Annotated in this window: 46 protein-coding genes and 2 tRNA genes; 32 read left to right on the top strand and 16 right to left on the bottom strand. The window is 62.3% G+C overall.

Annotated features, from left to right (window positions below):
- Window positions 1-93 precede the first annotated feature (93 nt).
- Window positions 94-483: a T9SS type A sorting domain-containing protein gene (locus tag H145_RS0115140; RefSeq protein ID WP_019949007.1), complete on the top strand. Its 390-nt coding sequence runs from the start codon at window positions 94-96 to the stop codon at window positions 481-483.
- A 127-nt stretch (window positions 484-610) separates the two neighbouring features.
- Here H145_RS0115140 and H145_RS0115135 read toward each other — a convergent pair whose 3' ends face one another.
- Entirely contained in the window at window positions 611-2395 is a 1785-nt protein-coding gene (locus tag H145_RS0115135; RefSeq protein WP_019949006.1) for an ABC transporter ATP-binding protein, read from the bottom strand.
- Window positions 2396-2719: 324 nt separating this feature from the next.
- On the opposite strand from H145_RS0115135, the gene H145_RS0115130 reads away from it, so the two are divergent.
- The 9 genes from H145_RS0115130 to coaE all read left to right on the top strand — a co-directional run bounded on the left by H145_RS0115130 (window position 2720) and on the right by coaE (window position 10120).
- Window positions 2720-3811, top strand: a complete 1092-nt coding sequence (locus H145_RS0115130; RefSeq protein WP_019949005.1) for a Glu/Leu/Phe/Val dehydrogenase dimerization domain-containing protein — start codon at window positions 2720-2722, stop codon at window positions 3809-3811.
- A gap of 118 nt (window positions 3812-3929) precedes the next feature.
- Window positions 3930-4286 (top strand): four helix bundle protein, encoded by a 357-nt coding sequence (locus H145_RS0115125; protein WP_019949004.1) that lies wholly within the window; start codon window positions 3930-3932, stop codon window positions 4284-4286.
- A gap of 51 nt (window positions 4287-4337) precedes the next feature.
- Entirely contained in the window at window positions 4338-5522 is a 1185-nt protein-coding gene (nusB, locus tag H145_RS0115120) for a transcription antitermination factor NusB (protein WP_019949003.1), read from the top strand.
- Between the two features lie 96 nt (window positions 5523-5618).
- On the top strand, window positions 5619-5930 hold the full coding sequence (locus H145_RS0115115; protein WP_019949002.1) for a YtxH domain-containing protein: 312 nt from the start codon (window positions 5619-5621) through the stop codon (window positions 5928-5930).
- Between the two features lie 201 nt (window positions 5931-6131).
- The gene (locus tag H145_RS0115110) at window positions 6132-7136 is read left to right on the top strand and encodes an isocitrate/isopropylmalate dehydrogenase family protein (RefSeq protein ID WP_019949001.1); all 1005 of its coding nucleotides are present in this window, start codon (window positions 6132-6134) and stop codon (window positions 7134-7136) included.
- 257 nt (window positions 7137-7393) lie between these two features.
- Window positions 7394-7918 carry a DUF1573 domain-containing protein gene (locus H145_RS0115105; protein WP_019949000.1) on the top strand — a complete coding sequence of 175 codons (525 nt, stop codon included), beginning with the start codon at window positions 7394-7396 and terminating at the stop codon, window positions 7916-7918.
- Between the two features lie 75 nt (window positions 7919-7993).
- On the top strand, window positions 7994-8314 hold the full coding sequence (gene yajC, locus H145_RS0115100; protein WP_019948999.1) for a preprotein translocase subunit YajC: 321 nt from the start codon (window positions 7994-7996) through the stop codon (window positions 8312-8314).
- A 153-nt stretch (window positions 8315-8467) separates the two neighbouring features.
- A complete protein-coding gene (locus H145_RS21505) occupies window positions 8468-9430 on the top strand; it encodes a YbbR-like domain-containing protein (protein ID WP_019948998.1) in 963 nt (320 codons plus the stop codon).
- Between the two features lie 87 nt (window positions 9431-9517).
- Complete coding sequence (gene coaE / locus H145_RS0115090; protein WP_019948997.1) at window positions 9518-10120, top strand: dephospho-CoA kinase; 603 nt, start codon at window positions 9518-9520, stop codon at window positions 10118-10120.
- 119 nt (window positions 10121-10239) lie between these two features.
- On the opposite strand, the gene H145_RS0115085 is transcribed toward coaE, so the two are convergent.
- The 4 genes from H145_RS0115085 to H145_RS0115070 all read right to left on the bottom strand — a co-directional run bounded on the left by H145_RS0115085 (window position 10240) and on the right by H145_RS0115070 (window position 13434).
- Window positions 10240-11412 (bottom strand): GNAT family N-acetyltransferase, encoded by a 1173-nt coding sequence (locus H145_RS0115085; protein WP_019948996.1) that lies wholly within the window; start codon window positions 11410-11412, stop codon window positions 10240-10242.
- 145 nt (window positions 11413-11557) lie between these two features.
- Window positions 11558-13144, bottom strand: coding sequence for a hypothetical protein (locus H145_RS0115080; RefSeq protein ID WP_157541624.1), 1587 nt, complete (start codon window positions 13142-13144; stop codon window positions 11558-11560).
- Window positions 13145-13261: 117 nt separating this feature from the next.
- Window positions 13262-13336, bottom strand: a tRNA-Val gene (locus tag H145_RS0115075).
- Window positions 13337-13359: 23 nt separating this feature from the next.
- Window positions 13360-13434: transfer RNA gene (locus H145_RS0115070), tRNA-Val, on the bottom strand.
- A 163-nt stretch (window positions 13435-13597) separates the two neighbouring features.
- On the opposite strand from H145_RS0115070, the gene H145_RS0115065 reads away from it, so the two are divergent.
- Together H145_RS0115065 and H145_RS0115060 are read left to right on the top strand one after the other, a co-directional pair.
- Entirely contained in the window at window positions 13598-16117 is a 2520-nt protein-coding gene (locus H145_RS0115065) for an AsmA-like C-terminal region-containing protein (protein WP_169513198.1), read from the top strand.
- A gap of 194 nt (window positions 16118-16311) precedes the next feature.
- Entirely contained in the window at window positions 16312-17205 is an 894-nt protein-coding gene (locus H145_RS0115060; protein ID WP_019948993.1) for a TerB family tellurite resistance protein, read from the top strand.
- A 315-nt stretch (window positions 17206-17520) separates the two neighbouring features.
- Here H145_RS0115060 and H145_RS21500 read toward each other — a convergent pair whose 3' ends face one another.
- The gene (locus tag H145_RS21500) at window positions 17521-18687 is read right to left on the bottom strand and encodes a mechanosensitive ion channel family protein (protein WP_019948992.1); all 1167 of its coding nucleotides are present in this window, start codon (window positions 18685-18687) and stop codon (window positions 17521-17523) included.
- Between the two features lie 109 nt (window positions 18688-18796).
- Window positions 18797-20026 (bottom strand): Glu/Leu/Phe/Val dehydrogenase dimerization domain-containing protein, encoded by a 1230-nt coding sequence (locus tag H145_RS0115050; RefSeq protein ID WP_019948991.1) that lies wholly within the window; start codon window positions 20024-20026, stop codon window positions 18797-18799.
- Window positions 20027-20255: 229 nt separating this feature from the next.
- On the opposite strand from H145_RS0115050, the gene H145_RS0115045 reads away from it, so the two are divergent.
- Window positions 20256-20564: an ArsR/SmtB family transcription factor gene (locus H145_RS0115045; RefSeq protein ID WP_019948990.1), complete on the top strand. Its 309-nt coding sequence runs from the start codon at window positions 20256-20258 to the stop codon at window positions 20562-20564.
- 174 nt (window positions 20565-20738) lie between these two features.
- Here H145_RS0115045 and hemA read toward each other — a convergent pair whose 3' ends face one another.
- Window positions 20739-22010: a glutamyl-tRNA reductase gene (gene hemA, locus H145_RS0115040; RefSeq protein WP_019948989.1), complete on the bottom strand. Its 1272-nt coding sequence runs from the start codon at window positions 22008-22010 to the stop codon at window positions 20739-20741.
- A 290-nt stretch (window positions 22011-22300) separates the two neighbouring features.
- Here hemA and H145_RS0115035 point away from each other — a divergent pair, with 290 nt between their 5' ends.
- Window positions 22301-23494, top strand: a complete 1194-nt coding sequence (locus H145_RS0115035; RefSeq protein WP_026351545.1) for an ATP-binding protein — start codon at window positions 22301-22303, stop codon at window positions 23492-23494.
- A 151-nt stretch (window positions 23495-23645) separates the two neighbouring features.
- Here the strand turns inward: H145_RS0115035 and H145_RS0115030 are convergent, their stop codons facing one another.
- The 3 genes from H145_RS0115030 to H145_RS0115020 form a co-directional block, all read right to left on the bottom strand.
- Window positions 23646-24710, bottom strand: coding sequence for a lipocalin family protein (locus H145_RS0115030; protein ID WP_019948987.1), 1065 nt, complete (start codon window positions 24708-24710; stop codon window positions 23646-23648).
- Window positions 24711-24757: 47 nt separating this feature from the next.
- Window positions 24758-25204 (bottom strand): carboxypeptidase-like regulatory domain-containing protein, encoded by a 447-nt coding sequence (locus tag H145_RS0115025; protein ID WP_157541622.1) that lies wholly within the window; start codon window positions 25202-25204, stop codon window positions 24758-24760.
- An 86-nt stretch (window positions 25205-25290) separates the two neighbouring features.
- The gene (locus H145_RS0115020; protein ID WP_019948985.1) at window positions 25291-26004 is read right to left on the bottom strand and encodes a carboxypeptidase-like regulatory domain-containing protein; all 714 of its coding nucleotides are present in this window, start codon (window positions 26002-26004) and stop codon (window positions 25291-25293) included.
- Between the two features lie 381 nt (window positions 26005-26385).
- Between H145_RS0115020 and H145_RS0115015 the strand changes: the two genes are divergently transcribed.
- From H145_RS0115015 to H145_RS0115005, 3 genes are all read left to right on the top strand, one after another.
- A complete protein-coding gene (locus H145_RS0115015) occupies window positions 26386-28059 on the top strand; it encodes an amino acid permease (protein WP_019948984.1) in 1674 nt (557 codons plus the stop codon).
- Window positions 28060-28211: 152 nt separating this feature from the next.
- Window positions 28212-30491, top strand: a complete 2280-nt coding sequence (locus tag H145_RS0115010) for a M3 family metallopeptidase (RefSeq protein ID WP_157541620.1) — start codon at window positions 28212-28214, stop codon at window positions 30489-30491.
- 121 nt (window positions 30492-30612) lie between these two features.
- Complete coding sequence (locus H145_RS0115005; protein ID WP_019948982.1) at window positions 30613-31197, top strand: hypothetical protein; 585 nt, start codon at window positions 30613-30615, stop codon at window positions 31195-31197.
- 155 nt (window positions 31198-31352) lie between these two features.
- Here H145_RS0115005 and H145_RS0115000 read toward each other — a convergent pair whose 3' ends face one another.
- Together H145_RS0115000 and dusB are read right to left on the bottom strand one after the other, a co-directional pair.
- A complete protein-coding gene (locus tag H145_RS0115000) occupies window positions 31353-32309 on the bottom strand; it encodes a DMT family transporter (protein WP_019948981.1) in 957 nt (318 codons plus the stop codon).
- Between the two features lie 141 nt (window positions 32310-32450).
- Complete coding sequence (gene dusB, locus H145_RS0114995) at window positions 32451-33440, bottom strand: tRNA dihydrouridine synthase DusB (RefSeq protein WP_019948980.1); 990 nt, start codon at window positions 33438-33440, stop codon at window positions 32451-32453.
- 164 nt (window positions 33441-33604) lie between these two features.
- On the opposite strand from dusB, the gene H145_RS21495 reads away from it, so the two are divergent.
- The 4 genes from H145_RS21495 to H145_RS0114975 all read left to right on the top strand — a co-directional run bounded on the left by H145_RS21495 (window position 33605) and on the right by H145_RS0114975 (window position 38183).
- Complete coding sequence (locus H145_RS21495) at window positions 33605-34660, top strand: CPBP family intramembrane glutamic endopeptidase (protein ID WP_019948979.1); 1056 nt, start codon at window positions 33605-33607, stop codon at window positions 34658-34660.
- Window positions 34661-34819: 159 nt separating this feature from the next.
- Window positions 34820-35731 (top strand): phosphatidate cytidylyltransferase, encoded by a 912-nt coding sequence (locus tag H145_RS21490; protein ID WP_019948978.1) that lies wholly within the window; start codon window positions 34820-34822, stop codon window positions 35729-35731.
- 147 nt (window positions 35732-35878) lie between these two features.
- Entirely contained in the window at window positions 35879-37174 is a 1296-nt protein-coding gene (locus H145_RS0114980; protein WP_019948977.1) for a Glu/Leu/Phe/Val family dehydrogenase, read from the top strand.
- 328 nt (window positions 37175-37502) lie between these two features.
- Window positions 37503-38183, top strand: coding sequence for a phosphatidylserine decarboxylase family protein (locus H145_RS0114975; protein ID WP_019948976.1), 681 nt, complete (start codon window positions 37503-37505; stop codon window positions 38181-38183).
- Window positions 38184-38255: 72 nt separating this feature from the next.
- On the opposite strand, the gene H145_RS0114970 is transcribed toward H145_RS0114975, so the two are convergent.
- Both H145_RS0114970 and H145_RS0114965 read right to left on the bottom strand, forming a co-directional pair.
- Window positions 38256-39164, bottom strand: a complete 909-nt coding sequence (locus H145_RS0114970) for a carboxypeptidase-like regulatory domain-containing protein (protein ID WP_019948975.1) — start codon at window positions 39162-39164, stop codon at window positions 38256-38258.
- Between the two features lie 69 nt (window positions 39165-39233).
- Window positions 39234-39761: a dihydrofolate reductase family protein gene (locus H145_RS0114965; protein WP_019948974.1), complete on the bottom strand. Its 528-nt coding sequence runs from the start codon at window positions 39759-39761 to the stop codon at window positions 39234-39236.
- Between the two features lie 314 nt (window positions 39762-40075).
- Here H145_RS0114965 and H145_RS0114960 point away from each other — a divergent pair, with 314 nt between their 5' ends.
- From H145_RS0114960 to H145_RS0114905, 11 genes are all read left to right on the top strand, one after another.
- Complete coding sequence (locus H145_RS0114960) at window positions 40076-40558, top strand: GAF domain-containing protein (protein WP_019948973.1); 483 nt, start codon at window positions 40076-40078, stop codon at window positions 40556-40558.
- Between the two features lie 190 nt (window positions 40559-40748).
- On the top strand, window positions 40749-42347 hold the full coding sequence (locus tag H145_RS0114955) for a DUF6377 domain-containing protein (protein ID WP_019948972.1): 1599 nt from the start codon (window positions 40749-40751) through the stop codon (window positions 42345-42347).
- Window positions 42348-42679: 332 nt separating this feature from the next.
- Window positions 42680-45769: a SusC/RagA family TonB-linked outer membrane protein gene (locus H145_RS0114945; RefSeq protein ID WP_019948970.1), complete on the top strand. Its 3090-nt coding sequence runs from the start codon at window positions 42680-42682 to the stop codon at window positions 45767-45769.
- 101 nt (window positions 45770-45870) lie between these two features.
- Window positions 45871-47517: a RagB/SusD family nutrient uptake outer membrane protein gene (locus H145_RS0114940; RefSeq protein ID WP_019948969.1), complete on the top strand. Its 1647-nt coding sequence runs from the start codon at window positions 45871-45873 to the stop codon at window positions 47515-47517.
- Between the two features lie 137 nt (window positions 47518-47654).
- On the top strand, window positions 47655-48842 hold the full coding sequence (locus H145_RS0114935) for a T9SS type A sorting domain-containing protein (protein ID WP_019948968.1): 1188 nt from the start codon (window positions 47655-47657) through the stop codon (window positions 48840-48842).
- A 95-nt stretch (window positions 48843-48937) separates the two neighbouring features.
- Window positions 48938-50356, top strand: a complete 1419-nt coding sequence (locus H145_RS0114930) for an alpha-amylase family glycosyl hydrolase (protein ID WP_019948967.1) — start codon at window positions 48938-48940, stop codon at window positions 50354-50356.
- A 35-nt stretch (window positions 50357-50391) separates the two neighbouring features.
- The gene (locus tag H145_RS0114925) at window positions 50392-52515 is read left to right on the top strand and encodes a glycoside hydrolase family 97 protein (RefSeq protein WP_019948966.1); all 2124 of its coding nucleotides are present in this window, start codon (window positions 50392-50394) and stop codon (window positions 52513-52515) included.
- A 55-nt stretch (window positions 52516-52570) separates the two neighbouring features.
- A complete protein-coding gene (locus H145_RS0114920) occupies window positions 52571-53971 on the top strand; it encodes an alpha-amylase family glycosyl hydrolase (protein WP_019948965.1) in 1401 nt (466 codons plus the stop codon).
- A 29-nt stretch (window positions 53972-54000) separates the two neighbouring features.
- Entirely contained in the window at window positions 54001-54429 is a 429-nt protein-coding gene (locus H145_RS0114915) for a helix-turn-helix domain-containing protein (RefSeq protein WP_019948964.1), read from the top strand.
- A gap of 282 nt (window positions 54430-54711) precedes the next feature.
- Window positions 54712-55995, top strand: coding sequence for a site-specific integrase (locus H145_RS0114910; protein ID WP_071595205.1), 1284 nt, complete (start codon window positions 54712-54714; stop codon window positions 55993-55995).
- 2 nt (window positions 55996-55997) lie between these two features.
- A complete protein-coding gene (locus H145_RS0114905; RefSeq protein WP_019948962.1) occupies window positions 55998-57047 on the top strand; it encodes a hypothetical protein in 1050 nt (349 codons plus the stop codon).
- A gap of 348 nt (window positions 57048-57395) precedes the next feature.
- Here the strand turns inward: H145_RS0114905 and H145_RS0114895 are convergent.
- A partial coding sequence (locus H145_RS0114895) for an integrase core domain-containing protein (protein WP_019946365.1) occupies window positions 57396-57671 on the bottom strand: 276 nt, incomplete at its 5' end.

Genomic DNA, 57671 nt, shown 5'->3' with positions numbered 1-57671 from the left:
CCGGAGGGCTATTTTTGGGGCTTACCAAACCGGTAGCCGGGGCCTTTCTCGTATCTTCGTTACCGGCATCATCGCCCGTTTTTCACCCCGCCTATGAAAACCTCTACTTTCCTGGGATTCTTTCTGGCCCTGCTGCTGGCGGGCCCACTGGCAATGGCGCAGGCCACCCCGACCCCGCCCGCAGCCCCGGTTGCGCTGATTACCGATAAAACGGAGGTGACGCCCGCCCCCGCCGCGGCCCTCAAGCTACGGCTCGACCTCAACCCCATTACCAACGCCCTGACCGTGCGCACCGACGCCACCGGCCCCACCCGCATCGAAGTCAACGGCACTGATGGCCGCCCGGTCATCACCCGCGACGTGCTGCTGGCCGGCGAGTCGGCCGTGGTGCTTAGCATGGCCAACCTGCCCCGCGGCGCCTACATCGTGAAGTGCATATCGGGCGAGCGGCGCAGCATGAAGCGCGTCATTCTGGGACAGTAGGTGAGGAAGCTAAAACCCCTGTCATCCTGAGCGCAGCGAAGGACCTATACAGAAGCCAATCAGTAGATATAGCTTCTGTATAGGTCCTTCGCTGCGCTCAGGATGACAGGGGTTTTAGCTTCCTCACCTATGCTTCCTCGCTCTGCAACTGCCGCTCGTAGAGGGCGCGGTAGAGGCCCTGTTCGTCGCGCATGAGGGCTTCGTGGGTGCCGTGCTGCACAATCTGGCCGTCGTCGAGTACCAGGATTTCGTCGGCCAGCTTCACCGAACTCACGCGGTGACTGATGATGAGGCTGGTGCGGTTGTGCATGATGCGCTGCAGGGCCCCCAGAATGGCGTTTTCGGTGTCGGTGTCTACGGCCGAAAGAGCGTCGTCGAGAATCAGGATTTTGGGTTCTTTGACCAGGGCGCGGGCGATGCTGACGCGCTGTTTCTGGCCGCCCGAGAGCGTGATGCCCCGCTCGCCTAGTTTCGTGTCGAAGCCCTGCGGGAAATCGATGATGTTGTCGTAGACGTTGGCGTCCTTGGCCGCTTGCAGCATTCGGGCCTCGTCGGGCTGGTCGAGGCCGAAGTTGATGTTGTTGCGGATGGAGTCGGAGAACAGAAACACGTCCTGGGGCACGTAGCCAATCTGGCTCCGCAGCGACGTGATGGCCAGGTCGCGCACGTCCACGCCATCGACCTTGATGCGACCCTCGGTGACGTCGTAGAGGCGCGAGAGCAGCGCCGCCACGGTGCTTTTGCCCGAGCCGGTGTTGCCGATAACGGCCAGCGTCTGGCCCGGCCGGATGCGGAACGACACGTCGCGCAGGGCCTGGATGCCGGTATCGGGGTAAGTGAACGAGACGTGCTCAAACTCGATGTCGCCCTTGATATCCAGCTCGATGTTCTGGCGCGAGACGATGTCGGTTTTCTGGTCCATGAACTCGTTGATACGGGCCTGGGAGGCTTCGGCGCGCTGCACCAAAGAACTCGTCCAGCCCAGGGCCGTTACGGGCCAGGTGAGCAGGTTCACGTAAATCAGGAACTCGGCAATGCTGCCGGTGGTAATCGTGCCCCGGATAACTTCCTGGCCGCCCACCCACACGGTGATAATCGTGCTCAAACCCACCAGAAACAGAATCAGCGGAAAAAACAGCGAGTTGACGAAGTTCAGGCTCAGCGTTTTCTCCTTGTACTCGTTGGAGGCCTCGGTGAACTGCCGGTGCGAATCCTGCTCGCGCACGAACGACTTGATAACCCGGATGCCCGAAAAGGCTTCCTGCACAAAGGTCGTCATGCCCGACAAGGAGCGTTGGATTTCGTCGGACTTGCGCTGGATGATGTTGTTGACGTAGAAGATGCTGATACTGAGCACCGGCAGCGGCAGCAGCGTGTAGAGCGTCAGCTTCACGTTCACCATCAGCATAAGCGGCACGATGAGCACGAACAGCAGCACGAGCTGCAGAAAGTACATGATGGCCGGCCCGATGTACATGCGCACCCGGCCCACGTCCTCCGAAATGCGCGACATCAGGTCGCCGGTGCTGTGGCGGCGGTAGAAGCTCAGCGGCAGGCTCTGGTAGTGCTGGTAGATTTCGTTTTTCTGGTCGTTCTCTACCAGCCGGCTCATCACGATAAGCGTCTGGCGCATGAAAAACAGGAAGATGCCGCGCAGCAGGGCCATGGCCAGAATCAGCACCCCATACAGCAGCACGTTGCGCCCGAACAGCTCGTAGACCTGCGCCTGCGCCCGGGTGCCACCGTAGAGGTGGTACAGGTCGATGCCCTCGCCCACTAAGTCGAAGGCGTAGCGGACAATCTGGGCCGGAAAAATGGCCAGCAACGTGCTCAGGCCCACAAACAGCACGCCCCCGAGGAAGTGCCACTTGTAGCGAAACAGGTATTTATTGGTTGCGGAAAGTGCGGGCACCGGGCGAAGTTGAGAAGTTGGGTACTTGCGGAAGCTAGAAAGCGGAAAGGGGCGGAAAGGGTTTCAGATGCCCATTGAACGCCGTGGAAGCGTGCTGTGCTTTCCAACTTCCAAACTCGCATAAATCGGCGTACTTTTGCACCCGAATTGCGGGGGCCGCCCACCAAAGCCGCGCACAGAGTTCATTGAGCGAAGGAAACGCAGCAGCCAAAAGCCGTTGCCAATCGTTTAACGGATTCCGCGCGTTGGCAGCGGGCCGCGGCCACTGCGAAGGTACGCCAATCCCACCCTTCCCACCCACTCATTTTCCATCTCCCCCCCGTTATGGTTGAAACGCAAGTAGTAACCGAGGCCTCCGTTTTCGGCCAGATTGCCGAGTTCCAGCACGAGCAGGTAGTGTACTGCCACGACCACGAAACCGGCCTGAAGGCCATCATCGGCATCCACAACACCGTGCTCGGCCCCGCGCTGGGCGGCACCCGCATGTGGCACTACGCCTCCGACGCCGAAGCCCTGCACGACGTGCTGCGCCTGAGCCGCGGCATGACCTACAAGGCGGCCATTTCGGGCCTGAACCTGGGCGGCGGCAAGGCCGTGATTATCGGCGACGCCGCCACCATGAAAACCGAGGCGCTGCTGCGCAAATTCGGCCGCTTCGTGCAAAACCTCAACGGCAAGTACATCACGGCCGAGGATGTGAACATGACCACCCGCGACATGGAGTTCATCCGGATGGAAACCAAGCACGTATCGGGCCTGCCCGAGAGCATGGGCGGCTCCGGCGACCCTTCGCCGGTAACGGCCTACGGCACCTACATGGGCATGAAGGCCGCCGCCAAGCGCGCTTTCGGCTCCGATTCGCTGGAGGGCAAGCGCATTGCCGTGCAGGGCATGGGCCACGTGGGCACCTACCTGCTGGAGTATCTGCAGAAAGAAGGCGCCCAGCTGCTGGTGAGCGACTACTACGAAGACCGCGCCCTGGCCGCGGCCAACCGTTTCGGCGCCCAACTGGTGGGCCTCAACGACATCTACGACCAGGACGTGGACATTTACTCGCCCTGCGCGCTGGGTGCCACGCTCAACTCCGACACCATTCCGCGCCTGAAGTGCCAGGTAGTAGCGGGTTGCGCCAACAACCAGCTGGCCGACGAGAACGTGCACGGCCCCGAGCTGGTGAAGCGCGGCATCGTGTACGCCCCCGACTTCCTCATCAACGCCGGCGGCCTCATCAACGTGTACTCGGAGGTAGTGGGCGGCAACCGCGAGGCGGCCCTCGTCCAGACCGAGAAAATCTACGACATCACCACCCAGGTGCTGGCCAAGGCCGAGCAGGAAGGCAGCCACCCGCAGGCCGCCGCCACCCGCCAGGCCGAGGAGCGCATCGCCGCCATCGGCAAGGTAAAATCAACCTTCTAAGATGTGAGATACGAGAAGTGAGAGGTGAGACTCGGTATAGTTTATTAGCTATTTTACAGCCAGATAGGCTTTACCGTTAAGCGTCTCACCTCTCACTTCTCCTATCTCATTTCTAAATATGAAACACCGTTTCAAGGAGCTTAAGGTGTGGCAGAAAGCAATGGAAGTAGCCCGGCTAACTTACCAGCACTGCGCAAATTTTCCGGCTGATGAACGGTTTGGACTGATTTCGCAGATGCGGCGGGCAGCAGTTTCTATTGCTTCAAACGTCGCAGAGGGCGCTGGCCGGGATTCAGCCAAGGAGTTTCGCCACTTCTTATTCATTGCCAACGGATCGGCTTACGAATTGGAAACCCAGTATTTGCTGGCCGAATCGTTTGGCTACGTAACTACTGAAGCCGTGCAGGAAATCTGCCGGAGCCTGGAGGAAGTCCAGCGCATGATTTACGGCTTGCAAAAGTCGCTTACCGATTAAGCAGAGGCGAGTCTCACTTCTCACTTCTCCATACTCACTTCTAAGAGAATAATGCTCAACCGTCGCACGCTTCGTATCAAGGTCATGCAGGCCCTGTACGCCTACCATCAGGCCGTCGGGTCCGATTATTCTTTGGCGCTTGAGCGGATTGCGGAGGCGTTCGTACCCGATCTGACGGCGGCCGAAGCCCCCGACCGGAAGAAGCTGCAGGGCCAGCGCAAGCTGGCCGAGGTGCTCTTCAAGGACTGGCACAAGTCGGGCGAAATGCCCGAGCCGACCGACGATGCCGACGTGAACGACGCGGTGCAGGACGCCATCAAGTTCTACCAGAAAGCCGTAGCCAAGGATAAAACCTACTACGCGGGCCAGCTGGTGAGCGGCGCCGAAGCCATCCACGACCAGTACCTGCACCTGCTCAACATTCCGGCGGCCTTGCTGCAGGTGCTGGAGCAGGAGCGCGGGCGCGATTCGCGGCGCCTGACGGCCTCGCCCGAGCCGCTGCTCGACACCACCCGGCTCTTGGAAAACCAGGCCATTGCCAAGCTCATGGAAAACCTGCAGCTGCAGGAGCTGACCATCCGGCGCAACCAGAAGTGGCACGGCCAGCCCGAGCTGGACGCCCTGCGGGCCGCCTGGCGCACCGAGATAAAGCAGGACCCCGAGCTGCTGAGCTACCTGGCCGCCCCGGCCGGCACCTACGCCGACGACCAGGAGATGCTCAAGCACCTCTACAAAGAGTTCGTGTTCAAGGGCACGGCGCTGCCCGAGTACATCGAGGAAGACGACCAGAACTGGGAGGAGAACCGCTCGGTGGTGAAAAACCTGGTGGTGAAAACCGTGAAGATGCTCGACGAGGCGGCCGACGAAAACCTGGTGCTCATGTCGCTGTCGGCGAACTGGGCCGAGGACAAGGAGTTTGCCGAAAGCCTCTACCAGCAGACGCTGGCCGACGACGCCACCTACGAGAAGCTCATTGCCGACTCGTCGCAGAACTGGGACGTGGACCGCGTGGCCCTCACCGACAAGATTCTGCTGAAAATGGCGCTCTGCGAAATGCACCTGTTCCGGGCCATTCCGGTGAAGGTGACCATCAACGAGTACATCGAAATCAGCAAGCTCTATAGCACGCCCAAAAGCAAGCAGTTCGTCAACGGCATCCTCGACAAGCTGGCCCAGGACCTGACGGCCAGCGGCGCCATCCGCAAGTCGGGCCGTGGTTTGCTGGACAACCAGTAGGCCGCGCGCAGCCCGGCAGGCAGTTTACCAACTACGGGCTCCCGATCTGCGTATTGGTGGTATCTCCCTCTTTCCCCTAACCTCAACTTCCTCATCATGAGCAGCAAAACCACTACTGGTATTCTGTGCTTTGCCGGCGGCGCCCTTACCGGGGCGGTGGTTGGCCTGTTGTACGCCCCCGAAAAGGGCCGCGAAACCCGCAGCTGGCTGAGCTACCAGCTCGAAAAGTACCGCGAAACGCTGGCCGACCTCACCGAAAATCTCGTAACCAGCCGCTCCGATCAGGGGCCCAGCTCGGCCAAGAGCGAAGGCCAGCGCGTGATTCAGGATGCCAAGAGCAAGGCCGAGCAGCTGCTGGGCGACGTCGACCAGCTCATTGATCAGATAAACTCCCGCAAAAGCCTGTAAGCTGCCGCTGCCTTGCGGCAGGAGCTTGCTGTTTTTGATTGCTTTCCGCCAGAAAAGTGCCGCAGAACTGACGCCACCGTCGGGGCTGCGGCACTTTTTGCTGCCGGCTCCGCTGCAGTATTGGTACCTTTGCGCAAACGTTCCCGGTAAGGCCCCGCGCCAGGCCGGGCCCGCTTACCTAACCTTCAATAGTTCAACGCAATGCAACGCATCACCCTTATTCCCGGCGACGGTATTGGTCCCGAAATCACGAAAGCAGTAACCGATATTTTTGCCGCCGCCGAGGTGCCGGTGCAGTGGGAGGAGCAGAACGCGGGCCAGACGACCTTCGACGCCTCGGGCGAGCTGATTCCGCAGGCCCTGCTCACGTCGCTGGAGCAGAACCGGGTGGCGCTGAAGGGCCCCATTACCACGCCCGTGGGCAAGGGTTTTCGCAGCATCAACGTAACGCTGCGCCAGCAGTACAACCTTTACCAGAACGTGCGCCCGGCCAAAACCACCGCCGGCATTGCCTCGCGCTACGCCGATTCGGGCATTGATTTGGTACTGTTCCGCGAGAACACCGAAGGCCTGTACTCGGGCCTGGAGATGTACGACGCCCACAACGGCATTGCCGACTCGGTGGCCCGCAACACGGTGGTGGGCGCGCGCCGCATCTGCCGCGCCGCCTTTGCCTACGCCGCCAAGCATGGCCGCAAAAAGGTGACAATGGCCCACAAAGCCAACATTCTGAAGGTAGCGGGCAAGGTGATGCTCGACGCTGCCCAGGAGGCCGCCCGCGAGTTTCCGCAGATTCAGTACGAGGAGAAAATCATCGACAACATGTGCATGCAGCTGGTCATCCGGCCCGAGCAGTTCGACGTGATTGTGACCACCAACCTGTTCGGCGACATCCTCTCCGACCTGTGCGCCGGCCTGGTAGGCGGTCTGGGCGTGGTGGCCGGCGCCAACATCGGCGACGATATGGCCATTTTTGAGGCCGTGCACGGCTCGGCGCCCGACATTGCCGGCCAGGGCAAAGCCAACCCCACGGCCCTGCTGCGCTCGGCCCTGATGATGCTGCACCACATCGGCCAGCACGACAAAGCCGACCAGATTGAGAAGGCCCTGAACCTGACGCTGCAGGACAAGAGCAAGTGCACCGGCGACCTGGGCGGCTCGGCTTCCACCGCCGAGTTCACCCAGGCCATCATCGACAACCTTTAGTCAGTTGGTCAGTTGCCAGTTGTTGGTGAACGGCAAACCAGCCCGGTCATTCAGCGCGGAGCGAAGAATCTCGCGTGCTAACGTTGCGCCGGCAACTGTTCAACGAGTCTGAGCGAGATTCTTCGCTGCGCTCTGAATGACGTTCCTTTCACTCCTGACAACTGGCAACCGGCAACTCACCCCAGGCAACTCAACCCTGCTTATCTTTGTCTTTCGGAAGCAGCCAATTGGCTGCTACGCTTGATTTTCAGATCCATATGAAACGCACTTTCTTTTCTACGCTGCTGCTCTCGGCCACGCTGCTGATGGGCGCCTGCAACAACAACCAGGGCGAAGTTGGCACCGAGGGCATGAACGCCGCCGCTGTTGATGCCAACGCCACGGCCGCCCCACTCGTTGACAACCCCAACGTAACGGCCGAAACCGAGGCTCCGAACCCCAATGCCCCGGTGATGACCTTCGCCAAGGCCGACCACGATTTTGGTGACATTCAGCCGGGTGCCGTGGTAAAAACGACCTTCGAGTTCACCAACACCGGCAAGTCGCCGCTCATCATTGAAAACGCTACCGCCGCCTGCGGCTGCACCACGCCCAACTGGACCAAGGAGCCAATTGCGCCCGGCGCCAAGGGCACCATCGACGTGCAGTTCGACTCGCACGGCAAGTCGGGCATGCAGAACAAGGAGGTAGCCATTCAGGCCAACACCCAGCCCAGCATCAACAAGGTGGTGATTAAGACCAACATCCTGCCCGACGGCCAGCAAGGCCCCTACCGGCAGTAAGCCGCCTGAGGCCGGGCCCTGGCGCCCGGCCCTTGGCGTTGCCAAACCTGCTTTTTCCCGCTGATATTCCCGCTTATGTTCGCTTCTTTTTTGCTGCAAGTTCCGGCTACCGATGCCGGTGGCCTTATTCAGTACCTGCCCCTGGTTGCCATGGTCGGCGTGGTGTATTTCTTCATGATCCGGCCCCAGCAAAAGCGCACGGCCGATGCCAAGAAATTCCGGTCGGGCCTGGCAAAAGGGGCCCACGTGGTCACCATCGGCGGGCTGCACGGCAAAATCGTGGACCTGAGCGAGGAATCGGTGACGGTAGAGGTAGACAAGGCTGTGCGCCTGCGCTTCGACCGCGCCGCCATTGCCCGCGAGGTAGCCGGCAAAACGACAGTCGTGGCCGAATAAACCGGGTGCGGCCCGTTGTGCCGGCTTCGCAGTCCGGCGCTTGTAGTACCTTGTGAAAACCGGAATTCCGGCTTCGGGCGCAACCGGGGGCCGGAATTCCGGTTTTTATGCCGACGTCCCCGCATCGCTCACCCTTTTTTCTGCTGCCTGCCTGTGTCATCTGCCCGCCCCGGTATTCGTCTGCTCCGCTGGTTTGCCAGCCCATTCTTCGGGCAGGAGCGCAGCTATTGGCGGGCGGTGCTGGCGTGCTTTCTGGTGGCCAGCACGTTCTGGCTGCTCAATGCGCTCAACAAAACCTACACCACCCGCATCAACTACCCGCTGGTGTGCCGCTACGACGACGCCCGCTTCGTGCCGGTGCAGCCGCTGCCCCAGGAGGTAGCCGTGAACGTAACCGGCCGCGGCTGGAAGCTGCTGCGCGGCCAGCTGCCGCTGGAGGTGCGCCCGGCCGAAGTGCTGCTGCGCGGCGCGGCCACCCGCTACCTCACAGCCGGCGCCCTGCGCCCCGCCCTGCAGCAGGCCATGGACGGGCTGCAACTCAATTACCTGGTTTCCGATACGCTCTGGGTTGACCTCGACCGGCTGGTGAGCCGCCGCCTGCCGCTGGCCCTGAGTCCCGCCACCGACGGCGCCGCGCTGCCCTACGAGGCCCGCTTCGAGCCCAACGTGGTTACCTTCACCGGCCCCGCGGGCAAAGTCAACTCCCTGCCCGACCCCTACCCCGTACACCTGCCCCAGGCCCCGGCCGGCTCCACCGACGGCGACGTGCGCGTGCCCATCGGCGGCCCCGACCAGGTGCAGACCAGCGTAACCGATGTGCGCGTGCGCCTCGTGCGCCGGCCCGTCGTCACGCTGCCCGTCGATGTGGTGCCCGAGCTGCTCGATGCGCCCGCCGGCCGCCGCTTCCGCCTCACGCCGGCCACGGTGCGCGTGCGGCTGCAGTTTTTCCCCGAAGACACGGCCTCCTTCCGCCCCGACCAGCTGCGGGTGCAGCTGCACTACGGCCAGTTCGGCAGCTCCCCCGACTCGGTGCTGCGCCCCTTCCTGTCGCGCAAGCCGCCCCAGGTGCGCGGCTACCTCGTGCTCACGCGGGGTGTGCGGGTGCAGAGCGAGTAGTGGTTTTTGGTGGGTGGTTTTTGGTTTTTGGCCGTAAATCCCCAAAGAAAACCAAGAACCAAAAACCACCCACCAAAGACCAGCAACATGCTCAAAATCGGAATTACGGGCGGTATTGGCTCGGGCAAAAGCATCGTCGGGCGGCTGTTTCGGGTGCTGGGTGTGCCGCTGTACGACTCCGACAGCCGCGCCAAATGGGTGATGGCCCACGACCCGCAGCTGCGCCAGGAACTTACCGCCGCCTTCGGTCCCGAAACCTTTGACGCCCAGGGCCACCTCGACCGCACCTACCTGGCCCGCGTGGCCTTCCCCGACCCCGCCCAGCTGGCCCGCCTCAACGCGCTGGTGCATCCACATGTTGGTCGCGACTTTGCCGCGTGGTCCGCGGCGCGCCAGGCCGAGGGCTGCGCCTACGTGCTCAAGGAAGCCGCCCTGCTCTACGAGTCGGGCGCTTACCGGCAGCTCGACCGCATCATCACCGTTTTTGCCCCCCAGGCGTTGCGCCAGGAGCGGGTGCTGCGCCGCGACCTGCACCGCACGGCCCACGATGTGCTCACCATCATCGGCAAGCAGCTCAGCGAGGAGGAAAAGCTGGCCCGCGCCAACTACGTAATCCACAATGATGACGAGCACCTGCTCATCCCGCAGGTACTAAAGCTGGACGCGGAGCTGAGGGGTTTGGCGAAGTAGAGAATACGTCATCCAGAGCGCAGCGAAGAATCTCGCGTGAGCCGTTAAACAATCGTTATAACGGCTCACGCGAGATTCTTCGCTGCGCTCTGAATGACAGAGAGGTTTCTCCCCGCAACTCAACGAATAATCGGACTGCGTTCGAACGGCCGTTCGCGGTCGAAGAGGTAGCGGTAGGTGACGTGGGTTTTGTAGATGCGGGCGCCGATGGAGCGCGTAACGGCCAGCATGCGCGGGTTGAAGTCACCAATCCAATTCATCTCAATTTCGCGGTAGCCGGCGCGCATAAACTCGGCGCGGGCGTGCACCATCAGGGCGCTTTCGATGCCCTTGCCCTGCCACTCGGGCACCACCCCGAAGATGACGCCGAACAGCTTTTTGTCGCGCCGCTGCTGGTATTTACGCTTTTCCCAGAGGAAGTGCAGTTTGGCCAGCAGCCCAAACCGGCGGCTGACGTGCTTGAACATCTGGTTGAGTTCGGGCAGGCTCACGAAGAAGGCAATGGGCTCGTCGTGGTGGTAAGCAAACCAGAGCAGGCGCTCATCGAGCACGGGCTGCATCTGCTTTACCAGCTCGCGGGCCTTGTCGAGGCTCATGGGGTTGATGCCGCTGTGGTTGGCCCAGGCCAGATTGTACACGTGGTGGAAATCGTGGGCCAGCTTCTCGGCGTCGCGCTTGTTGGCGTGCTGAAACCGGAAGGCCGGGTACTGCTGCGCGTACGTGTCGAAAGCCCGCGAGAAGGCCGGGTGCAGGGGCGTATCGACCTCGCGGTAGCAGGTGTACTGCCGGAAAAACAGCTCGAAGCCGTACTGCTCGAACAGCTGCTGGTAGTAGGGCTGGTGGAAGAACATGCCGTAGTTGGGCTCGGTGAAGCCTTCCGTCAGCAGCCCCCAGAACCGGTCCCGCTCGCCGAAATTGATGGGGCCGTCCATGGCCTGCATGCCGCGGTCGGCCAGCCAGCGCCGGGCAGCCTCAAACAGCTCGTTGGCCGCCGCTTGGTCGTTTTGGCACTCGAAAAAGCCCATGCCGCCCACCGGCAGCGTGGGGTCGGGCTGCTCGGCGTCGCGGTTGATGAAGGCCGCCACCCGCCCTATTACCGCGCCGGCCGCATCGGTCAGCACCCAGCGGATGGCCTCGCCGCGGGCAAAAAGCGCGTTTTTGGCCGGATCGAACACGGCTTCAATCTCCGGGTCGAGGGGCGAAATCCAGTTGGGCTGGTTTTGGTAGAGCCGGGCCGGCAAATCCAGGAACTGGCGGACGAGGGCGGGCGTAGTGACTTCGAGGAGCGGCATATTTTTCGCGCTGATAGCTACCAGCGGTTAGCCGTTAGCTTGGAGGGAATTACTTCAAAGGAAACAGGTATCGGCCAGATGAGCGAAAACCGGCCTGAGTAACGACTAGCTGACCGCCCAGACCCGGGATGCAAGAAATGCTTTTTTAGGGCTGGTATAGCACCGACAGAATCGGCAGGCCATCGGCCTGCACCTGATATACTGTGCGGCCCAGGGTTGGTGGCGGCGGCCCGGCCCAGGCGCGGTAGCCGAACAGGTAGTACCGACCGGGGCCGGGGGCAGTCAGGTGGATGCGCTGCTGATCGGCAGGGCTCAGCCAGACCAGATTGTTCAGGAAGGATTGCCCTTCGGCGACGGCCACGTAAATAGGCCCGGTAGGATGGCGGCGCACCAGGTACTCCAGGCCCTGGCGGTAGGCCAGCCCCCAGTAGTCGCGCTCGAAGTTGCGTTCCACCTGCTGGTTGGTCAGGAAGCTAAAATACACCTGCTGCTGCGGGTGCATGCACACCATGCGCACGGCGGTGAGGCCCATTTCGAGCCCGGCCAGCAGCCCCAGCCCCAGCAGCAGCGGCCGGCCCCAGCGACTTTCGCGCCCCTGCTGCCACAACTGCCGGCCCGCCGAAACGGCCAGCAGCAGCAGGGCCGGGTACACGAAATATAGGTGCCGCCAGCCGTCGTAGAGTACCGACTGCATGCTGATTACGAGCAGGAAAGGCAGCAGCAGCCAGCCACAGAACAGCAGGTCGAGGCGGCCATCGAGGGTGCGCAACTGCGCCAGCGGCCGGCGCCGGAAGCGGATAGCAGCCAGCACCAGCCCAACTGCGGCGGCCACCCAGTAGGCAACCGGGGTGGTAATCAGCAGCCAGACGGTGCCGTAGTGCCAGGGCAGATGCTGCGCCACTTCCAGCTTCCCCCAGTACAGCACTTCTCCCTGCCAGGGAAAGTGGCCCATCCGCTGAAAGGCCGCCAGCAGCCGGGGCAGCGGGTTACCCCACAGATAGGGCCAGCCCGCCACGGTTGCAACGGCGGCGCCCACCAGGTAAGCGCCGACCACGGCAGCCACTTGCTGGGGCTGGGCGCCGGGTCGGGTGGGCAGCAGCACTTCCAGCAGCAACAGAACCAGCGTGAAAGGAACCAGCAGCAGGCCCAGCAGCCGGATATCGGTGGCGGCGGCCGTGGCCAGCCCATGCAGCAGCGCACGGCCCAGGGTGGGGCGCTGCACGAGCCGGGCCAGCGTGAACATACCCAGCGTGAAGGCCGCCAGAAACAGCAGGTCTTTGGCGTTGTAAAACGACTCGGCAAACAACCGGGGCGAAAGCACAAACAGCACTACCGGCAGCAGCGCCAGCGCCCGCCGACGCAGCCGGAGCCGGGCCAGCCCATAGAGCGCGCCCAGCCCGCCGACTACCAGCAAAAACGTGAGCCCGTGGCGAACTAAGTAATAGTTTCGGCTGACCTGCTCGCCCACCAGGCCCAAACCGTAGCGGGCCACCAGGGTCATCGGCAGCTCAAATAACACCCCGTGGTCACTGTCGCGGTACTTTTCAACAGGATACGGTTCGTGGCCCTGCACCACATCGGCCACGTAACGCAGGCTAACCAGGCCGTTGAGCTGGTCGGTAGGCTCATCCCACGACACGCCGTAGTCGCTCACCAGCAATCCGCCCAGCACCAGCAGCAATCCGAAAAAGGCCCTCACGCCAAACCGGCGAACCGCAGCAGAAAAACGCATAGTAAACCGGTGGAAATCGGGCAAGGCAGCACATCAACGGGGCAACCGGCTGGCCAGTAGCCATCGAACTGCCCAAAACAAAAAAGGACCGCCGCAAGCGGCAGTCCTTTTCGTGTGTGGGAGATACTGGGTTCGAACCAGTGACCCTCTGCTTGTAAGGCAGATGCTCTGAACCAGCTGAGCTAATCTCCCGGGGTAAGCGTACTGAAAAATAGTGGGAGATACTGGGTTCGAACCAGTGACCCTCTGCTTGTAAGGCAGATGCTCTGAACCAGCTGAGCTAATCTCCCGATGGGCGTTTCCCGTCGTTTGGGATGGCAAAGATGGGGGCTCGTTTCTGAAAACGCAACACTTTCCCCCATCTTTGGGCTAAGAAATTTTCGGAGCCGGGCCGCTTTGGCGGGGAACCCCTTGCCAGTCAGAAATTTCGGTTGTAAAAACGAAGGCGTGCCGGTGGGAAGATTACTGAAAATTCTGGGGCTGACGCTGCTGGGCCTGCTGCTGGCGGCCGGGTTGGGGCTATGGCTGGGGCAGGACTGGCTGATTGGCCGCTTCGTGGTGGCCCTCAACCAGCACCTGGCCGTGCCCGTGCGCGCCAGCCGCCTCGACGTGTCGGTGCTCGACCAGTTCCCGCGCCTCTCCATCACGCTGCACGACGTGGCGGTGCAGGGCTCCTTGCCCGCCGATACCACCCGGCTGCTGCGGGCGCGCCGCCTCTATTGCGCCTTCGACGCCCTGGATTTGCTGCGCGGGCACTACCGCATCCGCCGCCTCACGCTCGCCGACGGGCAGCTGCACCTGCGCCGCGACGACGCCGGCCAGCCCAACTACCTCATTATCAAACCCGACACAACGACAACCGACGAGCAGCCCTTCGTGCTGGAGCTACGGGGCATCCGGCTGGAGCGCGTGCGGGCCACGTACACCGATGCGGCCCGGCAGCAGTTCTTCGCCCTTCAAACGCCCGACCTGCGGGCCGCCGTGCGCCTCGATGGGCCCCGCGTGGAGGTAACCACCACCGGCCCGGCCCACATCGAAACCGTGCGGCTGGGCTCCGACGACTACTTCCGGCAGAAAGACGTGCACCTGAACGTGCTGCTTGCCGTGGATCGGGCCGGCGAGCGGGTGACCATCCGGCCTTCTACCGTGGCCGTGGGCCCGGCCACCTATTCGGTTTCGGGCACCATTGATTACACGAAGGCCTCGCAGCTGCATTTGCAGGCCGCTGCCCGGCAGGCCGATGTGAAGGCGGTGCTGGCCCTGCTACCACCTCGCCTGACGCGGCGGCTGGCCGGCTACCGCAGCCGGGGGCAGGTGTATTTCGAGGGCACCGTGCGCGGCGAGTGGTCGGAGCAGCGCAACCCGGCCGTAGAGGTGCGGTTTGGCTGCCGGCAGGCTGCCTTTTTCCATCCGGAGTACCGCCAGCAGGTGGAGGACGTGAGTTTGACGGGCCGTTTCAGCAACGGCGCGGGCCGGGCCGCCCAAACGGCCGTCCTGACGCTGGAGCAGGTGCGCGGGCAACTGGCCAGCCGGCCGTTTGGCGGCAGGCTGCGGCTCGAAAACCTGGTGAAGCCCGTCATCAACCTGGAGCTGCAGGCCGAGCTGGACGTGGCCCGGGCCCTGAAGTTTTTCCCCGTGGCAGCCGTGCGGGCGGCCTCGGGCGAGGCCAGCCTGCACCTGGCCCTGAGCGGGCCGCTGGAAACCCTGCGCCGCCGGCCAACGGCCCGGCAGGCGAGCGGCGAGCTGGCCTTGCGCAACGTCCGGCTGCAGCTGCGCGACTTCCGGCAGCCCTTCACCGGCCTGACGGGCCAGCTGGCACTGCGCGGCGCCGACGTGGCCGTTACTGGCCTGCAGGGCCGCTTGGGTAATTCCGACTTCCGGGGCCGGGGCACGGTGCGCAACGCCACCGGCTGGGCGCTGGCGCCGGGTCAGCCGCTGCGCATCGAAGCCAATCTGATGTCTAACCTGCTCGATTTCAACCAGCTCCTGTATGCTTATCAGCCGGCCGGAGGTAAATCGGGCAGTAGCGGCGCGGTGGCGGCTGGCGGGCTGCATGTACCGGGCCGGCTGGTGCTCGATGTGCAGACCCAGGCCCGGCAGGTGCGCTACCGGCGGCTGCGGGGCCGGCAGCTGCGCGGCACGCTGCGGCTGCAAAACCAGGTATTCAGCTCGCCGGGGCTGCGGCTGCTGGCAGCCGGGGGCCAGCTGAACGTGCGCGGCACCGTGGACGCCCGCCAGCCCCGGCTGCTGAAGGCCAGCACCGTGGCCAGCTGCCAGCAAGTGCGGCTCGACAGCCTGTTTTACGTGTTCGAGGATTTCGGCCAGCACTTTATCACCAGCCGCCACCTGCGGGGCACGCTCACGGCTTCGGCCGAGTCGGATACGTATTTCGATGGGCAGCTGCGCCCGCTGCCCGACCGGCTGGAAGCCCAAATCAAGGCCACCATCCGGCAGGGCGAGCTGGTTGGTTTCGAGCCGCTGCAGAAGCTGAGCCTGGTAGCCGACCGGGCCACGCTGCGCCACCTGCGCTTCGCCGAGCTGCACAACGACTTCTACATCCAGAGCCGCACGGTGTATATTCCGGAAATGGAAATCCGCTCCAACGTGCGGGCCGCGGCCCTGATTCGCGTTACCGGCACCCACACCTTCGATCAGCAGCTCGACTACCACCTGCGCATTCCGCTACTGCCGGGCCTGCTGCCGCGCGCCGCCGCCCGCGCCGATGGCCCCACGTTACGGCTGGGCATCCGGGGCACCGAGAGCAACTTTGCGGTGCGCTACGAAACCGGCCTGCCCACGCGCCCCACCTTGCCGGGTACCACGCTGCCGGGCCGGAGCCCCGCGGCCGGGCAGGCGGCTACAACGCCGCTAGGAGCAGCCGCTCCGTCGCCCGGTCCGCGCCCGACCTGGGAAGTGAAGAGGCCCACGAAAAAGCCCGCCGAGCCCCAGCCGGGCGACTATTTCGAGTTCTGAGTTACTACCTCCTGCCGAAAACTGCCGGGGCCAGGATGGCGCTGACCCAACCCGGCGCGGCAGCTTCGGCCGGAGTCGTTTAGCACTTCAGAAAGGCCGCGCTGGCTGGTTGGCCGCAGCCGGAGCCAACCTCAACCGAAAAGACGCGTTACAGGGAGCTGGATATTCTCTCCCACCCTTTTTGACTTTTGACCATGAACGACTCGCAACTGCTCCAGAACTACTCCGACCAGGAGAAGGCAGCTTACCTGAGTGTTATTGCCAGCCTGGCCTCGGCCGACCGTGAGGCTTCGGCCCCCGAAATTGAATTTTTGCAGCAGCTCTCCCACCAGGCGGGCTTGAGCGGCAGTGCCACCCAACAAGTGCTGAGCGCCGCTAAGGATGCCAACAATCAAACCGTAAAAAACAACCTCGACGCGCTACGGGGCAGCGACCTGCGCTTCTCGCTCGTTACCGACCTCATCAGCTTTGCCCGCGCCGATGGCGCCTACTCGAACACCGAGGAGGAGATGGTGAACAAGATTTCGCAGTACCTGGGCATCAACCAACAGCAGCAAAACACACTGGAGCAGGTAGTCGACCAGGCCGCCAACGTGCCCCACGACGCCAGCGACCCGGCCAAACAGAGCTTTCTGGGCGGCATCGGCGACAAGCTGGAAAGTGCCGGCATCCCGAAGAATGCCCTGATGGCCGGCCTGCTCGGCATTGTGGCCCCCATGGTGATTTCGAAAGTGATGGGCGGCCGTGGCCAGAGCGGCGGCGGCATGATGGGCGGCAGCATGGGCGGCCTGCTCGGCGGCGCGGCCAACAGCGGCATGGGCGGTCTGCTCGGCGGCCTTCTTGGCGGTGGCCTGCTGAGCGGCGTGATGGGCGGCGGCGGCCAGCAGCAGAGCCAGTACGGCAACTATCCGCAGCAGGGCACCCACACCGGCGGCGGCGGGCTAGGCTCGCTTATGTCGATTCTGGGCGGCCTTGGTGGCCAGCCTAACTCGCAGCCCCGCAGCAGCGGTGGCGGCGGCCTCGGCGGCCTGCTTGGCGGCGGTGGCATGGGTAGCCTACTCGGCGGCCTACTCGGCGGCGGACGCTAGATTCCGGTCTGTTAGCTGTTAGCTGAAAAACGAATGAGGCCCCGCGCTCAGCTGAGTGCGGGGCCTCATTCATTCTACAATTGTTGGCTGCTACGCGCCAGCCCCAGCGGGGCGGCATATCGGTAGCAAGTACAACTAACCGACACATCTAAAGCCCCAGCGGGGCGACACCACTCGTTCAACGGATAGTGTCGCCCCGCCGGGGCTTTAAAGTTCTTTGCGCCTTTCCTGCTACCGATATGCCGCCCCGCTGGGGCTGGCACGTTAGGTTAACTCGGATTTTCTTTCAACCAAAGCTAAAAGTTAAAGAGCCTCTCAGGAGTTGGCAATCGATTGCCCGCCTTGCTGTTGCAGACTTTTGGGCAGATTGGTGGAGCCGCCGCCCGAGCCGCCCGCCAGGCGGGTCATCGTGGTATCAACGAAGTTGGCGCCTACCTCTTCCACGGCCGACACAATCTGGAAGTTGATTTCCTCCATCACGTCCAGGTACTCGTCGTAGCTGTCGGTGCGCACGTAGTATTGCACCCGCACATCTTTCGAGTTGGAGGTGAGCGAGGTGAACTTCACTTGCACATCGGGCTCGATGAGGGGGTGCGCGGCAATGGCTTTGCTTACCAGCGCGAGAATGCGGTGCAGCTGGTCGCTGGAAGTCATTTGGGTGAGCGACATCATGAAGAAAACCCGGCGCGCCGTACGGCGCGAGAGGTTGTCGAGCGGCTTGTCGATCATCGATTTGTTGGGCACCGTCACATAGCTTTTCTCCACGGTGCGGATGCGGGTGCTGCGGAAGCCGATTTTCTCCACCGAGCCCGTCAAATCGCCCACGCTCACCAAATCGCCCACCTCGAAGGGGCGGTCGAGGAAGATGGTGAACGAGGCCAGCAGGTTTTCCAGGCTTTCCTTGGCGGCGAAGGCCACGGCCAGGCCGCCAATGCCCAGGCCGCCCACCAGCGCCGTCACATCGATACTGAACACCTGCCCCAGCACCACCAGAAACGCAATAATGCTCACGAACAGCTTGATCAGGTCGCGGGCAAAGGGCACAAGCTGGTTGGTCAGGCGCGAGGGGTCGCGCAGGGCCCGCTTCGTGAATACGAGCACGGCCAGGTCAATCATGCGCAGAATAATCCAGGTGATACCGACGATGACGGCAATCTGGTACACGCGGAAGGCCAGCTCGCCATACCACGGCGTGTGCGCCCCCACCTGCGCCTTGGTCACCGGAATATCCATCACCGAGTAGGCAATGAATATGGTTATCAGGAAGATAACGATGGAAATCGGCTTGATCAGCAGCTCATGAAACTGTGCCTCGGTAACTCCTTCACCTACTCGCTTGAAAAAGCGAAACAGCACCTTGGTCAGCAGCCGCGACACCAGGTTCTTGAACACCAGACCAGCCAGCAGAATGGCGGCCGCAATCAGGTATTCCTGGATTTCGATGCTGAGTAAGCGGTAATGAAGGAGTTCCGAAATTTCCATAAGCAGTTGTAGTCTGGGTCGTTAGCTGACGCCTTCGCGGATCAGCAGAATCGTTGGGTTTATTTAAACGGCAACCAGTAGCCAATAGCTCGCGGCTAACCGCTAAAGTTTACACCAGCTGGCGCAGGGCCATTTCAAACGACTTCTGGGCCAGGCCGGTATGCTCTTCACTCTGGGCGCGGGTGCGCTCCAGCGCCGAGCGGATGATACGCGACGTGTCCTCGAAAATCGCCTGGTCGGTGATTTCGGCGTCGGCTTCCATCAGGTAGGCAAACACGCGGGCCATGCCGCAGTTGGCAATGAAGTCGGGGATGACGCTCACGCGCTCATCGGCAAACTCGCCGGTGGGGCCGAAGAAGATTTCGGGGTCCTGGAACGGCACGTTGGCGCCGCACGAAATCACCTCCAGGCCGCCCGCGGCCAGCGCCTCTACCTGCGCTTTGGTTACGAGGCGCGAGGCGGCGGCGGGCACGAATATCTCGGCCCCGCTGCTCCAGATTCGCTCATTCACTTCCTCAAACGACAGCATGTTGTCGGCCGTCAGCTCGTTGCCGTTGCGGTTGAGCAGCAGCTGGCGGATTTCTTCGAGCCCGTAGCCCTCGGTGCTCAGCAGCCCGCCGGCCCGGTCGATGATGCCGGTGATGCGGGCGCCCTGGCTGGCCAGGTAGTAGGCCGCCGTGGCCCCCACGTTGCCCCAGCCCTGGATAATGGCCCGCTTGCCCTCGACGGAGCGGCCGCCCCACAGCGCGTAGTAGTGGCGCACGGCCTCGGCCACGCCGTAGCCGGTAATCAGGTCGGCCACGCGGTATTTGCGGCTCAGGCTGGGCGAGTAGGTGGCGTCTTCGAGCACCTTCACCACGCCCTGGCGCAGCTGGCCGATTTTCTGAATCTTCTGGGGCTCGGTGGCCTGGTAGTGGCCGTTCACCACGCCCTCCTGCGGGTGCCAGAGGCCGTAGTTTTCGGTGATGGGAATGACTTCGTGGATTTCGTCCACGTTCAGGTCGCCGCCGGTGCCGTAGTAGTTTTTCAGCAGCGGAAACACGGCCTTGTACCAGCGCTCCAGCACGCCGCGCTTGCGCGGGTCGCGCGGGTCGAAGTTGATGCCCGACTTGGCCCCGCCAATGGCCGGGCCCGACACCGTAAACTTCACTTCCATCGTTTTGGCCAAGCTTTCTACCTCGCGCTTATCGAGGCCCAGGCGCATGCGGGTGCCGCCGCCGGCCGCCCCTCCCCGCAGCGAGTTGATAACGACCCAGCCCTCGGCCTCGGTTTCGGCGTCCTGCCACTCAAACACGATTTCGGGGCGTTTATTTTCAAACTTGGCCAGCAGCTCTTTCATCAGAAATTAGGGTGGGGTGAGAAGGGGATTTCGCCCGCAAAGGTAGGCAAGCGGGCGGCAGGCCCCACCAGTGCGCCCGCGCGGTGCGGTGCTGCATGCCCCGTTAGCGCCGGGCTTGCCAGCTGTTTCCGGGTACAGCTTTTCGGGAAAAGGAACTTTGCAGGGTCCGAATATCGTATTAGCCCTATTCCCGCCTATCGTTCCGTAATACCACCCTTGCATTGCCGAAATGAAGCCATTACTTGCCCGAGTCGAATCGAAGAAAGTTGATAAAGCCGCCGCTATTCTGAAAGTGCTGGCCCACCCCAAGCGGCTGGCCATTGTAGACCTGCTGGGCAAAGAGGACAAAATGACCGTCACGGAAATTTACCGCTCCCTCGACCTGCCCCAGGCCATTGCCTCCCAGCACCTCATCACCCTCAAAGACCGCGGCATCCTGTCGTCGCTCAAAGTGGGCACCAAAATCTATTACTCGCTCTCCATTCCCAAGCTGCTCGACGTCATCGACTCGCTGGAAGAGTGCTGCGAGTCGATTTAGATAGCTGCAAGCCGCAAGCTTCAAGCGGCAAGCTGATGTTCAATTAGCTTGCCGCTTGAAGCTTACGTAAAATGGGAAAGGCCCTGCATTCAATTGAATGCAGGGCCTTTTTGTAGTTAAAACTCTCTCTCGAACGTGAGCTTGTTGCTTGAAGCTTGCGGCTTGCAGCTCTTATCAGAAAGCCGGCTGGCGTTCCAAATCGAACAAATCCGTGAGCGTGTCGATGAGCTGGTCGGCCTCGCCGCGCTTGCAGGCCGCTTTGAGCTGGAGCACCGGCTGCTTGAGGATTTTCTGCATCAGCGAGCGGGTGATGTCGTCGAGGCGCTTGGCTTCTTCGGGGCTGATTTTCTTTTTCTGGTAGCGGTCGAGCTCTTCGAGGCGGATTTGCTCCAGCGCGTTTTTCAGCTTCTGAATGGTGGGCGACACCATCATTTCCTTGGTCCAGTCGCGCAGGCCTTCAATACTTTCCTCGATGATGGCGCGCACCTGCGGCACCGAAGCCAGCCGGCGCTCCAGCGCCGCCGAGGCCTTGCTCTGGATGGCATCAATGTTATACACCAGCACGCCGGGCACCTGCTCCACGTCGGGCGCAATGCTGCGCGGCACCGACAGGTCGATGAAGAACTTGTAGCTGAGCACCTCCAGATGAGCCACCAGCGCGCGGCTGAAGAACGGCTCGGCCGCGGCAATGCTGCTGATGATGACGTCGGCATCCTTGAGGCCCTCGGCCAGGTTTTCGAAGTCGAGCAGCTTGAGGCCGCACTCCTCGGCCAGGGCCTCGGCCTTTTCGCGGGTGCGGTTGCAGATGGTGACGTCGGAGAACAGCTTACTGTCGCCGAAGTGGCGGCACACGTCGGCCCCGATTTCGCCCAGGCCCACCACCAGCACGCGCGGGTTGGCCACGTCGGCAGTCAGTTCCTCTACCAGCTCCAGCGTGGCGTACGAAGTCGAGGCGGCGCCGTCGCGGAAGGCGGTTTCCTGCTGTACGCGCTTGTTGGTGAAGAACACGGTGTGCAGCAGCCGGTGCAGAAACGGCCCGGCCGCGTCGGCGTCGGCCGACCACTGGTAGGCCTGCTTCACCTGGTTGCTGATCTGCAAATCGCCCACGACCTGCGCTTCGAGGCCCATCGCCACATCGAACAGGTGGCGCACGGCCGCAACCGGCTCGGTAAACACATCGAAGTAGGGCGCGAAGCTGGCCGCGTCGGACAGGTTTTTCAGGCTGGCCAGCGCCTCGATAACGGCGGCGCTCTGGTCGTGCTCGGCCGAGTAGTACACCTCCGTGCGGTTGCAGGTGCTCAGCACCAGCAGGTCGGTCAGGTCGATTTCGTGATGAAGGGTTTGCAGCAGGCGCCGGCAGGCCGCCTCATCCAGCGCAATCAGCTCGCGGATGGCGAGCGGCGCTTTCTTGAACGAGAGGCTGACAGCTTTAAATGGATGGGACATAGCAAGAAGCCAGAACGAATAGCAGCAGGCAAAATTACAATACAAATTGCTAGGGTAAAAACAGCGCATCGGGGCTGGTGGTTCGGCGCAGATTACTATTCGGGCCGAAACCCGCGCCAAAGCCCGCCAACGCAGTTTCCGGGCAAGCCTGCTTGATGAAAATCATCTGTACGGGCCAGGTAGCCTGACTTTCGTCGGGGCCGGTGGGGGCCGCAGGGCGCTACGGGCCGAACCGGCGCCGGGCGGGGCCGTATCTTCGGGTCTGCCTTTTGCCGTTTTTGCCGCCCGCCGTGCTCCCAACCATTGCCATCTACGACCAGAAGTCGCGCATCAAGCTCGTTATTGTAGCGGTGGCCCTGCTGATTGGGGCCGCCACCGTCATTTATACCAACCTGCTGGTGCAGCGCCTGTCCGAGCGCGAGCAGCAGCAGATTGACCTCTACGCCGAAACCCAGCGCTACATCATCAACACGGAAGAGGAGTCGAACCTGTCGTTTCTGTACGACGAAATCATTGCCGCCAACAAAACCATCCCCGTCATCATCACCGACAGCGACGACCACATCATCGACGCCCGCAACGTGAACGTGCCCGAGGGCGCGAGCGAGGAGGAAACCACGCGCTACCTGCGCGACCAGATTGCCCAGATGCGCGAGCAGCACCCGCCCATCGAAATAAAAATCGGGGCCGGCCTGCGCAACTTCCTTTACTATAAGGAGTCGGATTTGCTGACCCAGCTGCGGCTGTATCCGCTGGTGCAGCTGGCCATTATCGGCTGCCTGGCCGTTATTGCCTACTTCGCCTTCAGCTACTCGCGGCGGGCCGAGCAGAACCGCGTGTGGGTGGGCCTGGCCAAGGAAACGGCTCACCAGTTGGGCACGCCGCTCAGCTCGCTGGTGGGCTGGCAGCACTACCTGCGCGACTCGGAGCGGTTTCGCGACGAGCCGATTGTGGAGGAGCTGGGCAAGGACATCCGGCGGCTCGAAATCATTACCGAGCGGTTCAGCAACATCGGTTCGGTGCCGGTGCTGGGCGATGAGAACATCCTGCGGGTAACCGAAAACGCCATCAGCTACCTGCAGAGCCGGGTGTCGCGCAAGGTGAGCTTCACGGTAAAAACCGACCTGCCGCTCGACACGCCCGCGCAGGTAAACATCCCGCTGTTTGATTGGGTGATTGAGAACATCTGCAAAAACGCCGTGGATGCCATGGACGGGCGCGGCAGCATCACGCTGCACCTGCGGCGTCCGGTGCGCGGCAACAAAAACCAGATTGCCCTCGACATTACCGACACGGGCAAGGGCATCTCGAAAAGCAAGCTGCAAAGCGTGTTTCTGCCCGGCTACACCACCAAAAAGCGCGGCTGGGGCCTGGGCCTGGCCCTGGCCAAGCGCATCATCGAGAACTACCACAAGGGCCGCCTCTTTGTAAAGTGGAGCGAACCCGGCCGCGGCACCACCTTCCGGGTTATTCTGAACGGGTGAGAGGCGATTGTCATTCTGAGCGAAGCGAAGAATCTCGCGGGCCATGCTAACCCCGTCGTTAGGAATTAGTGTGGCCCGCGAGATTCTTCGCTCCGCTCAGAATGACAATTACCTCACTTCTTGGTACTCACTTCTAACTAGCTCACTTCTCTCATTTCCCTCTATTCGTAATCTCCACATAGCTGTTGCCTTTTACGGGCTTGCCGTGGTGGGTGCCTTCCACGCGGCACATGCCCTCCCAGTAGTGCATTTTGATGCCGGCGAACAGCTTGAGGGTGAGCTCCTGGTCGGGCATAACGGGCGTGATGGTGAGGTCGTAGCCCTGGCTGGGCACGCGCAGGCGCCATTTCATGGGGTAGCGGAGCTTGGTTTGGGGGCTGGTCCAGTAGTCGAGCACGTCGAGCTGGAAGTCGGCGGCGCTCAGGTGCTGGCTGCTCAGGTCGGGGCCGTAGTGGGTGCCGCCGCTTACCACGAGGTCCGATTTCCGGTCGAAGAGCTGATAGGCCATCAGCTCGGTGCGGGGCTCATCGAGCTGCACCGAAAACCAGTCCCAGCCGATGTTTTTGCCCATTACGGAGGTGCCGTTCCACTGCCGGTCGTACCACAGCTCGCCCTCAACCTGGCGCACTTTACCGCCGATTTCGAGGGTGCCGGTGGTGGCCAGGCGCGGGTAGCTGTAGTAGCCGGCGCGGGCCACGTCGCCGTAGTTCTCGTAACCGGTGCCGTTGTGCAGCAGCACGGGCTTGGCGGGCGTGGTCGTCAGGTCGATGGCGTGGCCGGTGTGCTCGGCCATGCGGCCGCGCAGGTGGTAGCGGCCCTCCTGCCCGGTCAGGGTCCAGGTTTCGTTCTGTTTGCGGGCGCTCAGGTTCAGCGGCAGCGTAGAAGGCAGCAGCTCGGGCAGGCGCGTTACCTTGTAGTCGTAGCGGAACTGCTTTTGCTGCGGGTCGGTGAGGGCAAAGTTGACCATCTGCCAGTCGCGCTTGCCGTTGATGTTGAAGTGGAAGAACACGTACTCGACGCCGAACGTCTCGCCGGTGGCCTTGTCGCGCAGATGGCCGGTGAAGTACCACCACTCCAGGGAGTTGCGTGCGTGGACGGCTTCTTCGCGGGGCAGCTCGGCCCGCTCGTTGAACACATCGTGCTGGCGGGTTGGCTTCAGGGCGCAGCCGGAGGCGGCGAATAACAGGATCAGGGAGGCTAGCAGCAGGTTTTTCATACTGCTGCCATAAGGGTTTCGGGGGCCGAAAGGTTTAGCCCGGCGGGCTAGTCAATTAAAGGCCGCCTATCCACTGGCAGTTCCAGCACCGGTTGCTCGGCCCGCCGGGCGTCGAGTTGCAGCCGTTGGCCAACAAACCCGATACCGGATAGCGTAATGCGCACCTGGCCCCGGCGCGAGAGGTAGCGGGCTGGCACCGGCAGGCGGTAACGGCCATCGGGGCCGGTAAATACGGCTAGCCGACTCCCCCGAATCCAGCAGACCGCCCCGGCGACGGGCCGGCCCGAATCATCCACCACCAGCCCTTCCGTTATGGCTGCCGCGTCGGCTTCGGTAGGCTCAGTAAAGAACGAAGGCCTGGCGGGCAGCTCGTAAGCGGGCAGTGTGGCCGGAAGCGGAACGTTGGGGGCAATTTGGCCTAAAGCGGACGAGGCGCTCAGCACCCACAGCAACAGGCTGCCAACCCACAGACGTATATAAGCAAATCGATTCATCAGCACCTCTGCTACCCTATAAATATTTGCTTTACAGTCATTTATCGTGCAAGGAATCCTAAACAACACAGCCTTCCGGAAGACAGCTACAGCGGTGGCTTCTGCGGTGGCTCGTGGCCCACTACCTTGCCCATAATCTGGCCCCGGCCGGGCACCGATTTCAGCCGTACGGTGAGCGGAGCCGGGGCCGGACTTACGGCTACGCTTAGCACCTGGGGCTCGAACACGAACGGGCTACCCGCCACGCGCAGGCGCACCGAGCCTTGCTGCACCGGCCCCCACTGTTGCTGCATGGTAAAGCTGAAGTTGCCCTGCTCATCGGTGGTGGCGCCGTAGGGCGTGTCGGCAATGAAGATTTCGGCGCCCGCCACGGCCTGGCTCGTGGAATCGTCGAGCACCCGGCCGCGGATGGTTACCTGGCCCTGGGGCGCAGCGGCCAGTTCGTCGGCCTGCTCGGTAGCGCCGCTGACGGTTGCAGCGTTCGGCCGGGCGTTTTGGCAGGAAGAAAGCAGCGGCTTGAGGCTGAGCAGCGCCAGGCCCGTGAGCAGCAGCCGGCGCCAACGCGGGGCCGCGGCCGGCATAGCGCCCGCCGCCACCGGGGGCGCAAACTGCCCGGCCCGGAACATTCCGCACACGCTGCCCGCCCCCGGCCGGGCCAGCCACGCCCGCACTTCGGCTTCGCTGAAAGCCGAAAAATCGACGACCTCGTGCTGACACTGCCCGCAAAAGCGGCCGGCCGTAGTGGGCGACATGGTGGCCCAGGGCTGCGGGCAGGGGTTGGGAACGGCAAAGCTGGACATGGCGGAGAGGATAAAAGGAAGAAGTAAGTATAAGAATATTTGATGGTTGCCGGGGCTCAGTTGGCTGTTGCGCGTTGCCAGCTGTCAGTTGGCAGTGAACTCGTCATTCAGAGCGCCGCGAATAATCTCGCGGGCCAAAGCAGTCCTGCCATCAGGAGTTACCACGGCCCGTAAGATTCTTCGCTGCGCTCTGAATGACGGGTTCACTGCCAAGTACTCTGCCAACTGCTGCCCCGGCAACCGGCAGATTTCTGTATCTTTTGCCCTCTTAACCTGTTCTTCGCTCCGTTGTCAAGCCCTCTACCTCCCTCCCGCCTCAGCGGATTGTTCCGTCGTAAAACCGTTTCGGACCTTATTGTCAACCCGCCCGCCGACGGGGATATGCTCGGCTCGACCCTCGAAGCCCATAACCTGGAGCGCCACCTCACCGTCCGCGACCTGACGTCGCTGGGCATTGCGGCCGTGGTAGGGGCGGGCATTTTCAGCACCATCGGCAACGCCGCCCACGACGGCGGACCGGCCGTGTCGCTGCTGTTCGTGTTCACGGCCATTGCCTGCGCCTTTTCGGCCTTGTGCTACGCCCAGTTCGCGGCCACTATTCCGGTGTCGGGTTCGGCCTACACCTACGCCTACGCCTCGTTTGGCGAGCTGGCGGCCTGGATTATCGGCTGGGCCCTGATTATGGAATACGCGGTGGGCAACATCGTGGTGGCCATTTCGTGGTCGGATTACTTTACCGGCCTTATGGATGGCGTGGGGCTGCACATCCCCATCTGGCTGACGATGGGCATGCAAAGCGCCCACCGACACTACGAGGAAGTGCTGGCCCTGATGCAGGCCGGCAAGCCGCTGGCCGAGGCCACCGCCTCGCAGCTGGCCGGCTACAACGCCTGGAATTCGGCCCCCGAGCTGCCCGGCGGCCTGCGCCTGGTCATCGACCTGCCCGCCGGCCTCATTACACTTGCCATCACGATGCTGGTGTACGTCGGCATCAAGGAGTCGAAAAACGCCTCCAACATTCTGGTAGGCCTGAAAATGGTGGTGGTGCTCATCGTGATTCTGGTGGGCGTCTTTTACATTCAGCCCGAAAACTGGAGCCCGTTTGCGCCCAACGGCATCGGCGGGGTGCTCAAGGGCGTGTCGGCCGTGTTCTTCGCCTACATCGGCTTCGATGCCATTTCGACGACGGCCGAGGAGTGCAAAAACCCCCAGCGCGATCTGCCCCGGGCCATGATTTACTCGCTCGTCATCTGCACCATTCTGTATGTGATTGTGACGCTGGTGCTTACCGGCATGGTGAACTACAAGGAGCTGGCCGTGGGCGACCCGCTGGCCTATGTTTTCAACAAGGTGGGCGTGAAGTGGCTGGGCGGCATCGTGGCCGTGTCGGCCGTGTTTGCCATGGCCTCGGTGCTGCTCGTGTTCCAGATTGGCCAGCCCCGCATCTGGATGACCATGAGCCGCGACGGGCTGCTGCCGGCCGTGTTTGCCAAGGTGCACCCCAAGTTCCGTACGCCCTCGTTCAGCACCATCGTCACGGGCCTGTTTGTGGGCGTGCCGGCGCTGCTGCTCAACATGGATCTGGTGATTGATTTGACCAGCATCGGCACGCTGTTCGCCTTCGCGCTGGTGTGCGGCGGCATCCTCATCATCGACCCCCACGGCACTTCCGACGCCCGCTTCAAGGTGCCCTACATCAACGGCCAGTTCCTGGTGCCGCTCACGCTGGCCATCTGCGGCGTGCTGGTGCTGGTGTATAATCAGGACGGTATCCGCGAGTTTACCACGGCGCTGACTACCAGCTACGAGGAAGGCCGCCACTACATCCCGATGCTGGTGTTTTTCGGCTTCTGCCTGGGTTTGTCGTGGTTGTCGTTCCGCAAGCGCCTGAGCTTGCTGCCCACCCTGGGTTTGCTGACCAACCTGTACCTGATGACCCAGCTGGGCGTGAACAACTGGCTGCTGTTCTTCGGCTGGCTGATTATCGGGCTGGCCTTGTACTTCAACTACGGCTACAAACACTCCAAGCTGCGCCTGAAGCACGCGCAGGCGTAGTTTGCCCACTTCAACGAGTACCCTGGAGGCCGCCTCCGGGGTACTCGTTTGCGTTTGCCGGTGCCCGAATTTGGGCTGGCCCGGGAATTCTGAGCCGCCCGGCGCGTTGTATCTTCGCCCATAGTCACATTTCCTGCCCGATATTTTAGCTCATGAATCCACTCTTTTCGCTTTCCCTTCCCATGTTGCCGCTGCTGGCGGGCCTCGGCCTGGCCGGCGCCACGCTGTCGGACGCCCAGGCGCAATCCGCTACTTCAACCAAAATGACGACCAGCAAGTCCTCTCCGATGCCGCTGCTCCAGCCCTGGAGCGGCCCCCACGGCGGCGTGCCGCCGTTCGATAAGGTGAAAGTGGCCGATTTCAAGCCGGCGCTGGAAGCGGCTATGGCCGAGAACATGGCCGAAATCAACACCATTGCCAACAACCCCGCCGCGCCCACGTTCGAGAACACCATTGCGGCCATGGAGCGCAGCGGCGGCACCCTCGACCGCGTGGGGACGGTGTACGGCATCTGGGCCACCTCGCTTAACGACGCCAAGTTTGCGGCCGTGCAGGCCGAGATGGCGCCCAAAATGGCGGCCTTCAGCGACCAGATAACCCAGAACGCGGCCCTGTTCAAGCGCATCGAGGCGGTGTATAACTCGATGGCGACCAGCAACCTCACGCCCGAGCAGCAGCGCCTGACGGAGGTGCGCTACAAGGCCTTCGTGCGGGCCGGCGCCAAGCTTGATGCCCCGGCCAAGGCGCGGCTTTCGCAGATAAACCAGCAGCTGGCGGGCCTCTTCAACAACTTCTCGCAGAACGTGCTGGCCGATGAGGCCAACGAGATGCTGGTGCTTAAAACCGAGCAGGATTTGAGCGGGCTGCCCACCTCGCTGCGCGACGGCGCCAAAGCCGCCGCCGATTCGCGCAAAGTGGCCGCGGCGGGCGTCATCACCAACACCCGCTCCAGCGTCGACCCGTTCCTGACTTACTCCGACCAGCGGCAGCTGCGCGAGAAGGCTTGGCGCATGTTCACCAACCGCGGCGACAACGGCGGCGCCCACGACAACAACGCCATCATCACTCAGATTCTGCAGTTGCGGGCCGAGCGCGCCAAGCTGCTGGGCTATAAAACGCACGCCCACCTGCGCCTCGACAACACCATGGCCAAAACCCCCGAGGCGGCCATGGAGCTGATGGAGCAGGTGTGGCAGCCGGCCGTAGCCCGCGTGCACGAGGAAGTGGCCGACATGCAGGCGCTGGCCGTGAAGGAAGGCGCCCCGGCCGATTTCAAGATTGAGCCCTGGGACTACGCCTACTACGCCGAGAAAGTGCGCAAGGAGCGCTACGACCTCGACCAGAACGAGGTGAAGCAGTATCTGCAGCTCGAAAAGATGCGCGAGGGCATGTTCTGGATGGCCGGCGAGCTGTTCAATTTCAGCTTCCAGCCCGTCACCGACGTGCCCGTGTTCCACCCCGATGTGAAGGTGTGGCAGGTAAACGACAAGACCACCGGCCAGCAGGTGGGCCTGTGGTATTTCGACCCCTACGCCCGGCCGGGCAAGAAATCGGGGGCTTGGATGAACGCCTACCGCAACCAGGAACGCATGGATGGCAAGGAAGTAACCACTATCGTGTCGAACAACTCCAACTTCGTGAAGGGCAAGCCCGGCGAGCCGGTGCTGATTTCCTGGACCGATGCCACCACGCTGTTCCACGAGTTTGGCCACGCTTTGCACGGGCTGTCGAGCAACGTCACCTACCCCACCCTGTCGGGCACCAGCGTGGTGCGCGACTACGTGGAGTTCCCCTCGCAGGTGCTCGAAAACTGGCTGCCCACGCCCGAGGTGCTCAACCGCTTCGCCCTGCACTACCAGACCGGCAAGCCCATCCCGCAGGAACTCGTCGACCGCATCGACAAGGCCAGCACCTTCAACGAGGGCTTCGCCACCACCGAGTTTCTGGCCAGCGCCCTCATCGACATGAAGCTGCACCTGGCCGGCGACCAGAAAATCGACCCCGACAAGTTCGAGCGCGAAACCCTGGCCCAATTGGGGATGCCCTCCGAGCTGGTGATGCGCCACCGCACGCCCCAGTTCAACCACATCTTCTCCTCCGATGGCTACTCGGCCGGTTACTACTCCTACCTGTGGTCGGTGGTGCTGGCCGCCGACGCCTTCAGCGCCTTCACCGAGGGGGGAGGGGCCTACGATAAAGCCGTGGGCGAGCGGCTGCGCCAGAACGTGTTCACGGTGGGCAACACCATCGACCCCGCCGCCGGCTACCGCGCCTTCCGGGGCCGCGACCCGAAGATTGACGCGCTGATGAAGCAGCGCGGCTTCCCGATGACGACGGTCGTCCCAGCAACAACGCCCGCCGCAGTAGTCGTTCCGGCAGCGGGCCAGCTGGAAAAAGTTAAGGTAAAAATCAAGAAGGGCAAGCGGAAGTAAGGTCCGTTCGCCCGGCCGGATTCATCATCCGCCAACAGCAGAAGCCAGCTTTCTACCTCCCTGGAGGCCGGAAGCTGGCTTTTGGCGTTGCGGCTAGTATCTTCCGGTAAATGAATGCCTTATGCCGCCAATTCCCGCCGCCGAAACCATTCTGCTGACCATGCGCCTAGCTGGCTCGGTGCCCGCCCGGGCCGGCCGCGAGTTGCAGGCCCAGCGCGTAGCCGCCCAAACCGAAGCCCGCACGGCCCCCGACCCCGCCGCGGCCGGCCGCCGGGCCGAGAAGCAGTTCTTCGCTGCCTTCGACAAGTTGCTCGACGCCCATACCGTGGGCCCCGACTATCTGGGTCGCGAGAAGCTGGCTGAGCTGGTAGCCGGTGAGCTGCTGATGCTGGAGGAGCAGGGGTTGCAGGTACCGGGTTTCGTGCTGCTGCCGGGCCACCTGCACGCCGTGCTGGTGCTGCCGGCCGAAGCGGGCCTCTCGCTCTACAAAACCATCGAGCTGCTGCACCAGCGCACCGCCGCCCAGGCCCGCCGCCTGCTGCGCGGCCAGCTCCCGCCCGAGGCCGATTTCTGGCACCCCGGCTCCCACGAGCTACCGATTCAGGACGAAGCCGAGCTGACGCGGGTGCAGGCCTACCTGCGCCACCATGCGGCCCGTCTGGGTTTGCCGGAGCGGTTTCACGCGTGGCCGTATGTGAATGAGTGAATGAGTGGGTTGGTGAAATAGGACTGTCATTCTGAGCGGAGCGAAGAATCTCGCAAGCAACGCTAACTCCCAACGTCAGGGTTACTTTGGCACGCGAGATTCTTCGCTCCGCTCAGAATGACAGTTCTACCTCACTCACTCATTCACCGAATCACTCAGTTGGCCCGGTGGATGATAGCCACGCTTACCAGAATAATGACCATACCCAGCAGGTGCCAGAGGTTGAACTCCTCGCCGTCGAGTACACCCCAGGCCAGGGCCACCACCGGGATGAGGTAGGTGTTGGAGGCGGCAAACAGGGCGGTGGAGGTTTGGATGAGGCGGTTGAACAGCACCATGGCCACGGCCGTGCTCATAGTGGCCAGCAGGGCAATGTAGCCGAAGGCCGTCCAGGCGCCGGGCATGGTGGCCAGCTTGCCCAGAAAGTCGGTGCCCACCAGCAGAAACGCCAGCGCCGGGCCGCCGATGAACAACAGCAGCAGCCCCGTAACGGCCAGGGCCGGAATATCGCTCAGATGGCGCTTAATCACGTTTACGCTCACGCCATAGCCCAGGGTGGCGGCCACAATGAACAAGCCGTACCAGGCGTTGCCGGCCCCGCCGGCCGGGGCCGTGCCGGCCGCCGCGCTGCCACCCAGCAGCATCAGCACCAGCGTGCCTACAAGGCCCAGCGCAATGCCCAGCACGCGCAGGCCGGTAAGCTTCTGGCTGAAAAAGGCGGCCCCCACCACCAGCGTAAACACGGCCGTGAGGGCGTTGAGCACCCCCGCCAGCCCCGAGGCCAGCCGGGTTTCGGCGTAGGCAAACAGGAAGGCCGGCAGCAGCGTGCCCACCACCCCGCTCAGCAGCAGCCACTTGAATTTCTCCCGGTTCACCTGCCCCAAATGGCGCAACGCAAACGGCAGCAGTAGCAGCGCCGCCACGCTTACCCGCGTGGCGCCCAGCTCCAGGGCCGAAAACACCACCAGGCCCTTCTTCATCAGAATAAAGGAGGTGCCCCAGATGCCGGCCAGCACCAGCAGCAAGACCCAGGCCGTGGCCGTAGGGGCCGGCGGGGGAACAATAGCGGCGGGTGAAGCGGTAGGGGCGGTAGCGGTAGGCGTGGTGGGCATTGAGGGGGCGAGCAGAGAGTGGGTAAAGGTCGAAAAACGATATACAAACGCCTGTCATCCTGAGCGCAGCGAAGGACCTTAACCCGTTAGTACAAACGAGACAAGGTCCTTCGCTGCGCTCAGGATGACAGGCGTTTTCATTCACCCTACCAGCACCGGCTCGGCGGCGCTGATTTCGTCGAGGATGTGGTGGATTTCCAAGGGGTCGTTGGTCTCGACGAGGCGGCTGCGCCACTGGCGGGCGCCTTCGAGGCCGCGGAAATACTGGGCGTAGTGGCGGCGCATTTCGAACACGCCGGCCCGCGGGCCTTTCCACTCCAGGCTCTTCTCGAAGTGCATGCGGCAGGCCTGCACGCGCTCCTCCACGGTGGGCGGGGCCAGCAGCTCGCCGGTGGCCACGTAGTGCTTCACCTCCCTAAAAATCCAGGGGTAGCCGATGGCCGCGCGGCCAATCATCACGCCATCCACGCCGTAGCGGTTTTTGTACTCCACGGCCTTCTGGGCCGAGTCGATGTCGCCGTTGCCGAAGATGGGAATTTTGATGCGCGGGTTGTTCTTGATGGCCGCAATCAGCCGCCAGTCGGCCTCGCCCTTGTACATCTGCACGCGGGTGCGGCCGTGCACTGTGAGGGCCTCGATGCCCACATCCTGCAGGCGCTCGGCTACTTCCTCCACGTTTTTGGTTGAGTCGTCCCAGCCCAGGCGGGTTTTCACGGTAACGGGCAGGTGAGTGGCCTGCACCACGGCGGCCGTCATTTCCACCATTTTAGGGATGTCACGCAACAGCGCGGCGCCGGCGCCGCGGCAGGCCACCTGCTTCACGGGGCAGCCGTAGTTGATGTCGATGAGGTCGGGGCCGGCCTCGGTGCTCAGGCGGGCGCACTCGCCCATCGTGGCCACATCGGAGCCGAAGAGCTGGATGCCGATGGGCCGCTCGTAGTCGAACACGTCGAGCTTCTGGCGGCTTTTGGCAGCGGCCCGGATCAGGCCCTCCGACGAGATGAACTCGGTGTACATCAAATCGGCCCCGCCCTGCTTGCACACGGCCCGAAACGGCGGGTCCGACACGTCCTCCATGGGCGCGAGCAAAAGCGGGAAATCGGGCAGGGCAATGTTGCGGATATGAACCATTTAGAGTCAGCTGTTAGCTTTTAGCCGCTAGCTGTTAGCTTTTCGTGGAGAGAAAACGCGCGACGGGAATGGCCGCTTGACGCGGGCGCTGGTATTTTGCGCAAATTTACGATTAGTTAGGGCGCCGAAGGCCCCGACGGTCAAACTCCAACCCCGCCCTCCCCATGAAAGGTTTCGTTTCGAGCCGGCTGCACCCGCTGGCCAACCTGGCCCTGTTGCTGGTGCTGCTGCTGGCCACGGCCTGCCTGAGCATGCTGCTGATTGCCATTGCCAGCAACCTGCTGTATGGCGTGGGCCTCACGGCGCTGGGCAACGTGCAGCAGCAGCCCAGCAACTACGCCAACGGCTGGGAAATTTCGATGCTCAGCCAGGGCCTGCTGCTGCTCGGCGGCTTTGGCGGCGCGGCCGTGGCGCTGGCCAAGCTCACGGGCTACGAGCTGCCCGACTACTTCGCGCCCCGCCGCCGGGTGCCGCTGGGCTGGCTGCTGCTGGCGGCCGTGCTTATTGTGGCCAGTCTGCCGGCCATGTCGGTGCTGATTTCCTGGAACGCCAAGCTGCACCTGCCCGACGCGCTGGCGGGCTGGGAGCAGCTGGCCCGCGAGGCCGAAACCAAGGCCCAGGAAACCATTAAGTACCTCACCCGCTTCTCGTCGCCGGCCCGGTTTGTGGTGGCCCTGCTGGTGATTGCCGTGGTGCCGGCCGTGGCCGAGGAGCTGTTTTTCAGGGGCGTGATTCAGCGCAACCTCGTGCAGTGGAGCAACTCGCGGCACGTGGGTATCTGGCTGGCGGCCATTATTTTCAGCGCCATTCACTTTCAGTTTCTGGGCTTCTTCCCGCGGATGGTGCTGGGTTTGCTGCTGGGCTATTTATACGAGTGGAGCGGCAATATTCTGGTGCCCATGGCCGCCCACTTCGCCCAGAACGCCTTTCAGCTGGTGCTGCTCTACGCCCAGCAGCGCGAGTGGTCGGCCACCGACTTCGACCCCGACTCGACCGAGGCCCTGCCCTGGCCCTGGGTGCTGGCCTCGCTGCTGCTGAGCGCGCTGCTGCTCTGGTACCTCTATCAGCGCATGCAACGCCCCTTCGCCGACGGCCCGCCCACGCGCATGCACACGCTGGGACGCCGCGGCGTAACTGTGGTGCAGGCCACCGACGCGCCGCTGCCGCCCGCCCGCACCCTCAGCCACGACGGGGTCGACACGAGTCGGACTGATTTTTGATTGGCTGGCAGCTGGCGTTCAGCTTTCGGGCTGAAATCCTATTTTCGCCGACTGGGCTCCGGTCGGTTTCGAGTTTTGCGCAGAAATTGAGCCCTTGGTTTGGGCTTTCTGCGCCGTTAGTTATTTCTACCATCCAATAAAGCGCCCAGCTAACCGCTAATGGCTAACAGCCCCAAAGAAGCCAACGCCCCGATGTCCAACCTCAGCCAGCGCATCATTTTCGGCGTGCTGGGGGCCGTGCTGCTGCTGGGCAGCGTGTGGTTTAGCGCCTGGACGTTTGCCCTGCTTTTTGCCGTGGTGCAGGCGCGCATGCTGATTGAGTTTTACCGCATGATGCGCCAGGCCGGCTACAAACCGGCCGCTATGCTGGGCGTGGCCATCAGCCTGCTGCTGTTTGCCAGCGTGGCCGCCTTCACCGAATTCCGCACCCTCACCAACCAAACCGTGCCGCTGGCCGTGGCCGACCTGCACCATATGCGCACGGTGGCCGTGGGCCTGATTGTGCTGCTGCCGGTGGTGCTGATTCTGCGCGAAATGTACTCCTGGCCCCGCGCCGAGCAGCCGTTTGCGCCGTTTTCCAACGTGGGCGTGGCCCTGCTGGGGCTGCTCTACGTGAGTTTGCCCATGAGTTTGCTCACGGTGGTGGCCTTCAGCGGGCCGGGCGGCTACGACTACCGCCGCGTGGTGGCCCTGCTGCTGCTGGTGTGGGCCTCCGATATCGGGGCGTATGCGGCCGGCAAAACGATGGGCAAGCACAAGCTGGCGCCCAAAATTTCGCCCGGCAAAACCTGGGAGGGCGCCGTGGGCGGCTTCGTGTTTACGCTGCTGGTGGGTGCGGCGCTGGACTGGCTACTGCCCGAACTCTCGCTGGCCTACCGCCTTACGGTGGCCGGGGTGGTGGCCGTGTTCGGCCCGCTCGGCGACCTGGCCGAATCCATGCTCAAGCGTAGCGTGGGCGTCAAGGATTCGGGCCGCATCATGCCCGGCCACGGCGGCCTGCTCGACCGGTTCGATGCCTTCCTATTTATCCTGCCCGTGCTGGCGGTGCTGCAGCTGGTTTTCGGCTCATAAACAGCTGGTAAGCCGCCGCCGAAAGTTACTGGGCGGCCGGCTTCCCCACACCAAAGTAAAGGCCTACCTTTGCCGTTGATTTCCACCCGCGGCTCCGTTTTTTGGCGGGGCCGCTCCCTTATTTTCCCCACCCAACCCCCACCCCGTATGGCTGCTACCACGGTCTACAAGTACAAAGAGCCGGCCCCCCGCGTTGATGCCGAAAACCCGCTCGAATCGATGATGTCGCGCTTTAATGTGGCGGCTGAAATCCTGGGCCTCGACGAGGAAACCTACGAGGTCCTCAAGGCCGCCGACAAGCAGGTGATTGTGCACATTCCGGTAACCATGGACAACGGCAAGGTGCGCGTGTTCGAGGGCTACCGCGTGATTCACAACACCATTCTGGGCCCGAGCAAGGGCGGCATCCGCTACGACAAAAACGTGCACCTCGACGAGGTGAAGGCCCTGGCGGCCTGGATGACCTGGAAGTGCGCCGTGGTGGACATTCCGTACGGCGGCGCCAAGGGCGGCATTATCTGCGAGCCGGCCACCATGAGCGCCGGTGAAATGGAGCGCCTCACCCGCGGCTACACGCTGGCCATGAAGGACGTATTCGGTCCCGACCGCGACATTCCGGCCCCCGACATGGGCACGGGCCCGCGCGAGATGGCTTGGCTGATGGACGAGTTCTCGAAGACCGTGGGCGGCACCTCGCCGGCCGTGGTAACGGGCAAGCCGCTGGTAATGGGCGGCTCGCTGGGTCGCACCGAGGCCACCGGCCGCGGCGTGATGGTGGCTGCCATGGCGGCCCTCAAGAAGCTCGACCTCGACCCGCACAACGTATCGGCGGCGGTGCAGGGCTTTGGCAACGTGGGCGCCTGGGCGGCCAAGCTGCTGAGCGAGAAGGGCGTGAAAATCAAGGCGCTGTCCGACATCAGCGGGGCGTACTGGAACGAGAACGGCATTGATATCGACGAGGCCATTGCCTACAAGAACGCCCACGCCGGCCGCCTCGACGGTTTCCAGGGCGCCACGATGCTCGAAAACGCCGACGACCTGCTCACGACCGACGTGGACGTGCTCGTACCGGCCGCCGTCGAGGACGTCATCACCGAGCACAACGCCCACGACATCAAAGCCAAGCTGATTGTGGAGGGCGCCAACGGCCCTACCGCCGCCTCCGCCGACCCCATCATCAACGAGAAGGGCATTATGGTGGTGCCCGACATTCTGGCCAACTCGGGCGGCGTAACGGTTTCCTACTTCGAGTGGGTGCAGAACAAGCAGGGCTTCAAGTGGAGCGAGAAAATGGTGACTGAGCGCGCCGACCGCATCATGAACGATGCCTTCGAGAAGGTGTACCAGACCAGCCGCAAGTACGACGTGCCCATGCGCATCGCCGCCTACATCGTGGCCATCGATAAGGTAGCCCAGACCTACAAGTTCCGCGGCGGCTATTAAGCGGTGAAATGGTGAGATAGTGAAATGGTGAGTTGATGTTTCGGGGTCCCGGCGGCGCAAGTGGCGCAATTAGGGCTCTCAAAACATCAACTCACCATTTCACTATCTCACCATTTCACCTTACGCGCCTATATTTGTTTCCGGATAGCCCGAGCCGCTGGTTCGGGCTATCTTTGTGTAGCTTGGCTGCCTGCGCGCTATTCTACCATCGAAATCCGCCAACTCAACGTAAGCAGTAACCCGCGCAACGCCTGGCGGCCCATCAAACCAGCCCGCCCGAGCCACCTGAATCAGCGACATCAGGCCAATCAGCGCAAATCAGTGATTTATGAAAATCCACAAGGAAGGACGACGGATTCTGTTTTTTACGCTGCTGGCCCTGCTGGCTGTAAACCTGCTGCTGTTCCGCTACAACGCCGAAAACGACGGTTTCAACAAGGTATTCGCGGGCATCTCGGTTATCATGTTCCTGATTCTGCTGCAGTTTTTCCGCAGCCCGGCCCGCCGCCTGTTCACCCACGAAGACCTGATTATCGCCCCCGCCGACGGCAAGGTGGTGGTGATTGAGGACGTAATGGAGCCCGAGTACTTCGACGATATGCGCAAGCAGATCAGCATATTCATGTCGCCGATTAACGTGCACATCACCCGCAACCCCATTTCGGGCATCGTGCGCTACTTCAAGTACCACCCGGGCAACTACCTGGTGGCCTGGCACCCCAAAAGCAGCACCAAAAACGAGCGTACCACGGTGGTGGTAGAATCGGAAGCCGGCCCGCTGGTGCTGTTCCGACAGATTGCCGGCGCTATGGCCCGGCGCATTGTGTGGTACGTGAACGAGGGCGACGAGGTCAGCCAGGGCGAGGAGTTTGGCTTCATCAAGTTCGGCTCGCGGGTTGACATCTTCGTGCCCCTCGACACCGAAATCAAGGTGGAGATTGGCGAGAAGGTAAAAGGCGGCCAGACCGTCATCGCCCAACTCAAAACCCCACCGGCTAGCCTGTTTTAGGCATCTAGCGGCATCTAAATAGCAACAGCGGCGGCTCCCGATTCGGGGGCCGCCGCTGCTGGTTTTGAGGCCTTATGGTTGAATAAGAACCTGAATAGCGGCGTCGGCACCGCTTGATTTCCGCCAGCCCCGGCCGGCTGAGTGAGAGTAAGTATGCCCAGATGAGTGCGCACCAGCCAGCATTTGGCCATAAGATGTTCGGGTCGTGGCTTTGCGGGCACCCTCCACGTGCGTTTGGTAGTTGCACAGAAATTGGTCATCAGTGTATATCCACTCCATAGCTACGTAAAAGCCTTTGGCCGGAACCGGGATATTAAACTGTCGCACATCTATGGTGTGCCAGCCCGGTTTTGATGCGGCGCTTACAACGGACGTTAGCAACAAATCGGGTCCTGGCAGGGAATTGAGGCTATCGAGGCCATAGATGCGCAGGCGGAAAGGAGCCTGATAACCCTCTTTACAATTACCTAACCCTCTCTTCTTTATAAAAAACTTTACTGCCTCCAGGTAGCCGGCGGGAGGAGAATCTATCCGGTACGCTATCTGCCAGCCCGTATTTTTCTCCTTGCTAAGCGCCGACTGACTATAGCTAAACGCCTCATTTACCTGCTGTGCCCCTGCCACTGTTGGCGCAGCCCGCGTTCCACGCACTACCACCTCGTTCAGCGACACGGGCAGCGCGGCCAGCCGCAACGCAACGGTAGCTGCGGCCGGCACTGGCACCCGTCGCCGCGCGTAGCCCAGCGCCGACACGGTCAGCGAGTCGGTGGGCGTGAGGCCGGCGGGCAGCGGCAGCGAGAAGCGGCCCTCATCGTCGGCCTGCACGCCGAGCTTTTGGGCCGGTAGCTCCAGCACGGCAAAGGGCACGGCGGCGCCTTGCGGGTCCTGCACGGTGCCGGTGAGGGTGCGTTGGGCGTAGAGCGGCTGGGCCGCGGCTACGAGCAAGGTAGCGGCGAGGAGCGGTCGGAAGGGAAGCGACATGAAATCGGGAAACCAGTTGATGCGGAGCCGTGAAGCTAGCTGGTTTGCCAGGCATTCAACCAGTGCGCATCAATCTTTTTTGGGCAGCTTATAATGCAACAGTACCGTGCCGTCGGGCCAGGTTTGGGTGCGGAGCATTTGCAGCGTCTGGGGCTGCGCCTGGTGGCGCCAGAGCGGAATGCCCGAGCCCAGCACGCGCGGCACCACCAGCAACATCAGCTCGTCTACCAGGCCGGCCGTGAGCAGCGGCGAAGCCAAGGTGCTGCCGCCAATCAGCCAGATGGTGCGGCCGGGCTGTTGGCGCAACTCCCGCACAAATTCCACCGGCTCGTCGCTGACGAACTGCACCGAAGCATGCGCTTCTGCCACCGGGGGGCGGCGGCTGAACACGTAGTTGGTGAGCTTGCCATATGGCCAGGCACCCGAATCAAGAATCTGCTCGTACGTGCCGCGGCCGAGCAGCGTGGCATCGGCGCTGGCCAGAAAATCGGCGTAGCCATAGTCCTGGTCGGCGGTGGGCAGCCACTCCACCGAGCCATCGGGTGAGGCAATGTAGCCGTCGAGGCTGGTGGCAATGTAGAGTACAACTTTGCGCATGCGGGGGTGGGATTTGGTTGTGGGAGGAGAGCGAAAATCAGGTAGCGTACGGCGTAATGGCCACTTAAGCCGGGCCGGTTACTGACACGGACACCGCCACGGCGGCAGCGCATCCTGCTGGTGGGGCAACAGGGCAACCGGCCCGGCGAAATGTACCGATGGGCTAATTTCCATTTTTCAGCCGAGATTTGGTAGCTTTTCTGTAGTCGCGCGAACTACGGGAGCAGCCGCGGGCCTTACCTTTGCAGCTGCATCTGCCCGGTGCCCGGCCGGCACCCGGCTGCCTTACCGCTCATTTTTCCGCTCCCTTTCGCATGGCCGAAGAACTCCTGCTCGACACTACCCTCAGCAAAGCCGATCAATACCGCCAGCTGCTGCCCCAGCTCGAAGCCCTGACCACCGGCGAACCCGATCTGGTGGCCAACCTGGCCAACACCGCCGCCGCCCTGCACCAGGCCTTTGGCTTTTTCTGGGTAGGCTTCTACTTGGTGAAAGGCGATGAGCTGGTGCTCGGCCCCTTCCAGGGTCCCATTGCCTGCACCCGCATCCGGCGCGGCAAAGGGGTGTGCGGCAGCAGCTGGGCCCAGGCTACTACCCTGCTCGTGCCCGATGTGGAGCAGTTTCCCGGCCACATCGCCTGCAGCTCGGCTTCAAAATCCGAAATCGTGGTACCCGTGCTGAAAAACGGCGCCGTAGTGGCCGTGCTCGACGTGGACAGTGACCAGCTCAACGACTTCGATGCGACCGACCAGCAGGCGCTGGAGCAGCTCGCGCAACTGGCCGCCGGCTGGTTTTAAGCTGAGCCGGAGTGCGGCTTTTTGCGAGGCCAACCGCTGATTTGCCTGACTGCGCCGAAAGAGCCGGCCAATGTAGCCTGGGGCCTACCGAGTCAGGTTGGCCCGGCAAGTATTTGCTACTTTTGATAACTACCCTGTTCGGTGATTATCCTTTCTGGCCTTGGCGAAGCGTCTGGTTTTCCTTTTCTTTTTGCTGCTGAATTGCCTGCCGGGCCGGGCCGCCCTGAGCCCGACCGACAGCCTGCTGACCGAGTTAAAAAAGGCCCTGCGGCAACAACAGCAATACGACGCGCAGCGCTGGAGCCGCATTTCGGTGCTGACTGCCGCCTATGCTTCAACCAAGAGCGACGCTAACGCCCGCTTCGATTTAGGCCTGCGCATTTACGACGAGTACAAGACCTTCAAGTACGACTCGGCCTTTGCCTACAGCCGGCGGCTGGCGGCGCTGGCCCGGCAGCTGCACGACCCGGCCCGGCTGGAAGCGGCCAAGCTGCGGCTGGCCTTCGTGCTGCTTTCGTCGGGTTTGTTCAAGGAGACCTTCGAAACCATCGACACTATCAACCCGGCCCTGCTCAGCCGGGCCGATAAGCTGGCTTTCTACTTCCTGAAAACCCGCGCCTACGGCGACTTGGGCGACTTCGATCAGGATGAGGTGTACCGCCCGGCTTACTACGCCCGCTCGCTGGCCTACCTCGATACGGCCCTGCAGTTCAGCCGCCCCGGCTCCTACGAGCAACTGTCGATGCGGCAGCTGCGAAGTCTCAAAACCAACAACTTGGACCAGGGCGTGGCTTTGTACGAGCAGATTCGTCGCCTGCCCGGCCTCTCGCTGCACGAGTTGGCCGTAAGTGCCAGCACCACGGCCTTTATTCACTCGCTGCGCGGCGAGGAAGAGCAAGCCTTCGAACTGCTGCTGGTGTCGGCGCTGGCCGACGTGAAATCGGCCACCAAGGAAACGCTGGCCATGTTTCAGCTTTCCGACTACTGCTACCGGCGCGGCGACCTGGAAAACGCCTACCTCTTCATTCGTGAGGCCCGCGAAAACGCCGCCTTCTACAAAGCCCGGCAGCGGCAGCTGGAAATCGGCCAGGTATCGTCGTTGATTGAGGGGCGCAAAATCGACATCATCGAGAGCCAGCGCAAAACCCTGCGCTGGTATGCCATCCTGATGACGGTGCTGGCCGCCTCAGTTATCGGCTTCGCGGTGCTCACGTTCAAGCAGTTGCGCAAGCTTCAGAAGGCGGGCCGGCTGATTTCGGCCACCAACAATGAGCTGCGCCTTCGCAACCACGAGTTGCGCCAGCTCAACGAGGGGCTCAACGAGGCCAACAAAATCAAGGAGGAATACCTGGCCTACTACTTCCACCACAACTCGCAGTACATCGACAAGCTGGAAGGGCTCAAGAAAACCCTCGACAACCAGCTGGCCAACAAGCAGTACGCGGCAGTGCAGAAGCTGACCAATGGCCTCAACATCAAGCAGGAGCGCAACGAGCTGCTGCGCGGCTTCGACGCGGTTTTTCTGCGGCTGTTCCCGCACTTCATCGAGCAGTTCAACGGCTTCTTCGGCCCCGACGACCAGGTGCAGCTGCCCGACGACCACCTGCTGAATACGGAGCTGCGCATTTTTGCCCTCATCCGCCTCGGCATCACCGACAGCGAGCAAATCAGCCGGATGCTGGGTTACTCCATCAACACCATCTACACCTACAAAACGCGGGTGAAGAACCGGGCGTTGGTGCCCAACGAGGAGTTTGAAGCCCGCGTGCAGGGCCTGCCCGCCCTGTAGCCGCCCGCCGCACCGGGGCGGCCGGGTGAGTTGCGCAGGGCGTGATTTGGCGGGGTAAGTCAGCACTCACTATTCGGGTAAAGTGCGCCCGGGTGGCCGGAAGTCAGGCGGAAAACCGGCTATATTCTTTCTATATTCTGGCTTACGTTTTTGAAATCATCTTGTTGATAATAAATGAGATATATCTTGAGTTGCTTGATATTTTCTTGATTGGCTTTTGATAAGTTTTAGTTGTGTGGAAGGGGGAGTTGCTTTGGATAGTTCCGGCTGGCAGCCCAAGCGGTGCCCGGCCGGAGCGGTAACCATTCCCACCCTGCTTTCTGCGCTACTTTATGACGCCAATCTTACCGCGCTTCTCTGCCCGCCGACCGCTAACCCCAGGCCTGCTGCTGCCCGCCGCGGCGCTGCTGCTGGCAGTTCCGGCGGCCGCTGCCCCTTCCTTCACGGCTCCGCTGCCCGTCTACCAAACCGCAGCAGCCGACGGCAGCATCAGCGGCCGGGTGACGGATGCTGGCGGCCAGCCCGTGCCGGGCGTAACGGCGCTGGTGGAAGGCACCACGCTGGGCAGCTCGACTGATGCCGATGGCCAGTTTATTATCCGCAACGTGCCGGCCGGTTCGCATGTGCTGGTGCTCTCGTTCGTCGGCTACAACACGGTGCGGCTGCCCTTCACCAGCACTGCCGGCCAGAACCTGGTGCTCAATGGCACACTGAGCGAAAACGCCACCCTGCTCAACGAAGCTGTGGTAGTCGGCTACGGCACCCAGCGCCGCCAGGACGTAACCGGCGCCGTAGCCACCGTATCGGCCAAGGACTTTGTGCAGGGCCAGGTAACGGCCCCCGAGCAGCTCATTCAGGGCAAGCTGGCCGGCGTGCAGATTACGAGCGGCGGCGGGGCGCCCGGCGAGGTGAGCACCATCCGCATCCGGGGCGGCTCGTCGCTGAACGCCAGCAACGACCCGCTGATTGTGATTGACGGAGTGCCCGTGAGCAACCAGGGCGTGGCTGGCGCCGGCAACGTGCTGGCCCTCATCAACCCCCAGGATATCGAGACGTTTACCGTGCTCAAAGATGCCTCGGCCACGGCCATTTACGGCTCGCGGGCATCCAATGGCGTTATTCTCGTGACGACCAAAAAAGGCGTCGACGGCGAGAAGATGCGGGTGCTGGTCAGTTCCCAGGTATCGCGGGCAACCAACTACGGCAAAGTGGACGTGCTGAGCGGCGACGCCTACCGCAACCTGGTGAACCGGGCCGTGGCCGACGGCACCATTCCGGCTGGCAGCGCCGCCTACTTGGGCAACGCCAACACCGACTGGCAGGACCAGATCTACCATTCTGCTTGGACCACCGACAATAACGTGAGCCTGACCGGCAGCGCCTACCACGTGCCCTACCGGGTATCGGTGGGCTATTTGAGCCAGGACGGCACGCTGAAAACCAACAACCTGAAGCGCAACACGGCCTCCATCGGCCTCTCGCCCCGTCTGCTTGATGACCATTTGCGGGTCGATATCAACGTGAAAGGCACCTGGGCCGACTTCCGCTTCGCCGACCAGGGCGCCATTGGTGGGGCCGTGCGCTTCAACCCAACCCAGCCTGTGGTCAGCGGCAACGACAAGTTCGGGGGGTACTTCGAGTGGCTCGACCCAGCCAACGGCATCAACCCCAACCCGCTGACCGACCGCAACCCACTAGCTCTGCTCACCGACAAGCGCGACCGAAGCACCGTTAAGCGGAGCATCGGTAACATTCAGCTCGACTACAAGCTGCACTTCCTGCCCGACTTGCACGCCAATATCAACCTGGGCTACGATATCACCCGGAGCAACGGCTCGGTGTTTATTCCAGCCAGCTCGTCGCTGGCGTTTAACACCGGCGGGCAGAACACTTCTTACGCTCAGTCCAAGGACAACAAGCTGCTCGAAACCTACCTCAACTACTCCAAGCAGCTGGGCGTGCACCGCATCGAGGCGCTGGCGGGCTACTCGTACCAGGATTTCTACACCTACTCGCCCTTCCGCCGCGCCTACAAGGCTGACGGCACCCCACTGTACCCGCTGCAGCCCGACCAGAAGCCGTTCAAAACCCAGTACACGCTGCTCTCCTTCTACGGGCGGGCCAACTACAACTACCAGGACCGCTACCTGCTGACGGGTACGCTGCGGGCCGATGCTTCGTCGCACTTCCGGCCCGAAAAGCGCTGGGGCTACTTCCCGGCCGCGTCGGCCGCCTGGCGCATTAACAAGGAAAGCTTCCTGGCCACCAACGAAACGGTGAGCGACCTGAAGCTGCGCGTGGGCTATGGCATTACGGGCCAGCAGGAAGTTTCCGATGTGGCCGGCGACTACCCGTACTTCGCCAAATACGCCATCGGCGCGCCTTCGGTGGGTCAGATTTTTGGGCAGGACACCGTGCTGACCTACCGGCCGGCCGCCTACGACCGCAACCTGAAGTGGGAGGAAACGACCACCTACAATGCCGGCCTCGACTTCGGCTTTATCGGTCAGCGCCTCACCGGCTCGGTTGACGTGTACCTGCGCCGCACCAAGGACTTGCTGGCCGTGATTCCGGTGGCCGCCGGCAGCAACTACTCCAATATTCTGCTCACCAACATCGGCAACCTGGAGAACAAGGGCGTCGAGCTGGCCCTGAACTACGATCTGGTGCGGGGCGAGCGGTTGAACTGGTCGGTGAATTTCAACACCACCATCAACCGGAGCAAAATAACGAAGCTCACCCAGGTAAACGACCCCAGCTACCGGGGCACGCCGACGGGCGGCATTGGCAACTTCCAGTTCGTGCAGGTAAATGCCGTGGGCTACGCGCCCAACACGTTCTTTCTCTACGAGCAGCGCTACGGCGAAAACGGCCGCCCCCTGGAAGGCCCCACGGGCAGCCCCACAACGGGCCAGTACGTCGACCAGAACGGTGACGGCATCATCAACGAGCGGGATAAGGTGTATGGCAAGTCGCCGGCTCCCAAAGCCATTTTCGGCTTCAGCTCCAACCTGAACTACGGCCGGGCCAGCCTGGCTTTCACGGTGCGCTCGAACGTGGGCAACTACGTGTACAACGGCATTGCCGGGGGCCAGAGCAACTACTACGGCACCAACACCGGCCTGCAGTACGCGGCCAACGTGGTGCCGGCCATCTACGAAACCGGCTTCAAAACGGGCCAGCCCAACAGCAACATCTACCTCGAAAACGGCTCGTTCGTGCGCCTGCAAAACGTGACGCTGGGCTACGATTTCGGAGAGCTGGTGCGCAAGGGTACCACCCTGCGCCTGACGGCCTCGGGCCAGAATCTGCTGCTGCTCACCCGCTACAGCGGCCTCGACCCCGAGCAGGCCTTTGGCGTCGATACCAACTTCTACCCCCGCCCCCGCACCGTTACGCTGGGTCTCAACCTGGGCTTTTGATGCAGAGAGTACCGGCCGGGGCTTAGGTGGATAACCTGAGCTGCCAAGCCCCCAGCTGCAAACCACTGCCCAAAACCCACCCACCAAAAACTACCCACGAAATGACTTTCTCCTTCTATTCCCGCTCCCGGCGCGGCACCCTTACCCTGGCGCTGGCGGGCTCGCTGCTGGCCGGTGGCCTGGCAGGTTGCGTAAAAGACCTCGACCGCGAGCCGTTTTACGACCTCAACACGGAGTCGGTGTACCGCGACCCGGCCAACCACCTGCGGGTGCTGGCCAAGCTCTACGCTAACCTCAACTTGAGCGGACAAGCTACCACCGACAGTCCCGACGTGTTTGCCGGCCAGGGCAAGGACGAGGGCGAAACGTCGTATCTGCGGGCCTACTGGTATCTGCAGGAGCTGGTGTCGGACGAGGCCGTGGTGGCCTGGAACAGCGGCCCGCTGCAGGAGCTGAACACGACCACCTGGACGTCGAGCAACGACCTGATTAACAACAGCTATACCCGGATTTTCTACGAGGTAACGGCCTGCAACGAATTCATCCGCGAAACGGCCGATGGCAAGCTCAGCGACCGGGGCATTAGCGGGGCCGATGCCGAAAAAACCCGCCTGTACCGGGCCGAGGCGCGGTTTCTGCGGGCCCTGGCCTACTACCACGCCCTCGATTTGTACGGCAATGTGCCCTTCGTAACTGAGGCCAACGCCCCAAGCAAGGACCTGCCGCCCCAGATCAAGCGGGCCGACCTGTTTGCGTACATCGAGCAGGAGCTTAAGGATATTGAGTCCCTGCTGACCCCGGCCCGCCAGGGCCCGTACGGCCGCGCCGACCAGGGCGCTGCCCAGGCGCTGCTGGCCAAGCTTTACCTGAACGCGGAAGTGTACACCGGCACGGCCCGCTACACCGACTGCCTGAGCTACTGCACCAAAGTGCTGGGCGAGGGCTACAAGCTGGCCCCCGAGTACCAGCTGCTGTTCGGGGCCGACAACAACGTGGTGGCGGGCTCCGAAATCATCTTCCCCATCACCAGCGACGGGCTGGTGACGCAAAGCTACGGCGGCCCCACCTACCTGGTACACGCGGCCATTGGTGGCCGGATGCTGGGCAGTGCCTTCGGCGTGAGCAGCGGCTGGGCCGGCAACCGCACCCGCAAAAACCTGCCCCTGCTTTTCCCCGACCCGGCCAGTGGCTTCGATAGCCGGGCCATGTTCTTCACGCCCGGCCAGAGCCTGGAAATCGACGACCTGACCCAGTTCTCCCAGGGCTACGGCGTAACCAAGTGGACCAACAAGAAATCGGACGGCACCGATGGCAACGACCCCACCGGCACGTTCGTGGACACCGACTTCCCGCTGCTGCGCCTCGGCGACGTGTACCTGATGTACGCCGAAGCCGTGCTGCGCGGCGGCCAGGGCGGCACCGCGGAAAAAGCCCTGAGCTATGTGAATGAGCTGCGCGACCGGGCCTATGGCAACGTGGCGGCCGGCACCACCGACGGCCGCATCACGGCTACCGAGCTGGCCGCCCCCGACTTTATTCTGCGGGAGCGGGCCCGCGAGCTGTACTGGGAAGGCACCCGCCGCACCGACCTGGTGCGCTTCGGCAAGTTCACCTCGGGCAGCTACCTCTGGCCCTGGAAAGGTGGCGTGAAGGGCGGTAAAGCGGTGTCCGACAACCTTAACCTGTATCCCATCCCCTCCACCGACGTCGTGGCCAACCCCACGCTGGTACAGAACCCAGGGTACTAAATATTTAAGCTGTTAGCGGACAGCTGTTAGCCGTTAGCTCCCGATTGGCTGAAAAGTCAGTAGCTAAATAGCTGTCCGCCAGTAGTTTTTAATCAACGACTAGCTTCATTTTTCCCACCTTCTTTTTCTTACTTCCCATGAAAAAAACCACTACTCTCGCTTTGGCCGCTACGCTGGCCACCGCCTTTAGCGCCCAGGCGCAAATCACGCTCGATGGCGTGGTAAAGGCCGAAGAAATCGGTACTGGCGCTGGTAAGTACCAGTCGTTGGGGGCGTTTTCGCCCAAGCACGTGGGTGATGCCGGCTTCGGCTTCGCGGGGCTGCTGCGCATGTACGCCGCTAACAGTACCGATAAGCTCTACGTGAGTCTGGCCGGCACTATCGAGAAGGGCAACAACAACTTCCAGCTCTATATGGACCTGCCAGGTAAGAGCGGGGTTCCGGTAGGCACGGGGCTGCCCTCCATTGCCGGGCCATCAACGGTATTCGGCACCTTCACGGCCGGCGACGGGGCCATCCACAGCATTGGCGGTACCAAGCTGGACCTGGAGGCCGACGTGGCTATTGCCACCACCGGCAACGGCGACGTGCAGGCGGCCATTTACACCGCGACTACGGGCGTGGCGAAAACCATTGGGGGCGGGGCTGCCATTACCACCGATGGGAAAGTGAATTCCATTCCGGGTTCGGCTACTACCGGCGTTTACGCGCCCTTCGCGGGCACTAAAGTGGCTTACCTAGCTCCCACGGGCAACATTGAAACCAACCCTGGCAACGACAACGGCGGTGGCGCCGGCTCTTATGCACTGGAATACGAGTTCAGCCGCACGGCCCTGGGTCTGCCCTCGGGCGCTTCCATCGTGAAGCTGTTTGCCGGCTACGTGAGCGGCGACGCTTTCTGGTCGTCGGACATCATTCCGGAAACGGCCGGCGACGGCACTAACACGGGCGGCAACAAAAACATTGGCTATAGCCCCGATTTCACCGACCAGGTGAAGTTCCCTGGCCTGCAGGCCGCCACCGTGAGCGTGGTAGTTACCAGCGTGCGCAAGGCCGATGAGGCCGTAGTAGCCCTGAGCGTGTTCCCCAACCCTTCGGCCGGCAAATCGACCATTGCCTACCGGGTGCAGGACGGCTCCCAGCCCGTATCGGTGCGCGTGCTCGACCTGGTGGGCCACGAGGTGCGGACGCTGCTGGATGCCCGCCAGCCGGTAGGTACCCACGAGCTGACCGTTGCCACCGGTGACCTGGCTGCGGGCACCTATCTGGTAAACGTGCGGGTGGGCGACAAAGTAGCCACCCGCCGCCTGGCCGTAACGCGCTAACGGCCCCGCACACCGTCGCCACCGCCCGGGCCTGTTGGTTTGGGCGGTGGCGACGCGGCCGGCTGGCCGGCACTGCTCTTGCTTCTTCGCTTTCTATGAAAATACCTGTTCTGCTTGCACTACTGATAACGCTGGCCTTACCCGGCGTAGTGGCCGCGCAAAAGGCCCCGGCCGCCCGGTCGCGGGCCGTTGCCCGCCCCACCCGGCCCCCCGCCTACCGCGACCCGGCCCAATATGGCCAGCCCTTTACGGCGGTGCCCGACGCCCCCGACGCGGTTATCTACCAGATAAACATGCGCGGGTTTAGCCCGGAGGGCACTTTTCGCGCGATTTTGCCCCGGCTGGATTCGATTCGGGCGCTGGGAGTGAACGTGGTGTACCTGATGCCGATTTTTCCGATTGGCCAGCTCCGGGCTGTGGACTCGCCCTTCGCCGTGCGCGACTACACCAGCGTCAACCCCGAGTTTGGCGATTTGAACGACCTCCGCCAACTCGTTGATGCCATCCATGCCCGCCGCATGGCCGTGCTGCTCGACTGGGTAGGCAACCATACCAGCTGGGACCACGCCTGGATTACGGAGCACCCCGACTGGTACGTGCGCGACGCTCAGGGCCAGATGCGCAACCCGATTCCGGAGTGGAAAGACATCGTGCAGCTAGACTTTCAGAATCCCCAACTGCGCACCGCCATGACTCAGGCCCTGCGTTACTGGGTGTTCCAGGCCAACATCGACGGGTTCCGGTTCGATTACGCCGACGGGCCTACTTACGAGTTTTTCACCGAGGCTATTGGCAGCCTGAAATCCATCAAAAGCCATAAGCTGCTAATGCTGGCCGAAGGCAGCAAGGAGAAGCACTTTTTTAAGGCCGGCTTCCAGCTCGATTACGATTTCCCCTTCATTCAGGTAATGCGCCACGACATTCTGGAGCACGGCCGGAGCGTGCAGGTGCTCGACTCGCTGAATGCCGTGGAGTACCGCGACGCCCCGCCCGAGGCCCGCATGGTGCGCTACACCTCCAACCACGATCTGAACGCCTGGGATGGTACGCCCCAGGAAATGTTCGGCGGCGAGCGGGGCGCCATGGCCGCCTTCGTGGTGGCCGCCTACATGAAAGCCGTGCCGATGGTGTACAACGGGCAGGAGGTAGGCTACGCGCAACGCGTGCCATTTATGGGGGCGCGCCGCCCCATCGTCTGGACGCCCAACCCCGCCCTCACTGCCGAATACAAGCGCCTGCTGGGCCTGCGCAACCGTAGCCGGGCCCTGCGCCGCGGCCAGCTCAGCAGCTTCAGCAGCGCCGATGTGTGCGCCTTCACCAAAACGCTGGGCGCCGAAAAAGTGCTGACGCTGGTAAACCTGCGCGACCGGCCCGTTGCCTACGCCCTGCCGGCCGGGCTGAGCCGCGCGGGCTGGGTAGAGGCCTTCGCTGGCACCGCCGCCGCCGACCTGCCGGCCACGCTCACCCTGCAGCCGTTTCAGTACCTGGTACTGCGCCACGAGTCGGGCCGCTAAGCGGTCTGACTCTTCTTTGCCCTTTATTTATTTGCATGAAGTTCTTTTTTATTGCCTTTCTGACCCTGTTTGCCGGCCACGTGGCGCTGGCCCAACCCACCGCCACTACCACCGCCCCGCTCACGGCCCGCCTGGGCCAGGTGGGCCTGACGGTGGCCCTGGCCCCCGGCGGCCGGCTTACCTACGCCGTGCAGTACGGCCCCAAAACCGTAGTGAACCCTTCGCGGCTGGGCCTGGAGCTGGCCGGCAGTCCGGGCTTTGAGGGGGCGCTGGAGCTGGTGGGCAGCGAGCTGACGAGCACCGACGAAACCTGGCAGCCGGTGTGGGGCGAGGTGAAGACCATCCGCAACCACTACCAGCAGCTGACGGTGCACCTGCGCCAGCCCCAGGCCCCCGGCCGCCTGCTCGACGTGGTGTTTCGGGTGTTTGCCGACGGCGTGGGCTTCCGCTACGAGTTTCCGCGCCAGCCCAACCTGGCCTACTTCGTGGTGCAGCGCGAGCTGACCGAGTTCAACCTGCCCGCCAACCACAAAGCCTTCTGGATTCCGGGCGACTACGACTCCAATGAATATGCCTACACCACCTCGCGCCTGAGCGAGGTGGATACCACGCCCATCGAGCCCATTCAGCAGAAAGCGGCTCCCACGCGGGTGCAAACGCCGCTCATGCTCAAGTCCGACGACGGGCTGTATATCAATATTCATGAGGCCGCGCTGGTGAACTACCCGGCCATGATGCTCAGCGTGGATACCAAAACGTTCGGCCTTACGGCCCAGCTGGTGCCCTCGGCCACCGGGGCGGCGGCCTATCTGCAGGCCCCCGAGCACACGCCCTGGCGCACGCTGGTCGTGAGCGATAAGGCGCCCGACGTGCTGGCCAGCAAGCTCATTCTCAATCTGAATGAGCCCAGCAAAATCAAAGATACCAGCTGGATAAAGCCCCAGAAATTTGTGGGCGTGTGGTGGGAGATGCACGTCAACCGCGCTACCTGGAACTACGCCGACACCTCCAACATCAAGCTGGCCGGCACCGACTGGAACGCGCTCAAACCCAACGGCCGCCACGGCGCCAATACCGCCAACGTGAAGCGCTATATTGATTTTGCCGCTAAACACAGCCTGGCCAGCGTGCTGGTGGAAGGCTGGAACGTGGGCTGGGAAGACTGGGCCAACAATTGGAAGGAGGAGGTCTTCGACTTCGTGACGCCTTACCCCGATTTCGATGTGGCCGGGCTGCAAAGCTACGCCGCCGGCAAGGGCGTGCAGCTGATGATGCACCACGAAACGTCGGCCTCGGTAACCAACTACGAGCGGCGTCAGGACGAGGCTTACCGCTTCATGAAGGCCCACAACTACGACGCCCTCAAAACCGGCTACGTGGGCCGCATCATCCCGCGCGGCGAGCACCACGACGGACAGTGGATGGTGAACCACTACGTGCGCACGGCCCAGCAAACGGCCGCCCACCACATTATGGTGGACATGCACGAGTCGGTGCGGCCCACCGGCCTGCACCGCACCTACCCCAACTGGATGGCCAACGAGGCCGCCCGGGGCAACGAGTTCAACGCCTGGAGCACCGGCAACCCGCCCGAGCACGAAACCATTCTGCCCTTTACCCGCCTGATGGGCGGCCCGATGGACTACACGCCCGGCATCTTTCAAATCAAGCTGGAACCCTGGAACCCGGCCGCCAACAAGGGCCGGCAGGTGCATACCACCCTGGCCAAGCAGCTGGCCCTGTACGTGACGATGTACTCGCCGCTGCAAATGGCCGCCGACCTGCCCGAAGCCTACGAGCAGCACCCCGACGCCTTTCAGTTTATCAAGGATGTGCCCGTGGACTGGGACGATACCCGCATTGTGGCCGCCGAGCCGGGCGACTACCTCACCATTGCCCGCCAGGCCAAAGGCCGCGACGAGTGGTACGTGGGCAGCATCAGCGACGAAAACGCCCGCCGCCAGGATGTGCGGCTGGATTTCCTGACGCCCGGCCGCCGCTACGAGGCCACCATTTACGCCGATGGCAAGGACGCCAGCTGGGACCAGAACCCGATGGCCTACCAGATTCGCAAACTCAAAGTGACCAGCAAATCGACCCTGAAACTCCAGCTGGCCGCCGGTGGCGGCGCGGCCGTGAGCATCAAGCCGCTGAAATAGCGCTGGCCCCTCCGGCACGGGCGGGGCAACTTCTTACCTTCTCAACTTTATCCGCATGACTTTTTTCCCGACCACTTATAAAAATCCGATCCTGCTGCTGACGGCCGCCGCGCTGCTGGGCGCCTGCCGGCCCGACGTGCCCCAGCCGCCGGCTCCGCTGCCGCCGGTAACCACCACGCCGCCGCCCGCCCAGTACGGCACGCCCTTCGCCGGGGTACCCGACCGCCAGGACGCGGCCATTTACCAGGTGAACATGCGGGCCTTCAGCCAGGCGGGCAACTTTGCCGGCGTGCTGGCTCGCATCGACTCGATTAAGGGCCTGGGCGTGAACGTACTGTATTTGATGCCGATTTACCCAGTAGGCAGCCTACGGGGCGTGAACTCGCCCTATGCCGTGCGCGACTACCGGGCCGTGGGCGCCGAATTTGGCTCGTTCGACGATTTGCGCAAGCTGGTTGATGCCGCCCACGCCCGCCAGATGGCCGTAATGCTCGACTGGGTAGCAAACCACACGGCCTTCGACCACGCCTGGGTTACGCAACATCCCGACTGGTACCTGCGCGACGCCAGCGGCACCATTCTCAGCCCGCCCAATACCAACTACACCGACGTAGCCCAGCTCAACTTCAGCAGCCAGCCCATGCGGCTGGAAATGATTGCGGCCATGAAATCGTGGGTGTACACGGCCAACGTCGATGGCTTCCGCTGCGACTACGCCGATGCGCCCCCGGTTGATTTCTGGCAGCAGGCCGTTGACACGCTGCGCAACATCAGGAGCCACAAGCTGCTGCTGCTGGCCGAGGGTACCCGCCCCGGCAACTTCACGGCCGGCTTCGACTATAATTTTGGCTTCCCCTTTTACGACGGCCTCAAAAACGTGTACCGCAACGGGGTAGCGGCCACTACTTTTACTACGCTCAACAACACCGAGTATGTGGGGGCCACCGGCACCCAACAGGTGGTGCGCTACACCACCAACCACGACGTGAACGGCTCCGACGGGACGCCCATTACCGTGTTCGGCGGCGACGCGGCGGCTATGTCGGCCTTCGTGGTAGCCTCCTGCTTCAAGGGCGTGCCGATGGTGTATAACGGCCAGGAAGCGGGCATGACCACGGCCATTCCCTTTCCCTTCACCGACGTGAAAGTACGCTGGGATGCCCGCCCCGAAATCACGAAGGAATATAAGCGCCTGCTGCGGGCCCGTGCCGCCAGCGCCGCTTTGCGCCACGGCACCCCTTCGGCCTACAGCACCGCCGACGTCTGCGCTTTCACCAAAACCGCCGGCTCCGAGCAGGCTTTCGTGGTGGCCAACGTGCGTAGTGTGCCCGTGCAATACACCGTGCCCACCGCGCTGGCCAACTCCGCCTGGACCGATGCCCTGAGCGGCGGAGCCTACCAGGTGGGCTCAACCATCAGCCTGCCGGCCCACGGTTATCTGGTATTGAAAAAGTAGCCTTTCACGAAAAACTGTCCTCTCCTACGATGAGCCGCCGCCGCGACACGTTGGTACTGAGCCTAGAGCAGCGCCACTTGCTGCACGAGTACCTGGCGTGCCCCGGCGGCGGTGCAGACAGCCGGGCCGAGGTGCTGCGCTGCTGGGACGCGGGCCTGACCGGGGCCGAAACGGCCCGCCAGCTGGAACTGCCCGAGTACCGGGTGTATGCGCTGCGGCGCGCCTTCCGGCGGCAGGGCCTGGTGGCCTACCTGGGCGGGGCCAGTCCGGGCGGGGCGCCCACCAAGCTCACGCCGGCAGTTATCGGAGAGCTGGCCCGCCTGACGGCCCGGCCGGGCGGGCGGCGCTGGTCGTTGCAGCGGTTGGCTGGCCATCTGGTCGGCCGGGGCATAGCCCGCTCCATCAGCACCGTTACGGTGGCCAAGGCCCTGCGCCAGCTGAAATCCGAGGCATCCTGAATGGCCCTACGGTTCTGGTAAGCACAAAAAGAAACGACCCGGCTGCCGTGAGGCAACCGGGTCGTTTGGCTAGGTAGCGGGGACTGGATTGCAACCCGCAATCTAAGGCAGTATGCAGACCGACAATAAAGCGGCTCTATTTAGCCAATGAGGCTGTTTTCTTGGTTGAGGCAATCGGGTTAGGTAGGACAAAGTCTGATTCAATCGGAATATTTGTCCTAGATACCGTCCTACATGGGACAAGTTTTCATACCTTGGGAGTGGCAATAAAGCTGCTCCAATATGGCTAAAATATCGTTCCTGCTCTCTGCCCCTAGCGCAGACAAGCCCACGCCCATCTTCTGCTTCCTCAGCTTCAACGGGCGACGGGTGAAGGTGTACGCCAACCGCTCAATTCACCCCAAGCAGTGGGACGCGAAGGAGCGCCGCGCCCTGACGAGGGGCTTTTCCCGCAACGGTGCCGTAAATGATTGGCTGGAACTGCTGACAGAGCGGCTTACTACCTGCTATGATACCCACGCCGCCGCTGGCACCGCGCCCACGGTGACAGAGCTGCGGGCACTTGCCGAAACAGAAGAAGCCGAGGAGCCCGTGCCGGCAGCGAAGGCACCGCAAATGTTCTGGCAGCATTACGACGAGTGGGTGAATTACACCCGCGCCGCTGGCACCGTTCGCACGGCCCAAGCCCACGCCACCGCTGGCCGCCACCTTCGGGAGTTTGCCGAGGCCAACGGTTACGCTATCGACTACGACACCCTCACTCCAACAATGGGTGACCGTTGGGCCGCTTACCTATTGAACGAGGCCCACCTGACGGATAACACCATCAACAAACACTTGGGGCGGCTCAAGGCTTTTATGAAGTGGGCCGGGAAACGGGGGTATACCGAAAGCACCGCGCTTGACCGGGTTAGCTGGGCGCGTAGGGAGCCGGACGTAATAGCCCTGAGCACGGCCGAGCTGGCCGCTTTGGAAGCCTTGCCGCTGGCCGTTGGCTCCCGGCTGGAAAAGGGCCGCGCCTGGTTCCTGCTGGCCTGCTATACTGGCCTGCGCTACTCCGACCTAGTGAGCATCCGGCCCCAGCACCTACGGCCCGCCACCGAGAAGCTACCGGCCCACCTACGCCTGACCGCCAAGAAGACCCGCGCCGTGGTGAATGTGCCCCTGAGTGCCGCCGCTCTGACAATCGTAAACCGGCTGCTGGCGAATGAGCTGGACACACTGAAAAATCAGCCCATCACCAATCCGGTACTAAACCGCTTTCTGAAAGAACTGGGCCAACTAGCTGGGATTGATTCGCCGGTTGAAGTTATCCGGTACCGGGGCGGGGTTGCCGACGTAACGACTTGCCCCAAGTATGAGAAGCTGACCGTTCACACCGCCCGCCGCACGTTCGTAACCCTGAATCTTGGCAAGGGCATGAGTGCCGAGTTTGTAATGAAGCTGACCGGCCACACGTCGTATAAATCATTTCAGCGGTACGTGAACCTCACGCCCCAGCGAGTGGCCGAGGAGTTTGCCCGTTTCCATGAAATGCCCGTCGCATCCGACGCGAAAGCCATATAGTTATGATGTATGATATTTCAGGAATTCGCCGGGAGGATAAGGTTTTGGAAGTATTTCCTCACTTATCCTATCACCAACCCTTTGCCGATTACGGTAGCGGGGCAGATGATGTATGGCTAAGGTTCATCATCTACTACTGCGACGAGGAAAGCCCATTTGCTCACTTGTTCACCGAGGATAGGCTTTTCGCTTGCGTAGATGCCGCTGGTATTCCAGAGGACGACCCACGGTTAGGAGAAGTGCTGAGGTGGGAAAGTGAAAGCATTCGGGAAATGGTCGACCGGTTGTTTGTTACTGACCCGACTAAGCAACTCACCCCCAATGAAGGGCTGTTATCTATGGCCGTTGAATACAGGAGATTACAGTTTCCTGCCACATTCGACGTACTCACTGCTACCAAGAAGCTGCATTTGGAAGTAATAGAAAGCGCTTCGACACCCATTACGAAAGAGAATAGCGCCGAACAGATACATATTTCGGAAGCTCTACACGAAAAGCTGAGGATAGCCGATAACCTTCTGAAAGAGGCTCCTGCAATAGATGCAATGGCTGCTAAAATGCGGAGGGATGAACGGGCGCGAGAAGCGAGGAAAAAAAGCAGAGAGGAAAGGATATCTAAAGGCACTAGGCCCGAGAGGCCTGCCGTGGATACCTCAAACTCAGGGCCTGATTATGGCGACTTATACAATTCGCTAACAGGAGGATTTACCCCCGACCTGCTAAACGCATTGTTAGGTAATAAGCACTTGGGCCTATATGACTTTAAAGAAGAGCAACCGAAGCCTGCTGCAAAACCGGGGGCTTGGGCTAGTTTGTTTTGGGCGTTAAAACTTCGGGGCTTTTTAGCTGACTTGACTGCTGCTGAGGGGGAAAGGGTAATTAGGAGCACGTTTAAAGCACGTGTAAGTAAGTCAAGAATAACTGATATAGGCCGCGAAGATGTTGACCTCGTAACTCGTCGCCCAGTTAGAGGGACAAAGGTTGAGAAGATATACAATGAGCTGGAAGGATTTGCAGCACAAGCATTGAAAACGCCCACATCCGATAAGTAAACAGGCCGGGACGGGTCTTTTCGGGTCGGCCCGTTTTGGCCCATTGGATGGGCTCAAATTGCATCGTCATTACTGCACAGCCTTTCCGGACGCACTGGATTGGTATTCCCCAGAATGACGGTTCAAATGCAAACTTTGATTAGCGCAACCCCAGAAGAGTTGCTAGAGATGTTCCGCCCGATGCTGCGGTTTGAGCTAGGCCAGCTTCTGGCAGAATCTGCGGCCCCAGCCCCCGAAGCCGAGGAACTGCTAACAGTACGCGAGGCGGCGAGGTTGCTTGATGTATGTCAGGCCACAATTCACGACTACAAGCGTAGGGGAATGCTGCCGTACCATGAGGTGGTCTAGCTAAGCTGGACAGAGTTGGGACGTTGTTTGGAGTTGTGTTTCGAAGTGGTTTGGCGACTGGTAATTGAGGGCGGAATGCCGGCGTTCCGCGTTGTAATAGGCAATGTGGTGGCTGATTTCGAGCCGGGCTTCGGCTAGGCCAGGGAAGGAGCCGCCGTCGAGCAGTTCGGCTTTGAAGCGGCTCCAAAATGATTCGGCGTGGGCGTTGTCGTAGCAGTTGCCGCGCCGGCTCATGCTTTGCAGGGCGCCCTGTTGGGCCACCAGGTCTTTGAAGCG

It is taken from the genome of Hymenobacter aerophilus DSM 13606 (assembly GCF_000382225.1).
GTDB lineage: Bacteria > Bacteroidota > Bacteroidia > Cytophagales > Hymenobacteraceae > Hymenobacter > Hymenobacter aerophilus.
This window is presented reverse-complemented; position numbering and strand designations above follow the sequence as displayed.

What these genes read in the sequence shown, in the direction of transcription:
- dusB (WP_019948980.1), bottom strand. Translation starts at nt 33,440, where the DNA reads ATGGTTCATATCCGCAACATTGCCCTGCCCGATTTCCCGCTTTTGCTC.
- hemA (WP_019948989.1), bottom strand. Translation starts at nt 22,010, where the DNA reads ATGTCCCATCCATTTAAAGCTGTCAGCCTCTCGTTCAAGAAAGCGCCG.
- H145_RS0114935 (WP_019948968.1), top strand. Translation starts at nt 47,655, where the DNA reads ATGAAAAAAACCACTACTCTCGCTTTGGCCGCTACGCTGGCCACCGCC.
- H145_RS0114915 (WP_019948964.1), top strand. Translation starts at nt 54,001, where the DNA reads ATGAGCCGCCGCCGCGACACGTTGGTACTGAGCCTAGAGCAGCGCCAC.
- H145_RS0114925 (WP_019948966.1), top strand. Translation starts at nt 50,392, where the DNA reads ATGAAGTTCTTTTTTATTGCCTTTCTGACCCTGTTTGCCGGCCACGTG.
- H145_RS0114930 (WP_019948967.1), top strand. Translation starts at nt 48,938, where the DNA reads ATGAAAATACCTGTTCTGCTTGCACTACTGATAACGCTGGCCTTACCC.
- coaE (WP_019948997.1), top strand. Translation starts at nt 9,518, where the DNA reads ATGCTCAAAATCGGAATTACGGGCGGTATTGGCTCGGGCAAAAGCATC.
- H145_RS0115105 (WP_019949000.1), top strand. Translation starts at nt 7,394, where the DNA reads ATGAAACGCACTTTCTTTTCTACGCTGCTGCTCTCGGCCACGCTGCTG.
- H145_RS0115115 (WP_019949002.1), top strand. Translation starts at nt 5,619, where the DNA reads ATGAGCAGCAAAACCACTACTGGTATTCTGTGCTTTGCCGGCGGCGCC.
- H145_RS0115030 (WP_019948987.1), bottom strand. Translation starts at nt 24,710, where the DNA reads ATGAAAAACCTGCTGCTAGCCTCCCTGATCCTGTTATTCGCCGCCTCC.
- H145_RS0115000 (WP_019948981.1), bottom strand. Translation starts at nt 32,309, where the DNA reads ATGCCCACCACGCCTACCGCTACCGCCCCTACCGCTTCACCCGCCGCT.
- H145_RS0115125 (WP_019949004.1), top strand. Translation starts at nt 3,930, where the DNA reads ATGAAACACCGTTTCAAGGAGCTTAAGGTGTGGCAGAAAGCAATGGAA.
- H145_RS0114970 (WP_019948975.1), bottom strand. Translation starts at nt 39,164, where the DNA reads ATGTCGCTTCCCTTCCGACCGCTCCTCGCCGCTACCTTGCTCGTAGCC.
- H145_RS0114945 (WP_019948970.1), top strand. Translation starts at nt 42,680, where the DNA reads ATGACGCCAATCTTACCGCGCTTCTCTGCCCGCCGACCGCTAACCCCA.
- H145_RS0114975 (WP_019948976.1), top strand. Translation starts at nt 37,503, where the DNA reads ATGAAAATCCACAAGGAAGGACGACGGATTCTGTTTTTTACGCTGCTG.
- H145_RS0115060 (WP_019948993.1), top strand. Translation starts at nt 16,312, where the DNA reads ATGAACGACTCGCAACTGCTCCAGAACTACTCCGACCAGGAGAAGGCA.
- H145_RS0114910 (WP_071595205.1), top strand. Translation starts at nt 54,712, where the DNA reads ATGGCTAAAATATCGTTCCTGCTCTCTGCCCCTAGCGCAGACAAGCCC.
- H145_RS0115085 (WP_019948996.1), bottom strand. Translation starts at nt 11,412, where the DNA reads ATGCCGCTCCTCGAAGTCACTACGCCCGCCCTCGTCCGCCAGTTCCTG.
- H145_RS0115045 (WP_019948990.1), top strand. Translation starts at nt 20,256, where the DNA reads ATGAAGCCATTACTTGCCCGAGTCGAATCGAAGAAAGTTGATAAAGCC.
- H145_RS0115110 (WP_019949001.1), top strand. Translation starts at nt 6,132, where the DNA reads ATGCAACGCATCACCCTTATTCCCGGCGACGGTATTGGTCCCGAAATC.
- H145_RS0115050 (WP_019948991.1), bottom strand. Translation starts at nt 20,026, where the DNA reads ATGAAAGAGCTGCTGGCCAAGTTTGAAAATAAACGCCCCGAAATCGTG.
- H145_RS0114940 (WP_019948969.1), top strand. Translation starts at nt 45,871, where the DNA reads ATGACTTTCTCCTTCTATTCCCGCTCCCGGCGCGGCACCCTTACCCTG.
- H145_RS0115010 (WP_157541620.1), top strand. Translation starts at nt 28,212, where the DNA reads ATGAATCCACTCTTTTCGCTTTCCCTTCCCATGTTGCCGCTGCTGGCG.
- H145_RS0115025 (WP_157541622.1), bottom strand. Translation starts at nt 25,204, where the DNA reads ATGAATCGATTTGCTTATATACGTCTGTGGGTTGGCAGCCTGTTGCTG.
- yajC (WP_019948999.1), top strand. Translation starts at nt 7,994, where the DNA reads ATGTTCGCTTCTTTTTTGCTGCAAGTTCCGGCTACCGATGCCGGTGGC.
- H145_RS21500 (WP_019948992.1), bottom strand. Translation starts at nt 18,687, where the DNA reads ATGGAAATTTCGGAACTCCTTCATTACCGCTTACTCAGCATCGAAATC.
- H145_RS0114920 (WP_019948965.1), top strand. Translation starts at nt 52,571, where the DNA reads ATGACTTTTTTCCCGACCACTTATAAAAATCCGATCCTGCTGCTGACG.
- nusB (WP_019949003.1), top strand. Translation starts at nt 4,338, where the DNA reads ATGCTCAACCGTCGCACGCTTCGTATCAAGGTCATGCAGGCCCTGTAC.
- H145_RS0114965 (WP_019948974.1), bottom strand. Translation starts at nt 39,761, where the DNA reads ATGCGCAAAGTTGTACTCTACATTGCCACCAGCCTCGACGGCTACATT.
- H145_RS0114980 (WP_019948977.1), top strand. Translation starts at nt 35,879, where the DNA reads ATGGCTGCTACCACGGTCTACAAGTACAAAGAGCCGGCCCCCCGCGTT.
- H145_RS0114960 (WP_019948973.1), top strand. Translation starts at nt 40,076, where the DNA reads ATGGCCGAAGAACTCCTGCTCGACACTACCCTCAGCAAAGCCGATCAA.
- H145_RS0114905 (WP_019948962.1), top strand. Translation starts at nt 55,998, where the DNA reads ATGATGTATGATATTTCAGGAATTCGCCGGGAGGATAAGGTTTTGGAA.
- H145_RS0115080 (WP_157541624.1), bottom strand. Translation starts at nt 13,144, where the DNA reads ATGCGTTTTTCTGCTGCGGTTCGCCGGTTTGGCGTGAGGGCCTTTTTC.
- H145_RS0115005 (WP_019948982.1), top strand. Translation starts at nt 30,613, where the DNA reads ATGCCGCCAATTCCCGCCGCCGAAACCATTCTGCTGACCATGCGCCTA.
- H145_RS21495 (WP_019948979.1), top strand. Translation starts at nt 33,605, where the DNA reads ATGAAAGGTTTCGTTTCGAGCCGGCTGCACCCGCTGGCCAACCTGGCC.
- H145_RS0115015 (WP_019948984.1), top strand. Translation starts at nt 26,386, where the DNA reads ATGCTCGGCTCGACCCTCGAAGCCCATAACCTGGAGCGCCACCTCACC.
- H145_RS0115140 (WP_019949007.1), top strand. Translation starts at nt 94, where the DNA reads ATGAAAACCTCTACTTTCCTGGGATTCTTTCTGGCCCTGCTGCTGGCG.
- H145_RS21490 (WP_019948978.1), top strand. Translation starts at nt 34,820, where the DNA reads ATGGCTAACAGCCCCAAAGAAGCCAACGCCCCGATGTCCAACCTCAGC.
- H145_RS0115020 (WP_019948985.1), bottom strand. Translation starts at nt 26,004, where the DNA reads ATGTCCAGCTTTGCCGTTCCCAACCCCTGCCCGCAGCCCTGGGCCACC.
- H145_RS0115130 (WP_019949005.1), top strand. Translation starts at nt 2,720, where the DNA reads ATGGTTGAAACGCAAGTAGTAACCGAGGCCTCCGTTTTCGGCCAGATT.